Source organism: Arthrobacter sp., from assembly GCF_030540645.1.
Taxonomy (GTDB): Bacteria; Actinomycetota; Actinomycetes; order Actinomycetales; family Micrococcaceae; genus Specibacter.
In genome coordinates, this window is record NZ_JAUNVV010000010.1 from 1 (window position 1) to 57,671 (window position 57,671).

Genomic DNA, 57,671 nt, shown 5'->3' on the forward strand with positions numbered 1-57,671 from the left:
GTGTGACTTTGGCCGTCATTGCCGGGGAAGATCACTTTGTCGCCAGCCATGGCCGACTGGGCCACGGTTTCCACCGTCGTGGTGGAATCGATGGCCAGTGCCGGGCTCGAAATGGCCATCATGCCCAATGCTGCCGTGGCCATGATGGCCGTCGCCTTGAGCCCGCGGGATCTCCCAGAACCCCTAAAGGAATGCGCTGTCATGGATGAAGTCCCTCAAATCTCAGTGCAGCCGCACGGGCCACCCGTTATGTTATCCGTCACAGCATATGACGAGTGCCACACAGGAGCAACCAAAAACTCACTTATTTGAGCATATGACGTCTTTTATCCATGATCGTGTCCATAACTGTCCAAAAGGCTTAGGGTTCGAACTTGTAGCCAAGACCTCGCACGGTGAGGAGGTATTTGGGCGCTGCGGGATCAGGCTCAATCTTGCTGCGCAGCCGCTTCATGTGGACGTCCAGGGTTTTCGTGTCCCCCACATAGTCCGAACCCCAGACCCGGTCAATCAACTGCCCACGGGTCAGTACCTTTCCGGCATTGCGCAGCAGCATTTCCAGCAGTTCAAATTCCTTCAGCGGAAAGCCCACTGCTTCCCCGTGGACACTGACAACATGGCGCTCAACGTCCATGCGCACAGGTCCGGCCTGCACGGTGGAATGCAGCAGTTCCTCCGGCTCCGCCTGGCGCCGCAGCACAGCCCTGATCCGTGCAATCAATTCGCGCGAGGAATAGGGCTTTGTCACATAGTCATCAGCACCGAGTTCCAGCCCCACCACCTTGTCGATTTCAGAATCCTTGGCGGTGAGCATGATGACAGGCACATTGGAGCGTTGGCGCAGGTGCCGGCACACTTCCGTGCCGCTCATGCCCGGCAGCTGCAGGTCAAGGAGCACCAAATCGGCACCGCTGCGCTCAAATTCCAACAGCGCGTCCAGCCCGTTGTCCGCGACACGGACCTCGTACCCTTCCTTGCCCAGCAGGAATGACAACGGGTCACTGATGGACTCTTCATCTTCAACTATCAAAATTCTACTCACGCTCGTTGCGCTCCTTTAGATCAAGCCGGGGTGCCGGTCGGCGCTGTGGTGCGTGCCGCCGTCGGACGTTGGAAGTGAAAGCTGGGGAAGGCGAACCGTGAAGGTCGACCCCATTTTCGGGGCGGACCAAAGGGTCACCTCACCGCCGTGATTGCTCACGATGTGTTTGACGATGCTCAGGCCCAACCCGGTGCCGCCGGTGTGCCGGGAGCGGGCGGCATCCACACGGTAGAAACGTTCGAAGACCCTGTCCTGCTCGGCCGGGGTGAGCCCGTCGCCCTGGTCGGAGATGCTGACGGAGACGACGCCGGCCCCCACCGACAGCCCGATGCCCACCTGCGTGTTCTCGGGGGAATACCGCACGGCGTTGTCGATCAGGTTGCGCAAGGCGGTCACCAGCTGGGCGTGGTCGCCATGGACGGCGGCAGGCTGGGACGGCCCGACGACCAGCGTGATGTTCTTGCCCTGCGCCGGGAGCCGAGTCCTGTCCACCGCCTCGGCAATGACGGAGTTCATGTCCACGGCGGTGCCGACACGGGCCACATCCTTGCCCTGCAGCCGGGACAGTTCAATGATGTCCTGAACCAGCGCCGCCAAGCGTGCCGATTCAGTCATCATGCGCGAGGCAAAGCGGCGGACGGTGGCCTGGTCCTCCGGTGCGGACTCAATAGCTTCGGCCAGTAGTGAAAGGGCACCGACGGGAGTTTTGAGCTCGTGCGACACATTCGCCACAAAGTCGTTGCGCACGGCTTCGGTGCGGGCAATCTCGGTGCGGTCATCGGCCAGCAGAAGAATGTACTCCTCCCCCAATGGCGCCACCCGAACCTGGATCACGAGCGTGCCCTGCCCTGGCGCCCCCTGGGTCCTTGGCAGCTCCACAGCGGTGGGCTCCCCCGAGACCGGGTCCACGGCCGCTGCCGGCAACACCCGCGGCAGGGTCAAATCGCGTTCTTCAATGACCCCGTCACGGCGCACCCGGTGAGCCAGTTCCAGCAGTTCCTGATGGACCACCGTGTGCCCTCGTACCAGACCAAAGGCGTAGGCACCGGCACTGGCGCGCACCACGCCGTCGACCGTATCAATGACAATGTAGGCCTTGCCCACCACGGAGAGGACTTCGGCGGAACCGTCGGGAAGGGCGGGTTCGCCGATGTCCAGCGAAAGCTGGCGGGTGCGCTCGCTGAGACTGAACGCGAACATGCCAAACACGCCCAAGGACAGGCCAATGAGCCCTGCCACCAGTCCAACCACCAAGGGATCCACGGCTCAAGCCTATGCGGTGGCGGCGGCAATTACGCCAAAACCACCTGCCGTCCCCACTCGTTCAGCAAACGTTCACCTTGCCGTGCCGCCACGTTCACGTTCAGCTGGCAGGCTAGGGGCAACGAGGGCCCCACCGCCCTGCCCATGAAAGGACACACGCGTGCGTAAAGTTTTCCAGGCCGAGCTCCACCAAATCGGTGAGGGGCTCATCGAGATCTCCGCACTGGTGTGCGAGGCCATCACGAAGGCAACAACAGCCTTTGCCGCAGCAGACCTGCAAGCCGCCCAGGAAGTCATCGCTGCCGACGCCCGCATCGACTTCCTGCAAAACGACTTGGACGAACGGGCCATCGACGTCTTGGCGTTGCAGGGGCCGGTGGCCAGCGACCTGCGCATGATCGTTGGTTCGCTGCGGATGAGCGCCTCGCTCGAGCGGATGGGCGACCTGGCCCGGCACATCGGCCAACTAACCCGACTGCGTTTCCCCAATATGGTGATCCCGGCGCCACTGACAGCGACGTTTGCCGAGCTGGCCAGCCTGGACATTTTGATCGCGGAGAAAGTCACTGAGCTGCTGGACACCCGCGACCTTGAACTCGTGGCGGACATCGCCGCCGCCAAGGCCCGCATCAGCAGGCTCCACAAGACCGTGTTCTCAACCATCGCGTCCCCTGACTGGCAGGAAACTCCGGCCACCACTGTGGACGTCACGCTGGCCAGCCGCTACTTTGAGCGCTTTGGCGACCATGGCGTGTCAGTGGCACGCAAGGTCTCCTACCTCGTCACGGGAGAGTGGCAGCCCGAGGACTTCCTGGCCGGCTAGCTCCGCCGGGGAACGACGGGCGGCCAACGCGAAAGCGGGACGGAACCTTTACCAGTGAAAGGTTCCGTCCCGCCGTCGTGCTTTAACGTCGTGTTACTTCTTGCCCTGGTTTGCCACAGCGAGGATGGCGGTCTCTGCTGCCTCCGGGTCCAAGTACCGGCCACCGGGGTTGATGGGGGCGAAGTTATCATCCAGTTCGTACAGCAGCGGGATGCCGGTGGGGATATTCAGGGCCGAGATGGCGTCGTCGGAGATGCCGTCCAGGTGCTTGACCATGGCGCGCAGCGAGTTGCCGTGGGCCGTGACAAGAACAGTCTTTCCAGCCTTGAGGTCAACCTTGATTTCCGATTCCCAGTACGGCAGCAGGCGTTCCAGGACGTCCTTGAGGCATTCCGAGCGCGGCATGTCATCGCCAAGGTCCGCGTAGCGGGGGTCGTTGATCTGCGAGAATTCGCTGTCATCCGACAAGGGCGGCGGGGCGGTGTCGTAGCTGCGACGCCACTCCATGAACTGCGCCTCACCGAATTCGGCGAGCGTCTGGACCTTGTCCTTGCCCTGCAGTGCCCCGTAGTGGCGTTCGTTCAGGCGCCAGCTGCGCTTGACGTCGATCCAGCCACGGTCGGCTTTCTCCAGCGTCATGTTGGCCGTGTTGATGGCACGCTTCAGGCGCGAGGTGTGGACTACGTCCGGCAGGAGGTTGTTCTCCACCAGCAGCTCACCGCCGCGGACAGCCTCGGTGCGGCCCTGGTCGTTGAGGTCAACGTCCACCCAGCCAGTGAAAAGGTTCTTGGCATTCCACTCACTGTGGCCATGCCGGAGCAAAATCAGCGTATAAGTCATGAGGCCATCCTACCGGCCGGAACCAGCTGACTGGAATTGCTACGCCCGGCAGAAATCAGCCGTGGATGCGGCACATGTGAGCACGTAGCCGGATGCCGTACCCGCAAAATGTGTCACGTTCCATAGCTGCCCAGCACCAAAAACAGCGGTTTCACCCATGTGCGGCAAATATAGTTTTCAGGTGGTTCAACGCGCACAGAGGGTCAAGGACGCCTCCACCGACCCCTCAAAGCGTGCGGCACGGCGCCGTGGCAAGCCCTTTGGCAACGCCACCCGCGGCACCACGAACCCGAACCGGCTGCGTCGGGTGGACCGCTGGCTGGCCGGCCCGCAGGCATGGCGGCTGCGCGGTGAGGACCATCCGCTGGTCATTGACTTAGGCTACGGCGGCGCACCCACCACGGCCGTCGAACTGTATTCGAGAATCCACGCCGTCTGCCCCAGCGCCCATGTCACGGGCATTGAAATTGAGCCCGAACGTGTACGCATCGCCAAGCCGCTGGAGCACGAAGGGCTCGATTTTTGCGTGGGTGGCTTTGAAATCCCGGTACCCGGCAGGCCCAGCATGGTGCGTGCCTTCAATGTGCTGCGTCAGTACGATGAAGCCGACGTCCAGCTGATCTGGCTCACCGTCTGTTCCCGTCTGGCACCTCATGGCATCTTCGTTGACGGGACTTGTGACGAGATCGGCCGCCGCAGCACGTGGGTGGCGTTGGATGGCACCGGCCCCATGTCACTGACTATTTCGCTCCGCTTTGGCGGTTTCACCCTGCCGTCGGACATTGCCGAGCGGCTGCCCAAGGCGCTCATCCACCACAACATGCCGGGGGAGAAAATCCATGACTTCCTGCAGGCCTTGGACAAGTATTGGCTGGCCGGAGCCCCGTTGGCTCCCTTTGGCAACCGTCAGCGGTGGCTGAGCATGTGTCAAAGGATGTACGACGCCGGTTGGCCGGTGGTGCGTTCACCGTCACGGTGGCGCTTGGGTGAGCTGACCGTAGATTGGGCGGCTGTGGCCCCGGTTCCGGCAACAGCCCTCATGCCCGAGGCTGCACTGGCCGCCAGCTAAGGAAGCTGGGCAGTCATATCTGGCGGCCCTACCAGGCGCGTTCCTACCAGGAGGAGCCGCGGTTTTGCTGGCCGCGGCCGCGGCCACGAACTTCAGCCAGCACGGGCCGGACGTCAGCCAGGTACACACCGGCTGCGGTCACGCCGGCGAGGCAGAAAATCATGCCCATCCCCAGCGGGGGAACCGTAAGAGTAGTCACCGGCACAATGACGTAGAGGAAGCCGAAGAACACTGAACCGGCCAGCACGGCCGTCCAGAACGTTTTGGTCCGTTTGCCGACCCGTTCAAAATCTGCCGCATTAGTGCGTACGCAATCGCTCAAAGCCCAGCCTTGAATGCCCAAGGCCAGCAGGCCCAAGGCCACCAGAATGAGAAATTCCACAAAGTTTACGAATCCAATCACGATTCAAGCTTACAGGCAGCCACAGCGAAAGACAGGTCGGGTTTGCTGGGAAAGTGCAGGGCTGGCTCAACTCGGCGTTCTACCCGCGGTTCCATCCGCGTGCGGCTGCCTGCGCAAAAGCCCGCTCCAGGTCGTTCCAAAGATCCTCGACGTTTTCAATGCCCACGCTCAGGCGCAGCAGATTGGCCGGGACGCTCTCAGGTTCGTTCGCGTGGCGGCGACGACGCTCAATAAGCGATTCCACCCCGCCAAGGGACGTGGCGGGGGTCCACACGCGCAGCGCCTCCACCACCGCATTGGCTGCCTCTTCGCCGCCTGCAACCTCTATACACAGGATGGAACCGAACCCTTTCATCTGCGCCTTGGCCCTGACATGACCGGGATCCGAAGGCAGGCCGGGGAACAAAACCCGTTCCACGCCGTCGTGCAGGTCAAGACGCTGGGCCAACACCGAAGCACTGGCCTGCGAGCGCTCAACCCGCAATGCCAGGGTGCGCAGTCCGCGAAGAGCCAGCCACGCCTCGAACGGTCCGGCGATGGCGCCATGGATGGAGCGGTGGTGCAGCAGGGCTTCGCGCAGTGTGGGATTGGACGTGGCCAGGGCTCCCAGGATGACGTCGGAGTGCCCGGCCAAGTATTTGGTCACGGAGTGCAGCACAATGTCCGCGCCCAGTTCCAGCGGCTTTTGCACCAGTGGCGTGGAGAACGTGTTGTCGGTGACGATGAGGGCGCCCACGGCCTGGGCCGAGCGGCAGAGCGCGTGGATGTCGGCCACCTCAAGCATGGGGTTGGTGGGGCTCTCCAGCCACAACATGTCCGCAGCCTTGCCGCCGGCGCCGGTGAGCGCTGTGATGACCTCGTCGTTGTTGGCAATGTCCACAGTGCGCAGCGTGAACAGCCCCTTGGCAGCTTGTTCCTGCGCCATGACGAGTGCTCCCTGGTAGGAGTGGGTGGGCATGACGAGCACACCGCCGACGGGAATCAGGGACAGCGCGGCGGAGGCGGCAGCCAACCCCGAACTGAAGATGAGGGCTGGCAGCGCGGCGCCTTCAAGCTGGCCCAGGGCGTCTTCCAGCGGATCCCACGTGGGGTTCGAGTAGCGGCCGTAGGCTCTGTCCCCATCCACTACGGTGCCTGTGCCCACATACGTGGAGGAGAGCACAATGGGCGGGTTCACGGGGGAATCGTGGCCGCGCGGCGGCCGCCCTGCTGCCACCACCACGGTGTCGGCGCTGAGTTCTTCCGGGTGGCTGGCAGGCTGATACGTCATACGTCCCACAGTAGACCGCACACCGCGGGCGAGCGCTGCAATATGACTTCTAGCCTCAATATTGTGGATAACCGCGCCGTTGTGGAGAACTTGTCCAAATGGTCAGTTGTCCACAGCGCCAATGCTCCTGCCAGCTTGGGCCGGTAGGCTGGTCGGGTGACTCCTACTTCTGCCCCGTCGCCGGGCTTGTTCATCGCTTTTGAAGGTGGCGACGGTGCGGGAAAATCCACCCAGGCCGCGCTGCTTGCCCGAGCCCTGTCCGACGCCGGACGAACAGTGGTGCGCACCCGTGAACCGGGCGGCACTCCCGTCGGTGAAAAACTGCGTTCCCTGGTCCTTGACCATGGGCAGGGTGAGATTGACGCCAAGACGGAGGCACTGATCTTTGCCGCCGCCCGTGCCGCTCATGCCACCCAAGTGATTGTCCCGGCCATGGCCCGGGGAGAGATTGTGCTCAGCGACCGCTACGCCGATTCCTCCATCGCCTACCAGGGCGCCGGCCGCGGCCTCGGAAATGACGCCATCTTCCAGCTCAACGATTGGGCTACGAACAGCCTATGGCCGGACTTGACTGTTTTGCTTGACGTTTCCCCGGTATCCGGCCGCCAGCGCCGCACGGCAGGCGATAGCGCCGAGGATCGAATGGAATCGGAGCCCGACGCCTTCCACTCCACCATTCGTGCAGCGTTCCTCGAACTGGCCGCAGCCCACCCCGACCGCTACCTGGTGCTTCCGGCTGGCGACTCCGTTGCCGAACTGGCCCTCGTCATCGAACACCATGTCATGGCCCTTGTCGCGGAGCGCGCATGAGCGTCTGGGTTGACCTGCAGGGCCAGGATTCCGTGGTGGCCCAGCTGCGCCGCGCCGCACAGTCCAGCTCGCCCACGCATGCCTGGCTGCTGACAGGACCACCGGGCTCCGGCCGTTCCAACGCAGCGCTGGCTTTCGCCGCGGCCCTGGTGTGTGAGCGCCCGGAACTGGCGGCCCGCGGATGTGGTGTCTGCAAGGCCTGTCACACCACGCTGGCGGGAACCAACGCCGACGTCACGTACATCGCCACGGAAAAAACCACCATCACGATCGATGAATCCCGCGCTCTGGTGCGCAAGGCCCACGACAGCCCGTCGTCGTCCCGTTGGCGGGTCATGATCGTCGGCGACGCGGACCGCATGGCCGAGCGCACCACCAATGTGCTGCTCAAGGCCATTGAAGAGCCGCCGCCGCGCACCATTTGGATCCTGTGCGCGCCCAGCCCGGCGGACGTCCTGGTCACCATCCGTTCACGCTGCCGGACACTGACGCTGCGGCTGCCTCCGGTGGCGGATGTTGCGGCCCTGCTGGTCCGCCGCGACGGCATCGAACCGGAACTGGCGTTGACTGCCGCACGCGCCGCGCAAAGCCACATTGGCATTGCCCGCCGCCTGGCCACCGACCCCGGCGCCCGTGAGCGGCGCGATGCAACCGTGAACCTGCCGCTGAAGCTGCGCGACATCTCCACAGCCGTCCAGTCTGCTGCCTCCCTGCTGGAGTTGGCCCAGGCGGAGGCGTCCTCCTCCAATGAAGAGCGCGACGCCGTCGAAAAGGTGTCGCTGCTGCGTTCCCTCGGTGCACCCGAGACAGGGACGCTCCCGCCGCCCATGCGTGCCCAGGTCCGCGCGCTGGAGGAGGACCAGAAGCGTCGTGCCAAGCGGTCCGTCACGGACCAACTGGACAGGGCCCTGACCGATTTACTTTCCTTCTACCGGGATGTGCTGGTCCTGCAGCTGGACGCCCGGGCAGGAACCAGTGCCGAACATGCCGCGCTGGAGCTTGTCAACGACCCGCTGCGGGCGCAATTACAGGACTTTGCCGCCCGTTCCCGCCCCGAAACCACACTGGTTCGCATGGACGCCATCAACTCCGTGCGCCGCCGCCTCACCACCACCAACGTTGCCCCCCTGCTGGCCCTTGAGGCCATGGCAGTCAGCCTGCTCTAATCACCAAAGGACTTTTATGCCTGCCGGAAAACCACGACGGCGCACCCTCCGCCGCCTGCTCCTCGCCACAACTACGGGCATCGCCGCGCTGGCTTTGGGCTCGTGTTCCGTGCTGGCGCCGGACACGCCGGTCATGACCTCTGCCGAAGCAGACACTATCGGAGACGTGCCCGCGGATTTGATGGACTTTTACACCCAAGCCGTGACGTGGAGTTCGTGTAACGGCGGCTTCCAATGCGCCGAGGTGAACGTGCCGCTGACGTACGAGAAGCCACAACAAGCCACCATCAAGCTCTCTGCCATTCGTCTACCGGCCACCGGCAAGCGCCTGGGTGCCATGCTGGTCAACCCCGGAGGACCCGGCGCTTCCGGCGTGAACATGGTCAAGGACGGGGGGAAGAGCTACTTCTCCAAGAAGCTGCGCGGCGCCTACGACGTGGTGGGTTTCGACCCGCGCGGCGTGCAGCGCTCGGAAGGCGTCCAGTGCCTTGACGCTGCGCAAATGGATGCGGCACGCCAGGTGGACTTTGACATGTCCACCGACGCCGGAATGGCCGCCGCCGAAGCTGAAGCGAAGAGCCAAACAAAACTGTGTGAGAAGAACTCTGGCCCCGTCCTGGGCCACATGGACACCGTCAGCTCTGCCCGCGACATGGATGTTTTGCGTGCCGTACTGGGCGACAAACAGCTCAACTACATGGGTTTCTCCTACGGCACCAAGCTGGGCGCCACCTATGCCGGCCTGTTCCCACAACGGGTGGGCAAGTTCTCCCTTGACGGCGCCCTGGACCCCTCTCTTGATATTGACCAGGTCTCCCTGGGCCAGGCCGTGGGCTTTGAAAACGCACTTCGAGCGTGGGCGAAGAACTGCCTGGGCACCAGCGAGTGCCCTGTTTCTGGAACCGTTGACGATGCTGTGGCGCAGATCCGTGCATTGCAGTCCGTCTATACCCAAACCCCGCAGCAAACCTCGGAAGGCAGGGTGGTGACGGGTACTGAGTTCACCGGAGCCATCGCCTTCGCCATGTACTCCACCGATTTGTGGGCTCCCCTCGCCGGTGCGTTGAAGCAGGCCTTTGCCGGCGATGCCTCCGGGATGTTGACATTGGCTGACTTCTCCGCAGACCGTGACTCCGACGGGAAATACAACACCGACACACCGGCTGCTTTTACTGCCGTCAACTGCCTTGACTACCCCATGAATTCCGATCTCACCCACATGCGCGAAGAAGCAGCCAAGTTGGATCAGGCCTCCCCCACCTTCGGAAAGATACTGGGATACTCCGGCTTGTCCTGCAAGTTTTGGCCATTCCCTGCCACCGGCAAGCCCGCCGCCATCTCCGCTGCCGGCGCCGGACCCATCCTGGTGGTGGGCACCACCGGGGACCCGGCCACGCCTTACGAATGGGCGCAGGCCATGGCCAAGCAGCTTGATTCCGCAGTCCTGGTGACATGGAACGGCGAAGGCCACACTGCGTACGGCCGGGCCAATGAATGCTTGACCCAAACCGTGGACGACTACTTTGTGGACGGATTAGTTCCGGCAGCAGGCACCACCTGCTAGGCATTGCAGATGAGCCTGGCTCATTGGCTTGCTGGGGTGGATTTTGTACATCAGCCCCGCGCATATTAGAGTGGTTTCTTGTGTTCAGCTGCTCACTCCAATCGGAGTCCGGCTAGCGCAGGCCTCCATAGCTCAGTTGGTAGAGCGTCTCACTCGTAATGAGAAGGTCAACAGTTCGATTCTGTTTGGAGGCCCCAACAAAAACCCTTCCATTTTTAGCTAATGGAAGGGTTTTTTGGTGCCCGGCGCCGGATTGTTACAACCGCTTTCAGCCACATCCGACGTAGCATGAAGCATGGTCGACTTAACTGCACTGGTTGCTGCACCGTCCACCGGCTTCCTTGGTGGCATCCAGGATGCTGCCCCTGCCCTGACGCTCTTGATCGCAGCCATCGCGATCATCCCCGCCTGGATCACCATCGTAAAATCGGCGAGGTCCAGCAAGCAGGGCCGCTGGTGGAGCGAAGTCCAGTGGGCACTCGATGCGGTGTTCAGCGAGAACACCGTCAAGCAAAAGGCCGGAATCAGAACGATTCTCATCCTGTCGCGCGAAAAGTGGCTCGGGCAGCACGAGCTGGAAGTCCTGGATGCAGCGTGGGAGCAGTCCCTCGTCCAGTCCGCAACGGGAGGCCTTCGCGGAGAGGCACCCAGCCTCGGCCAGGAACGAGAACCCTTCCCGGAAGGAATTCGAGGCCCCGACGCCGACGCGAACGGTGAGCCCGACGCGCCAGAAGCCGACAGCGCAGCCAGCCGTGAAGCCAAGGGCAAGGTTCAAATCGAGGCCGCGAAGCTCAAAGTTGCCCTCGACGCCCGTCTGGCCCGCGAAACCCCCACGTGGGTTCAGACAAAGTCCAAGGAATAGCCGGGCACGAATGAGAGCGTTCGTCTTGTCAGCAGCAGGTGCCAGCACGGTGGAACCGGCCGAGGTTCCCCTGCCGTTGATCGACACCGATGAACTGCTGGTGCAGGTCAAGGCTGTTGGCGTGGGCATCCACGACTCCTATTTTCTGCCCGGCGACGCCCGCTACCCGTACCCGATCGGCATTGAGGCCGCGGGCATTGTGGCGGAGGTTGGATCCGCCACCTCGGGCTTTGACCCGGGTGAGCGTATTGCGTTCGTCAGCTCGATGCAGCCCAAGGGTGGCACATGGGCCGAATACGCGGCCGTCAAGGCACACTCGCTGATCATCCCCATCCCGGATGACGTCGACTTTGTGCACGCAGCAGCGATCCCGGTCGCCGGCAACACCGTGCTTCGTGCTTTGCACGCCCTCACCGGCATCCAGGCGGGCGGTTCGCTCTTCATCGCCGGCGGGTCGGGCGCCATCGGTACTTTGGGCATCCAGCTCGCCCGCCAGCGCACATGGCGGGTTGGCGCCTCTGCATCAGCTGCGAACCATGGCTACCTGCGCTCGCTCGGGGCGGAATTCGTGGTCGACTACCACTGTCCCGACTGGGTTGAACAGGTACGCCAGTGGATGCCCGACGGCGTGGACGGGGCTCTCGCCGTCCAGCCGGGCACCGCCGCGGAAACGTTGGGTGTGGTAAAAAACGGCGGCCAGCTGGTGCCGATCTCCGGCGATACCCCCGCCCCTGAACGTGGCATCGAGGTGGCGGGGATTCCCTACACAGTGGATGTGCGGGGCGAAGTACTGCAACTTATGAACGATGTTGCGGCAGCCAGGATCCACGTCGAGCTCGAACACATCCACCCCTTCGAAGACGCCCTGGCTGCCCTGGCAAAAGTGCAAACGAGGCGCGCCCGCGGAAAGACCATCCTGCAACTTCCGTGACGCCCAGTCCCCACCCACCCGTTGTGGGCCTTGGGGGCATACGATGGGCGCATGCAAAAAGCAGCCCAGCACCGCACCCCCGCCCGTGAACCGGGCAGGGTGCATTGGATGGAGCTTTTCTTCGATCTGGTGTTTGTGGCCTTCATCGGGCAGCTGGCACACGGCATCCACGGCAATCCAGGCTGGCCCGAATTCGGCACCTACATCCTGCTCTTCTTCCCTGCATGGTGGGCGTGGGTCAACATTGTCTCCGTCATCAACCTGCTGCCGGCGCTGACGTCGCGGGTGTTGGGTCTGGCCATGGTCGCAGCCATGGCCGCAGCCGGACTCATGGCAGCAGCCGCCCCTGAGGCCTTTGGCGACCGGGCGTGGGCGTTCTCCCTTGCCAACGCGGCCATGCGCATCCTGCTGCTCGTCCTGTGGCTTCACGAGCACCGCAAATACTCGTCGGAACAGCCGTGGCGCATCTGGATCTACAACGGCGGAACGGCCGCGCTCTGGCTCCTTGCCACGTTCCTGCCACTGTCCCTGTCCGTTATTTTGTGGGCCGTCGCCATTGCCGTGGAAGTGGGCATGATTGCTGCCAGCCGGCTGATCGGTGCGCAGCAAAATCTTGGCGGGATCAATCTGGAGCATGCTGCGGAGCGTCTTGGCCTGTTTGTCATCATCGTGCTGGGCGAATCCATCTTCACGATCGTCTCGGAGCTTGCCCAGGACTGGCACCCCGGCCCCGCTCTGGCTGCCGCATTGGGCTTTGTGATCGTGGCACTGCTTGGCTGGGCGTTCTTTCAATACGGCACCGGCACACTTGCCATGGGCCTTGAGCAGCTGCGCAACCGTGAAGACTTCACCGGTATCCTGCAAACCACGCTGTTCATGCCATTCGCTTTGGTTCTCGGGGTCACCTCGATCGCCGCCGCCATCGCCACGGCCATCCCAGCCCCGTTCGCGCGGCTGCCACTGGGCGCAGCCATTGCACTGGGCGGCGGGCTGGCACTGTTTTACGGTACGAACGCGCTCGTCTCCCTGCGTTTCGGCCTGCCGCCGGGAGCCGTCCTGCCCTGGGGCATCCCCGCCGTGGCGGCCGCGCTGGTACTTGTCCCGTTGGGCGCAAGGCTGCCAGCCGCCGTCGTGCTGGGGATAGCCGTGGCGATGCTCCTGCTGCTGACCTTCCAGGCCGAAGTCAATGCCCGACGGCGGCCGGCCGCGGTTTAGCCCTGCCAGGGGAAAACGACGCCCTCGCCCACCACTTTCAGGAAAAGTTCGGTGCCGGGGCGGGCCAGCATGGCGTTCCAGTGCCGGATGTTGATAACCTCGCCACCGACGGGCTGGTGCGGATCGCGGGGGTGCTCCGCGTCGACGAGGATGGGTTCAAGCTGGATCCGTACGGTGGTTTCAGGGCCGAAGTAGTCGGTGTCCACAACGCGTCCGCGGATGGAGCTGCCGCTGGAGATCCGGATCTGTTCGGGACGCAGCATCAGGTTGACCTTGCCTTGGACCTTGGGCATGCGCACGGGTATGCCACCCAGCGAGCACAATGCCAGTGAGCCTTCCAGCCAGGCCTCGAGGATGACGGCGTCGCCCAGGAATTCGGCGGTGGCCCTGTCCGCGGGGCGCGTGTAGACAACGAAGGGGCTGCCGATCTGGGCCAGTTTTCCGTCTCGCATGACGGCGACCTGGTCGGCGAAGCTCAGCGCCTCCGCCTGGTCGTGGGTGACAAGGATGGTTGTCACCCCGGCTTGTTCAAGGGTCTGCGAGACGGCCCGGCGTGTGGCGACCCGCAGCCCGGCGTCCAGGGCGCTGAACGGCTCATCCAGCAGCATCAGCTCGGGTTGGCGTGCCAGCGCGCGGGCCAGAGCCACCCGCTGCTGCTGCCCACCGGACAGCTGGTGGGGCCGGCGTTTGGCGTAGGAGGCGTTCATGGAGACCATCTCCAACAGCTCACCCACCCGCCGTGCGGCGGCCTTGCCACGCAGCGGCAGCCCAAAGGCAATGTTCGCACCAACGCTCAAGTGCGGGAACAAGGCCCCGTCCTGGGCCACGTAGCCAACGCTTCGCTTGTGCGCGGGAACCCACTTCTCCGGGCCTGCAACCTCGGCACCGCCCAAGGCTATCCGCCCCGCGTCCGGCGCTGAAAAGCCGGCGATGAGGCGCAGCAGTGTGGTTTTTCCTGAGCCCGAGGGGCCCACAATGGCAGTGGTACGTCCCTGCGCAACGCTCAGGTCCACGCCCTTGAGGACTTCCGTGCCGCCATACCGCTTGCGAACGTCTGTGATCTCAAGGTGGTCGGGCGCATCGCTGGAGTCATGTACGAACGTCCTGCTGCTTGGCCCTGCCGGGCGTGGGACTGCGCTGTGGCGGGAACCCTGGCGGATGTCATGGGGTTGGGTAGTCATTGTCCAGCGGCTTTCTTGGATTGCACAAACAGAAGGTAGGTCATGGGCGCTGAGAGCAAAATCATCAACAATGCGTAGGGTGCTGCCCCCATGTAATCAATTTCGCTGCTCAACAGCCAAAATTGGGTGGCCAGCGTGCGTGTGCCGTTGGGGGCGAGCAGCAGCGTCGCCGTCAGCTCATTCACAATACCCAGGAACACCAATGCCGCCCCTCCGGCCGCTGCAGGTGCCGCCAGGCGCAAAGTCACGCGCAGGAACGCCACCAACGGAGGTTTGCCCAGCGCACGGGCGGCCTCGTCCAATTCACGCGGCACTTGGGCAAGGCCCGCCCTCAAGTTCACCAAGGCCCGTGGCATGAACAGCAGGGCATAAGCGGCCACCAGCACCAACGAGCTTTGGTAGATGGCAGGGACGTTGTGGACCGTGATGGTGACAAGCGCCAACGCCACCACGATGCCCGGCATGGAGCTTGAAATGTAGTTGACAGCTTCAAGGAACGTACTGACGGGCCCCGGGTGGCGGATCACCAAGTATGCCAGCGGGAACGCCAGCACAGTTGTCACCGCGGCTCCAATCAGGCCGTAGTCAAGTGTTCGTAGCAAAGAGGTAAGCAGGTCGTTTCGCGTCCAGACTTCTGCGCCACCGGCAATGAGCCAGCGCCCCACGTGCCACAGCGGCACACCCAGTGCCAGCACCGCCACTGCGATCAAGGCCAGCTGTCCGGGCGCTTGGTAAGCCCCCAGCTTCAAGCGGGTGGGGCCCGACTGTACCCCGGCACCCACGCGGGCATAACGGGCACTACCGCGCGTCCTGGACTCGGCCAGCAGCAGCAGCAAGCAAAACAACACCAGGACGCTGGCGAGCATATTCGCTGCGGCGCCGTTGAAGGTGGAACGGAATTGGTCGTAGATGGCCGTGGTGAACGTGTCGAACGCGATCATGGCAAAGGCGCCGTATTCCGCCAGCAGGTGAAGCGACACAAGCAGCGCGCCGCCGGCTGTCGCCAACCGCAATTGTGGCAGCACCACCCTGAAGAACACCCTCCAAGGGCCCAGGCCGAGAGCTGCCGCCGACTGTTCAAGCGCCGGATCCAGCCTGCTCAGCACGGCCGCCACCGGGATGTACACGAGCGGGAAGTAGGAAAGCACCGAGATCAGCACACCGCCAAAGATCCCACCAAGGGAGGGGATGGCACTGACCCAGGCGTAGCTGTTCACGAAGGCAGGGATGGCCAGCGGGGCCGCCAGCAGCACCGCCCACGCCTTGTTCCCGGCCAGGGAAGTCCGTTCCACCAGCCAGGCCCCGCCAACCCCAATGAGCACGCACAGCGGCACCGTGATCAGCACCAGTGAAAGTGTGTTAAAGAGCAATTCGCCAACGCGCGGGCGGAACACCAAAGTAGCAATGGTGTCCCATCCGGCGTTGGCGGTGGCGACCACCACAAACCCGAGCGGCAGCAGGGAGAATGCGGCGATCAAAAGACAAAGTACAACGACGGGCCAAGGGCCGAAGCGTGAGCCCCGGCCCCCAGCAGCGTTACGTAAGTTCTTGGCACCCGACTTGCGGGCCGCCGTCGTACTTTGTTGTGAAGTCATTAAAACTACAGTAGTCCAGCCTGGGTCATGAGATCGATGACCTTGGCGGAGTTCAGCTTCGCCGGGTCAATTTTGGGGGCTTGCAGGTCAGCGAGCGGGACCAGCTTGTCATTGGCCGCAACTCCCGAGGCGACCGGGTACTCGAAGCTGGTGCCTGTCTGCAGGATGGTCTGGCCAGCCTTGCCGGTGACGAATTCGAGGAACTTCTGGGCGTTTTCCTGGTGCTTGCTGGAGGCCAGAACACCACCACCGGAGATGGACACAAACGCGCCCGGATCTTCGTTCTTGAAGTAGTGCAGGGATACGTTGTTGGAGTTTTCGCCCGTCTTGGCCTGATCTCCGAACCAGTAGTAATGGTAGATGATGGCGCCTTCAACTTCGCCGGCGTTGACGGCCTTCATGGCGGTGCTGTTGCCCTTGTAGGCCTTGGAGTTTTCCTTCATGGCCGTGAGCCACTTCGACGTGGCATCTTCACCTTCGAGCTCCAGCATGGCCGAAACAATCGCCTGGAAGTCCGCGCCGGACGGTGAAGCGGCCCAGCGGCCCTTCCATGCGGGATCGGCCAGGTCCATGATGGACTTCGGCAGCTGGTCCGCGTTTAGTTTGGTCTTGTCATAGGCGAAGACGGTGCTGCGGGCGGCAATACCTGTCCACTTGTTCGTGGAGGGGCGGTACTGGGCCGGGACCTGCTCCTGGATCTTGGCGCTCGTGTCAGCGAAGAGACCGGCGTTCTCAACCTGTGTCATGCCTGGGGAGTTCTCCGTCAGGAACACATCGGCGGGGGACTTGGCGCCTTCGGCGATGAGCTGGTTGCTCAGTTCCAGGTCGCTTCCCGGACGAATCGTGACCTTGATGCCGGTTTCCTTGGTGAATTCATCCACCCAGGCCTGCGTGAGGGAGTCGTGCTGGGCGTTGTAGACGGTGATGGCGTCTTCGGCACCGCCAGCAGCCCCGCTGCTTTGCGCCGGGGAGGTGGAGCCGCCACAAGCGGCAAGGGCCAAAACGGAGGCACCGGCCAAGGCAGCCAAGGCGGTCTTGTTGAACTGCTTCCTGGTCAAGGAGGTCATCGAGGTCATCTGGGAGCCTTTCGGCAATAGGAATAATTAGCGAACGTAAATCGATCGTAATGCATGAAAGGACAGCCTACCCTCACAAACTGTGCAATGTGACGCAGTTCTCTCAGGGTTTTATTCCGTGGGTGGGATTATTCGTTGTCTGACGACGTTTTATGCAACAATTCGCCGGCCCGATTCACGTGCTGGACCACAATGGTGGCCTTGCGTTCGACGCCGATGCCCTCCCCCACGCCGAGCCTCACCAGCGCGATGGCTTCCGCTGTTGCTGCCAGGGCGTTGCCTGCTCGCGAGAGTTCTCGGTGCACGTCATTGAGGTACCCCCCTGTGCCCGTTGGGATTTCCATGCCTTCGCTGGGGCCTGCAGCATGGCCCGCTGTGGCGATGTCGCGGACCACGGGCAGCAGGTCTGCAAGATTGTTCGCCACGACCACCATCTCCTGGTACGTTTCGGCCGCCTGTGCCTCGGATTGGTGGGGTGTTGGCCCGGCAGCTTCCAAACCTTCAAGCATCTGGTGGAAGCGGTCAAGGCCACGCCGGAACCTGTCGTGGTCGCGGCGCCACACACCCTTGCCCAGTTCGGCGTCGTCGAGTTTGGCCTGGCGCGAGGCACCAAATAGTCCCTTGAGCATGCGCGTCAGAGGTACTGGCCGGGGCCGCCGGAATCCGGACCACCCAGTGTTGGGCTGCCGGGGGCGTGGCCGTGGCCTGCCGGTGCGCGCTGCGGCTCACCGTTTTCGCCCACAATCACTCCGGGGGCGATCATGGTGCCGGGAGGAAGCTGGCGTAAGGCCAGGCGTGCGGCAGTTTGCTGGCTGGCCATGGCCTGGGCGGCCAATGCGGTTTGAATTCCGTGGAACAATCCCTCCAACCACCCGACCAGCTGTGCCTGGGCAATGCGCAATTCAGCGTCGGACGGCGAGCTGTTGTCCGCGAAGGGCAGGCTCAAGCGGTGCAGTTCGTCAACCAACTCGGGGGCCAGGCCCGCTTCGAGCTCCGTGATGGAGGCTTGGTGGATCTCAGCCAGCCGGGTCCGGGCGGCGTCATCCAAGGGAGCACTCTTGACCTCGTCGAGCAGTTGCTTGACCATGGTGCCAATCCGCATCACTTTCGCCGGCTGGTCCACCATGTCAGAGAGACTCTGCGGCTGTTTTACGGCGTCCGCTTTCGGCTCATCTTCGGCCGCCGCAGCTTCCTGGCCGTCGCTGGCTGAGCTGTCCACCACTTCGCCCACGGCTGCTGCTTCCAGATCCGAATTCTGCGCGTTTTCACTCATACTGCCAGTCTCTCACAGGGCTCTGGGATGGGCTCCAACGACTCCGGGGGCTGTTGTGGTGATCGGAGGCCGCTATAGCAGCGTCCGATCACCACAACAGCCCCCGGAGTGTTCGGTTCGGTGTGGAGGGGTGCCTAGCAGCAGCGCCCTTCAGGATTTTTGTCCTGCCGGTCGGTTTTGTCGCGCCAGAACTCCTTCATCGTCATGGGTGCCGCTGCGCAGCCGGTGCCCTCGTGGTGTTGTAGATACTTCTCGTAGCTGTCTTCACCCAGAACACCCTTGAGGTACCTATTGACGGATCTCAGGGTGCGTCCGGCGCTGCGCAACACATTCATCCCTAGTGGCCGGAGCTTGCTGCTTGCTTGCCGGAGTCGGCCCATTCCTTCAACAACTGCTTTTCAGTCGCGCTGGGAAGAGGGCCTGCGGGGGCAAAGATCCGCGACGCCACGGCCGGGTCCTCCATGCTGGGTCCTCCGCCTGCACGGATGGAACGGATCGAGACAAGCACGGCCGTGGCAATGACGACGATCGAAAGGATCACGAAGATGATGGACAGCGTGCCCTGAACGGTGGTGTTGCGCACCACCGCTTCCATGGCTTCGACGGTCTTGGCCGTGCCGAAGCTTGTCTTGCCGTCAGCCAACGCCTGCTTGAACGCGTTGTGCTGCGCCCAGTAGCCGACGGCGGGCACGGTGGAGAAGATCTTCTGGAATGAGGCCACCACGGTGACGATGGTGACGAACACCAGCGGCAGGGCGACGATCCACAGGTATTTAATGTGCGTGTTTTTGGAGACGATGGTCAGGCAGACCGCGAGCGCAATGGCCGCCAGCAGCTGATTGGCAATGCCGAACAGCGGGAACAGCGTGTTGATGCCGCCCAACGGGTCGGTGACGCCCATGATCAAGATGGCGCCCCAGCCAGCCACCATGATGGCCGTGGTGACCCAGGAGCCCAGGCGCCAGGACGTGTCCTTGAACTTCGGCACGAAGTTGCCAATCGAATCCTGCAACATGAAGCGGGCCACGCGGGTGCCGGCGTCGACGGCGGTGAGGATGAACAGCGCCTCGAACATGATGGCGAAGTGGTACCAGAAGCTCATCATGGCTTGCCCGCCGGCAACCTGTTGCATGATGTGGGCCAGGCCCACGGCAAGGGTAGGCGCACCACCGGTGCGGGAGACAATGGACTGCTCGCCGACGTCGGCCGCGGTTTGTGCCAGCGTTGCCGGGTCAACGTGGACTCCGGTCAGCCCCAGCGAGTTCACGAATGCGGCAGCGCCCTCGATGGTGCCGCCGGTGGCCGCCCCCGAGGAGTTCATGGCGAAGTAGATCCCGCGGTCGATGGACAGCGCCGCGACGAGCGCCATGATCGCCACGAACGACTCCATGAGCATGCCGCCGTACCCGATGTACCGGGCCTGGCGTTCCTTTTCGATCAGCTTGGGCGTGGTGCCGGAAGCGATCAGGGCGTGGAAGCCGGAGAGAGCACCACAGGCGATGGTGACGAACAGGAACGGGAACAGCGAACCGGAGAACACCGGACCGTCGGAGCGGGAGGCGAATTCACTGAACGCCGGAACGTTGATGGTGGGCCGGACCAGCACAATGGAGCCGGCCAGCATCACAATGGTGCCGATCTTCATGAACGTGGAGAGGTAGTCGCGCGGGGCCAGCAGCAGCCACACCGGCAGGATGGCGGCGATGAAACCGTACACAATGATGGCCCAGGCCAGCGTGGTGCGGTCCAGATGGAAGAATGCCGCGCCCCATTCGGTGTGGGCCACCACGCCGCCGCCGATGATGGCCGCCAGGAGCAGCACGACGCCGATCAAGGACACTTCCATGACCTTGCCCGGGCGCAGGTAGCGCAGGTAGACGCCCATGAACAAGGCAATCGGGATGGTCATGGATACGGAGAACACGCCCCACGGGGATTCACCCAGGGCGTTGACCACCACGAGCGCCAGGATGGCGACAATGATGATCATGATCAACAAGGTGGCGATCAGTGCGGCGGTGCCGCCAATGACGCCAAGTTCTTCACGGGCCATCTGGCCCAGGGAACGTCCGCCGCGGCGCATGGAGAAGAACAGGACAAGGTAGTCCTGCACGGCACCGGCAAGAACGACGCCGACAATGATCCAGATGGTGCCCGGAAGGTAACCCATCTGGGCGGCCAGGATGGGGCCCACCAAAGGACCTGCCCCGGCGATGGCGGCAAAGTGGTGGCCAAACAGGACGTTGCGGTCCGTGGGGACGAAGTCCTTGCCGTCGGCCTTGTATTCGGCCGGAGTGGCGCGCTTGTCATTGGGCTTGAGTAGAAACTTCTCAATGACCTTGGAATAGAAGCGATAGCCGATCAGGTAGGTGCACACGGCGGCGAACACAAACCAGATCGCATTCACGCTCTCGCCGCGCACCACGGCCAGCATCACCCAGGCGACTCCACCCAGCAATGCAATGGCCGCCCAAATGGCGATCCTCAGCGGCGTCCACCTATGCGTTTCCGCTTCTGCTTCAAGATCGAGCGCCACGGGAGGCAGCTCCGGATCTTGAACGAGGACGTCGCCGGGTGCGGCAGTCCTATTTGACGGCATTGTCATATTTATCCCTACGTTGAACCACAGTTATGGCCAGATGACAATACCAGCAGGAGAAAGGTCAGCATTCTCGACGTAATCCCGGTCACGTCATAAAACTGCTCAACGGTGTGTTCTGCGCGCCGAAACGAGGGCCAAACGGGTCCGGGGGCTGTTGTGGTGATCGGAGGACGCTATAGCAGCGTCCGATCACCACAACAGCCCCCGGAGTGTTCGGTTCGACTCAAAGTGGTCGCATCCAGAAGGGTCAGAGCGTCAGCAGCACCTTGCCCACGTGCTGTCCGGACTCAAGGTACTCGTGTGCCGCCACTACCTGGGCCAGCGGGAAAGTTTTGTCGACCATTGGCTTGACGGCGCCGCTGGCCACCAGCGGCCAAACGTGATCGCGCACGCCGTCCATGATGACCGTCTTTTCCTCCACCGAACGCGCCCGCAGCGTGGTTCCGATGATGGCCGCACGCTTGGTGAGCAGGTTGCCCAAGTTGAGTTCCGCCGTCGCACCTCCCTGCAGGCCGATAACCATCAGACGCCCATAGTCGGCCAGTGATTCAACGTTGCGCGCCAGGTATTTGGCGCCGACGACGTCGAGAATCACGTTGGCGCCGAGGCCATCAGTGAAATCCTTGACGGCGGCAACGAAGTCGTGTGTGCGGTAGTTGACGGCCAGGTCCGCGCCGAGGTAGCTGGTCAGCATGGCCACTTTCTCGTCGCTGCCGGCGGTGGTGATGACGCGCGCACCGGCAGCCTTGGCAAGCTGGATGGCCATGGCGCCGATCCCGCCAGCCCCGCCATGGACGAGCACTGTTTCCCCAGCCTGCAGCTGGGCCGTCATGAACAAATTGGAGTACACAGTGGCGGCAACCTCCGGCAGGCCTGCGGCCGAAATCACGTCAATGCCTGCCGGAAGCGCCAGCACTTGGCCGGCGGGAACCGCCACTTGGGCCGCATATCCGCCACCTGTGAGCAACGCCACAACCTTCTCGCCCAGACTGAACGGACGGGTCACATTGGGGCCAAACGCCGCAATCCGACCGGACACCTCCAACCCCAAAAGCTCTGATGTGCCCGGCGGCGGCGGGTAGAAGCCACGGCGCTGTTGCACGTCTGCGCGGTTGATTCCCGCGGCAACCACATCAATGAGCACCTCACCTGGACCTGCCACTGGAGCCTGCGTCTCACCCAGCGCCAACACCTCAGGCCCGCCTGCGCCCGTTGTAATAATTGCCTTCATAACCTTCTCCATAGCCTGCAAGTACCCGTGAATCGTAGCTGCGTGTGCACTCATTTTGGTAGCACCGCCCTGCTTATGAAACACTACTAGGGTCAGGAAGGTTGTCCGAGCGGCCGATGGAGCTGGTCTTGAAAACCAGTGTGCGGTAACCCCGTACCAAGAGTTCGAATCTCTTACCTTCCGCACGTAGAAAGTGAAGCGACCCCGTTACCGGGGTCGCTTCACTTTTTTTAGTTCCGGACGCTGCGCGTGAGCGGCCAACTCCGGCCGACTATTTGGAAATCTTGCCCATGGTGCCTGCGATGGGCCGCAGGAAGATGGGCCGGGCTAGGAGGCATGCCCCGACCATGACCACCAGCGAGGCGGCGAAGATGCCAAAGCCGAGCCACCCGGCGTCCTGGCGCGCTGCGAACATGTGGTTCAAGTTCGCCAGTGCACCCGTGCACAGCACCAGCGCCACGTGCATGATGACGAAGCCACTGAAGAACACCATCACGGGGAAATGGATCCTGCGGGCCGCTTCAATGGGGAGGGCCTTCGAGAGTGCCGCCTTGTCCTTGGGCCAGGCCGGGCTCATGCGCAGGCCTGTGATGGCGGCCAAGGGCGCGGCGATGAACACCACGGCGAAGTAGGCCAGCACCTGCAGGGCGTTGTAATAAACCCAGCCGTTTTCCACCGGCCAGCTCAGCGACGCATATTGCAGACCGGCGCTCAGCGCGTTGGGGAAGATGTCCCAGCTGGTGGGCACAATGCGCATCCAGGCACCGGTGGCAAACATCAGCACCACGAACACGGCGCCGTTGACCAGCCACAGCACGTCCATGCTCAGGTGGAACCACAGCTCCAGACTGATCTTCGCCGGCTTGGCCTTCGTCTTCAACAGCCCCGTATTCTTCCGTGTCCAGTACGCCTTCGGCCGGGTGGTGGTGCGCACCTGCCAGCCCGAACGGATGATGAGCACCAGGAAGAAGGCGTTGAGGAAATGCTGCCAGCCGAGCCACGCGGGAATCCCCACGGGTGCGTTCGCGGGCAGTTCGCTGTGGCCCGGGTACTGGAGCAGGAAGTCCTGAATGGGCTCCAGTTCACGGGACCAGCGAGCCAGGAGCACGACGGCGGCGAGCGCCACCACTGCGGCGGCGGCCCACATGGCCGGTCCAACCCAGCGCTTGTGCCCGCGCTGGGATTGTGGTTTGGGCTTGGTCAGCAGTGACACCAGCCAACCTCCCTAGACGCCTGCGGGAACGCCGCTGCGTGCTGCAATGGCCTCCCGCAGCTGGGGCAGGACCGTGAACAGGTCCCCGACGATGCCAAAGTCGGCGACGTCGAAGATGGGGGCGTCGGCGTCTTCGTTGATGGCCACGATCCGCTTGGCCGTCTGCATGCCAGCCCGGTGCTGGATGGCGCCGGAGATCCCCACGGCAAGGTACAGCTCGGGCGAAACACTCACACCGGTCTGGCCAACCTGGCAGCTTTGCGGAACGTACCCGGCGTCGACCGCTGCACGGGATGCCCCCAAACCGGCCCCCAGCATGTCAGCCAGTTCCTCAACCAGTCCAAAGTTTTCCTTCGAGCCCAGGCCGCGGCCGCCCGAAACAACGATGCGTGCCGACCGGAGCTCGGGGCGGCCCGAACCTCCCGACGCCACCCGCGCACCCGTGATGGCTGCGCAGCTCGGTTGTATGGAAACATCCAGCTGGCGCACCTCCACCACGGGTGAGGCAACTGCCGTGGCAGGCTCAGAACCGCTAGAGGAGACGGTAACCAGCGCGATGCCTGCGCCAACACCGGATTCCGTCGTGTAGCTACCGCCGAAGATCGAATGGCTTGCCACGACCCGGCCACCGTCCATGGTGACGTCAACGGCGTCGACCATCACAGCGTTTCCGGTGCGGGCTGCGAGGCGGCCAATGACTTCGCGCGCCGTCGGGCTCGTGGAGGCCAGCACGGCAGCCGGTGCGTGGCTGGCGATGGCGTCGGCTAGTGCGGCCACCGATGCGGCTGCGACGAGGTTTGACGACGCCGGGCACTCACCGACCACGACCACCGCGGCCCCAAGCCCGGCCAGTTCGGCGACGAGTTCGGCGGAGACGCCCGGGGGCGCGGCCAGGACGGCGACGGGCTCGCCCAGGCGTGCTGCCAGGGCGAGCAGGTGGGCTGTGGTGGAGCGCAGCGATCCGTCCGCTGAAAGTTCGATGTTGACAAGAATGTTGCTCATGATGGGCAGCCCTTTCAGATCAGGTTTTCGGCGCTGAGGAAGTCAGCGAGTTGAGTGGCGGCGGTACCATCGTCCACGACCTTCATGCCAGCTGTTCGGGCAGGGCGCAGGCTTGCGGACAGCACCACGTTGCCATCTGCCTGGCTGGAGGGTGAATGCCCCACCTGCGCAGCGCTGAAAACGGCCACAGGCTTTCGCTTGGCGGTCATGATGCCCTTGAACTTGGGGAACCGTGCCTCGGCGGAACTCTCGGTGATGGAAATGACAGCCGGGAGGTGCCCGGCCAGCATCTGGATACTTTCGGCGTCCCGGCGTTGCCCGGATACGCCTCCCTGGTCGATGACAACGGTATCCAGCGAGCCCAGGTACGGGTGCGCCAACAGTTCGGCAACCATGGCTGGCACAACGCCGCCGCGGCCGTCGGTGGACTCGTTGCCAGCAACGATGAGGTCGAAGTCGCCTCCCCGTACCGCACCGGCCAGCGCCTTGGCGGTGGTGAGGGCATCGGAGCCTGCCAAGGCGTCGTCAACCACGTGGATGGCCGAGTCCGCCCCCATGGAGAGTGCCTTGCGCAGCGCTTCCGTGGCCGTTCCGGGGCCCATCGTGACCGCTACAATCTCCACCGACTTATCGACATCCTTTTCGCGCAGCGCAATTTCCAGTGCACGCTCGGTGATTTCGTCGGCAACACGGTCGCTAGCGGCGCGGTCGACAGCGCCGGAGGCGGTGAGTAACCTGTCCTCGCCGGTGTCTGGGACCTGCTTGATCAGTACTGCAATCTTCATGGCTTTTCTTCCCATCCAGACGGCCCTAGGCCGTGGCTGCTTCCAGTTCTTCGGTGGTGCCGCCAATTTCGGCGGTGCGGTGCGTGTAGGTACCCCGGTCCAGGACAACGGTGTCCGCAACCCGGACCTGGAACACTGCACCGGTTTCGGTCTTCCAGATGCTGATACTCAGCTCGTCGCCGGGCACCACGGGTGAGGCGAAGCGGACACTTAGCGAGCCGAATACCTCCGGCTCCGATGCACAGACTTGCTCCAGGAGCACCCGGCCGGCAAAGCCCATGGTGCACAGGCCGTGGAGGATCGGCTTGTCGAAGCCGACCATTCTGGCCAGCTGGGGGTCTGAGTGGAGCGGGTTCGTGTCTCCGTTGAGCCGGTAGAGAAGGGCTTGGTCAAGGGTGGTTTTTTCCACGACGCTCACATCGGCCGGACGGTCCGGAACCTCCCAGCCTTCGGACGGACCCTTTGGCCCGCCGAAGCCACCTTCGCCGCGAATGATCATGGTGGTCACACTCGTGGCCACGAGTTCGCGGGTCTTGACGTCCAGCAGTTCCGTGCTCAGCTCTATGACAGCGTTCCTTCCCTTGTCATACACGGCGCTCATGCCACTGACGGGGACCACGGTTCCACTGGCGGCCAAAGCCCGGTGCAGTGTGATCTGCTGGCCGCCATGCAGGATCTGCGAGAGCTTGAAGTCGCCCAGCTCATCCATGGGGCCAGCCGATGAACCCAGCACCACCGCGAACGTTGGCAGGACCTTTTGCTCGACGCCGCGCGAATTTTCGGTGGTGAAGGCCAGGTTTTTCAGCTGGTCACCGGCGCCGGCGCCCACGCTCAGCGCATATAGGAGTGCATCTTTTGACGTCCAGGAGAAGGGCTCCCCCTCATTTCTTTTCCCAATGTTGTGCATGTGGATCGCCACTGCCCTGCTCCTTTCACGGGGGTGTCCCCCAACGATTCAGCCGGCCACCAGGAGGTGGCGTGGATCACTCTGTACCAAATACTATAACGAGATTCTAGTTCTTGTCTATGGCCTGAGTGCCCATGTTTTGACATCCCCTGTATGTGGCCAAACCCGCCGGGCCGGCACGAGGCGCCCTGCAGGCCCCCGTTCAGGAAGTGCCGGCAGGGCGCCTCGTGGTCCGCTGCGCCCCGTGCAGCACAGGCGGCGGCGGTTCAGTTCGCAGCGGTTCAGTCAGCGGCCATGACGGGCACTTTGAGCGGTGTTCCACGCCGAATGGCACGTTCCTGTGTTGTTTCCGGGACCCATTGCACGGGATGGCGCTTCAGGAGCAGGGCAACGGCGACGGCCAACACCGCGAACACGAGCACAAAGACAAAGCTTGCGCTGATGCCGCCCTGGGCCACAACGGTGGTCTCCGGGTCCTGAAAGCTGGCCAGGATGATGGCTCCGATGGCCGTGGCAGCGGACTGGCCGATGTTGCGGACCATGGTGTTGGTGCCAGCTGTTTCCGAGGTGTGGGTTTCCGGGATGGCCTCAATGAGCACATTGGGCAGAGCGCCGAAGGTCAGCGATATACCAATGCCGTTCAGGGCCATGGCCAGGCAGAATGCCACCACGTTGCCGTAGGTGAGAAGGATGATGGGTATCACGACAGCCATCAGGGTGAGCCCGCCGACGAAGACCGAACGCGCCCCGAAGCGGAACGCCAGCTTGCCTCCCAGCGGTGAGAAAAGGTAGCCGACAACGGCCGTCAGCGCGCTGAAAATGCCTGCTGCCGCCGGTGTGAATCCCAGGCCAAAGCCCATCACCGTAGGGTATTGCAGAACCATTTGGGTCGGGACGGACATGCCTCCGATGGGACCGAGGGCAGCGAGCATGGTGGCCGTCATGACAAGGGCGATCTGGCGGTTCTTGAACATCCTCAGGTTCACAATGGGAGACTCGATGCGCAGTTCCCACCAACCCCACACTGCCGCAACGACGATGCCCACGGCCATCAGGCCAAGGAACTCGACCGAGCCAAAGCCGGTCTTCGAAACTTTGGAGAGTGCCAGCAGGATGGCGCTGACGGCGATGGGCAGCAGGACGGCGCCGAGGTAGTCGGGTTTGTCCTTGCTGGGGATCAGTGTGTCGCGGGGAATCACGGCCATGATGGCCACTGCCGAAATCACGGCAAGCACTGCGGAGAAGATGAAGATCAGGTGCCAGGAGAAGAGCTGGATCATGATGCCGGCAATGAGCGCGCCTCCTGCGCCTGCAATCAGGGCTGAGGCTCCGATCATGGAGACGCCCACGGGGATGCGTTCCTTGGCCAGGTGTTCCCGTGCCAGCCCGAAGGCCAGCCCCATCAAGGCGCCGGCCGTCCCTTGGATCGCACGGCCCAGAATGATCATGCCCAGGCTGCCGCCGATCAGGGAGATCAGCGAGCCGGCGCAGGCGATCATCAAGACGATGACCATAACCTTCCGCCGACCGTACATGTCGCCGAAGCGCCCGCCCATGACACCGGCGGAAGCGGAAACCAGAAGGTATGCCGTGACGACCCAGGCGACCGTGCTGGCATCCACGTGGAATTCCTTGATCAGCGTGGGAAGCGTTACGTACATCATGGACAGTTCAAAGGCCGAGACAACCTCGGCCAGGATGAGAACTGTCACCACGGCGGCGAAGCCGGGCCGTTTGAGGTTTTGCAGGAGTCCGGATTTCCGGAGGTTAGCTGGGGACATCTTCGTCCAGCCTTTCTTGGGTGTGCTGAAAAGAAAGTGGTTGTGCCCTTAAGGATTTGAAGGGCAATGTAGCGAACATTCCTTGCATAGACGGCCGAACATGAAGGTGCTGAGCCGGGCGCCTAGCTGGTGCCGTAGGCGACGGACTTGGTCCAGAAGAACTCTTCAAGTCCTTCCAAGCCGCCTTCGTTGCCGTTGCCGGAGTGGCCTATACCGCCGAAGGGGCGCTCAGCCACTGCGTTAGGTGCGCCGTTGACCACCACTTCACCGGTTTCCAGCGCTTCGACAACCCTCATGGCGCACTTGGCGTCAGCAGTCCACACGTAGCCGGAAAGCCCGTAGTCGGTGCTGTTGGCCAGGGCCACGGCGTCGGCTTCGTCGCTAAAGCGCAGGACGGCCAAAACGGGACCGAAGACTTCCTGTCGAGCCAGTTCGCTCTGTCGATCCACGTCCGTCACAACCGTCGGCGGGTAGTAGTAGCCGTCGCCCAGCTCCCCGCCCAGGCGGGTTCCGCCCGTCAGGACGCGGACGCCGTCGTTCCTGGCCTGTGCCACCATGGTCTCGATGCGGTCGATGGCGCCCTGGTTGATGACTGGTCCACAGACGGTGTCCAGCTCCAGCGGGCTCCCCACCTTGAAGGAGTTCGCAATCTCCGCCACTCTGGCAGCGAACTGTTCGTAAACGGAATCCTGCACCAGCAGGCGGGTGGGCAGTGCGCAGCCTTGGCCGGTCATCATCCCAAACGCCATGAACGCGGCATGCAGGGCGGCGGCCTCCAAGTCGGCGTCGGCAAACACTAGATTTGCTGATTTTCCGCCAAGCTCCAGCAGGACGGGCTTGAACGTGCGTGCGCACTCGGCCGTGATCTTCCGTGCTGTGTCGGGGCCTCCTGTGAACGAAACCTTCTTCACGAGCTGGTGGGCCACCAGGGCGGAGCCAGCTTCGACGCCGCCGGTGACAACGTTGAACACGCCGTCGGGAATGCCGGCCTTGCGGATGAGGTCAGCGAAGAGCATGGCGCTGAACGGGGTTAGTTCGCTCGGCTTCACCACCACGGTGTTGCCGGCCGCCAACGCGGCCGGCACCTTCATGGCCAGTGACATAAGCGGCGCATTCCACGTGATGATAATGCCGATGACACCGTAGGGCTGGCGCAGCGTGTGCCCAAAGGAACCTCCGGCACCGGCCACCGACGTGACACGGCCCAGCGGCAGCTTGTCGGCCCAACCGGCGTAGTAGCGGATCCATTCGACCGCGGCGCCCACCATGAGCTGCGCGGTCCCCGCCGGGGTGCCGTTATCTGCGGTGGCCAGGGCGGCGAACTCTACCGTGTGATCCTCCACGAGGTCTGCCAGCTTCAACAGGGCGCGCCCCCTTTGTGCAGCGGGAGTTGCCTTCCACGCCGAGAACGCTTCATGCGAGTTCCGGACTGCGTCATCGACATCGGCAGCGCTGGCCAGCGGCACCACCGCGTCGGGGACTCCCGTGGCCGGGTTGATGTGGTGGTGGGTTCCGCAGCCCGTGGCACGTGAGGTGGAGCCAATGCGCAGGGTCACTTCCGGCAGTACGAATCCGGGTGCCATCTCTTCGGTCGCAATGCTCATCTCAGGCCTCCGCTTCGTAGCGGAGCATGGTGACGCCCGCTTCGGGATAGTCGCAGAAAACTGGCTTGACGCGCATGCCGATCTTCACGTCCTCGAAGGGAACGTTGACGAGTTCCGTGGAGAACTTGGGGCCCTCGTCCCACTGCACCACGGCCAGGACCATGGGGCCCGCCGCGGCAAAGTGCGGCGACACGGGCCGTGTGGTGATGGTGTACGTGTATAGCGTTCCGGCCCCGGAGATCTCCCGCCATTCCAAGTCGTCGGCCAGGGTGCGCGGCGCAAGCGGCCGGGGGTAGAAGATGTACTCGCCCAACGACGGGGAGTACTGAATGCGGACCTTGTGCTCGGCCAACGCATCCCAGAAGGGCTGTGTCAGCGGGGTTGGGACTGGAAGCGGTTGCGTGAAGGCCGGCTGTGTGTAGGTGGTGCTCATGGTGTGTTCCTATTCCCCTTCGAAAATCAGTGCTGTTTGCTCGCTCATGATGCCGCCGTTGCCGGTGACAAAGGCACGGTTGCAGTCCGCGACCTGCGCCTCGCCGGCACGCCCCATGATCTGGCGGGCGCCGTCAATCACGTGGTGCATGCCGCCGGCAATGCCCGCCTGGCCGAACGACAACTGGCCACCGGCCGTGTTCACCGGGAAGTCGCCCCGGAATGTGAGGTCGTGCTCGTTCACGAACTGCATGCCCTTGCCCTTTTCGGCAAAGCCGGCATCCTCCAGGCTCATGAGCACGGTGATGGAGTAGCAGTCGTAAATGGAGACCATGTCCACATCGTCACGGCCAATCCCGGCCATCGTGAACGCCTGGTCCGCAGCGTGGACCATGGGCGAGTACATGAGGTCCCGCGCATAGGTGGGTGTCTTGTAGGGCACCCGCTCGCCGAACCCCTTGATCCAGACGGGGCGGTTCTTGGACTTGGCGGCCATGTTCTTGTTGCCAATCACGACGGCGGCGCCGCCCTGGCAGGGCATCACAATTTCGAGCATGTGCAGCGGGTCTGCGACCATGGGCGAGTCGAGAACGTCCTGGGCCGTGATGGGCTTGCCGTGGAAGACGGCGCCTGGCGTGGCGCAGGCGTTGGTGCGCTGGTCCACGGCGATCTTCGCCATGGCCAGCTCGTCGTAGCCGAATTCGTGGCCGTAGCGCTTGGCGATCTGGGCGTAGGGGCCGTTCTGGCCAAGGTTGGCGTACGGGATCTCAAATTCGGCCTGCGGGGAGCCATACTTGTTGGAGGAGGCGCCAAAGTACATGGAATCCTCCATGACGAACGGGTGCCGCTCGTGGGTGGGCACCTCGTGCGTCCCGGGGAAGGTGACCAGGACGGCGTCGCACAGGCCAAGTTCGACGGCGGCCGCAGCCCGCCAGACGGCAGCGGCAGAGCCTGCCCCGCCCAGGTCGACGATCTCGGCAAAGTTCGCATCGATGCCCAGGTATTCGGTGATGGTGGACGGCACAAACATGCTCGCTTCACCGATCAGGGGCGTGACGATCCCGTTCACATCCGTCGCATCCAGCCCGGCATCGTCGAGAGCGGCCTTGGAAAGCCTGGCCCACTGTTCCAGGTTGAAGGTTTTTTCGCGGGCAAGTTTGCGCTCCGGCGGCAATTCGTAAAAGCCAAGGATTGCGGCTTCTCCTCGAAGTCCCATGATGATCTCCTCAAATATTCGTTGGTTTTCATCCGCTGCACCTGTTTTTGGGTGCACGGGATGGTGATCTGTTGGTTGTTGCGTGGACGTGCTGCGGCTGCTGTTACGGGCTGGCGCCGGCCGGGGTGTGCTGCAGGATTGAGATTCTCAAGCCGATCTCGGGATGGGCAACTCCCGCAGCCAGCAGGGCGGGCAGTCGTTCCGGGAAGTCCTGGGGCGACCAAACCACATCTGCTGGACCGGTCAGGATCCCTTGAATTCCACCGTTTCCGGACGCACCGTCCACCTCTGAAAGCAGTAAATCGGCACCCTCATCCCAGTGGAAGCCCGCAGTTGTGGCGCCCATGGCGGTGGAGTACTCCCGGGCGCCAAGCACTTCGCGCAAGACAGCCCCGGCCTGGGCCAAATCTGCGACGTTTCCATAAATGAGCGAAATTCGTAGCGGCGCAGTGTCGTTCTGTTCCCACGGGCAGGCGAGGCCCCCGCCGTCGTCCGTGCCGGTGATCTCTTCCACGCTCTGCGGCGCCTGCACTATCTGCGCAAGGAAGCCCAGGCCAGTGTCCCGGGGATGCAGGAACGCCTCCTGCCATTGGGAGTACTTCAAGTTAACCAGGATGGGCTCGATCCCGGCCCGCTGCGCTCCGGCAATGGCAGCCCTGATGTCATGGACCTTGAACGTGATGTGATGGGGGGCCGACTGGCCGTCATGGTCGGAGAGGAAACGCTGAATGAATGAATGTTCCCCGCTCCCGGGTTCCAGCAACTCCAGGCGCATGTCATCGGCCACGGCCAGCTGGCAGGGGTTGAAAGCTTCCATGTGGAAGCCGCTGGCCCACCGGGCCCCCAGCTCGCGGTTCAGGACGGCTCCGGCCGGCGCCCACGAAGGGACCGCGATGGCCAGGTGGTCAAGCTCGTGGGCACTCATGCCGCCACCTCCCCGCACGGGACGAACGGCGCCGCGGCTAGGCGGTTTCGGTCTCGAACTGTGCCAGCCGCAAGCCGACCATCTGCACAAACCTGTCCGAGATTCGCAGCGCCTCGTCCATGGTCTTGTCCCCTGACAGCAGCCTCGCGACCAGGTCCATCAAGACGCACCAGACCATGGCCGTGATGTCCGAGGCCTCGTCGTGCGACAGCATGGACAGGTCCGAGAGAATGGGCTCCTCGAGCACCGTGCCCAGCTGCTGCATGAGCGCCGCGACGTCCGGATCGTTCGTGGAGCGCAGCATCAGAATGGCCTTGTAGAAATTCGGCTGCCGTTCGAACGCAGCCAGCGCCATGCGCAGCCGCCGGGAGATGCATTCGATCGTATTGAGGTTTTCGGCCTGTGCTGGCTCCGCCGCGTTGAACGGCAGGCTCCAGTCGTACACGACATTCGCATACAGGTGTTCCTTCGAGGAGAAGTACCTGTACAGCGTTCCCAGCGCGACGTTCGATTCCGCTGCGACGTCGCGAATCTGGATTGATTCGTACTCGTGACTGCGCAGCAGCGATTTCGCGGCATCCAGGATACGCTGACGTCGCAGCTTTTGATACGCGGGAAGCTCGGTCCTTTCCCCAGAGAGCAGTCCGGTCATGCTTCGCCTCCTGCTTGGACTTCCGATGGGTTACCAACGCTACCACCCGGCCTTAGTGCACTTGGGTTCAACGTTTCGCATTACTGCTGCTTCCAGCGGATCAGGGCGTCGAGCGCCTCAATCTCGTCGCCAGCAACACGCAGCGGGTTGATTTCCAGCTCTTCGAGCTCGTCGCCGAGGCCCACTGCCACCTGGGAAATCCGGAAGATGATCTCGGTCAGCTTGTTCAGGTCCGTCGCGGCATTTCCGCGGAAACCTGTCAGCAGGTCAATGCCCTTGAGGGATTCGAGCATGCGGCGGATCTCGGCCGGCCCCACGGGCAGCAGGCGCAGCGCGGAGTCGTTGAGGATCTCCACCATAACGCCGCCAAATCCGACGGCGAGCACCAGTCCCCATTGCGGGTCCCGGACAATTCCCACCAGCAGTTCGTTACCGGCGGGCCGCATGGGCGAGACGGCCACACCTTGGATGTGCGCTTCCGGGGCGAGATCTGCAACGGAGGTCATGATGAAGTTGTACGCCTCGGTGACGGCGTCGGCGTCGCGCAGCATGAGCCGGACTCCGCCCACCTCGGTCTTGTGCGCAATGTCTTCGGAGGCGATCTTGAGAACCACGGGGTAGCCCATGTCCCCGGCCGCGGCAACGGCGTCGGAGGCGGACGTGGCGATGGCTGCGGGAACGTAAGGCACGCCGTGCCCGCGCAGGAACGCACCGGCCTCAACTTCGCTCCAGCTCTCGGCGCCGGCGGGCTTGTCAATCACCGCTGCCGATGGCACTGCGGGGTCGGTGGCGAGTTCATCCGCCCGATTGCTCCACCAGGCGCTGCGGGCCACGGCTGGGATGCCGCGGTCAAAGGAGTCCGAAGCATGCGGCAGGCCGTGTTCGCTGGCGAAAGTGCGCCCAAAGTCGGTGACTTCGGTGGGCAGGAAGCTCATGCCGATGACGGGCTTCGGCGATGAGGTGAGCTGGCGGTGCAGTTCATCCTGGTTGAGCCGGCCCATGTCCGCCATCAGCTGGTTCTTCGGCCAGGCGCTGTTGACCACGATGAAGTCAAAGTTGTCGTCGTCAATGAAGCACTGGTTGGCTTTAGTGATGATGGTCGGGTCCACCGAGATGTATCCGGTGGTGTCCATCGGGTTGTTCACGGTGGAGAAGGTGGGCAGGCCGGCGTCATGCAGGGCCTGCACCGTTTTCTCGGCGGGGGCGGGCATTTCCAGTCCAGCTTCCTCGGCCTTCTCGGCGATCAGTGCGCACATGGCCCCGGAACCTGTCACCACGCCCATGCGGCTGCCGGAAATCCGGCCGTGGGATTCCATGATGCCGGCCGTCGCCACGAGGTCCTCAATGTTGTCCACGCGGACGACACCGAACTGCCTGCACGCGGCGTCGATGATCTTGTCATTCCCCACCAACGAACCGGTATGGGCGGCTGCCACCCGGGCGGAGGCCTCCCCGCGCCCGGCCTTGAACACCACGATGGGCTTGCCGGCGTGGCGGGCACGTTCCGCCACGGACAGGAAGTGCCCCGGGTTGGTGATTTGCTCCAGGTAGGCGGCAATGACGCGGGTATCCGGGTCGTCAACGAGCATGTCCATGACGTCGATGGCTGAGATCATGGCCTCATTGCCCACCGTGACGGCCGTGGAACAGCCCACCCCGCGGGAGGCCATGTGCGGCAGCAGGTAGATGGCCAAAGCTCCGGACTGACTGGCCACGCCGACACCGCCCGCGATCATGGGCATCTGCGTCATGTGACTGAACGCGGCCACCTTCGCGTGGGAGTTCACGAATCCCAGGTTGTTCGGGCCGAGAATGAGCTGGCCGGCCTCGCGGGCCAGCTCCACGAGCCGCGCCTGCAGCGCCTGGCCCTCCGCTCCGGCCTCGCCGAGGCCGGAGGCAAGCATGACCAGGTTGCGGATGCCCTTGACCCTGGCCTCTTCAAGGATGGTCTCCAGCGAGTTGACGCCGGTGAGCACAATGGCCAGGTCCGGCACGGTGGGGAGTTCGGCGATCGAGGTGAACGACGGCTGCCCGTGACATTCCTCACCGCGCCGGTTGACCATGTACAGCTCCCCCTCAAAGCCGCCTGCCAGGAGGTTTGAATGGGTGAAGTGGGACCAGCTGGACTTCGTGTTGGCGCCGATGATCACAATGCTTCGGGGCTCAACAAGCTCCCTCAGCCGTGCCGTGTCAAGATTCTTCAATGTGGCGGCCTCGCCTGTCATCGTTGTCATGCGAAAAGTGTTCCTTTCGGTGAAACTTAGATTACTGAAGGATTGTGCTTCGCCGCAGGTTTCCTGCGGCCGGTGCGGTGCCTAGCCCCGGGGCAGGCCAAGGATGCGCTCGGCGATGACATTGAGCTGGATTTCAACCGTGCCGCCGCCAATGAGGACCTGCGGCACCCCCAGCAGCCCTGTCACCGCGTCCCCCGGCGCCTGCGCAAACAGGGCTGCCGGGCCGGCCAGTTGCAGAACCCGGGTGGCGGCTTCGCGGGAGAGCCGGGCGTGGGCAACCTTGGCGAGGGAGGAGCCTGCGCCGGGCTGGAGTCCGTTGACCTGGCGCAGGGTTTCACGCAGGTTCAGCGCGCCAATGGCGGAGCTGACCGCCAAAATGCGGCCCAGTGCCGCATAGGCCTCGTCGGCGGCGCCCGCATAACCGCCGTCGTGGATGAGCTGGCGCAGTGACTCTTCGGTTCCGGCAGAAACGCCGGAGGAGATCTGGGTGCGCTCATTCTGCAGCGTGGTGGCCGTAATGCGCCAGCCCTGGCCCGGTTCGCCCAGCAGCAAGGCGTCCGGGACGAACACGGAGTCCAGGAACACCTCGTTGAATTCGGCGTCGCCCGTGGACTGCTTCAGCGGCCGGATGTCCACGCCCTTGGCGCGCATGTCAACGAGGAAGTAGCTCAGGCCCTTGTGCTTGGGCACGTCGGCGTCGGTGCGTGCCAGGCAGATGCCCCAGTCCGCCTCGTGGGCCCCGGAGGTCCAGACCTTTTGCCCCTTCAGTTCCCAGCCGCCGTCGACCTTCACGGCGCGGGTGGACAGGCCGGCGAGGTCGGAGCCGGCGCCGGGCTCGGAGAACAGCTGGCACCAGATGAGCTCACCGCGCAGGGTAGGGAGGGCGAACTGTTCCTTCACCTTCTCGCTGCCGTAGGCGAGGATGGTGGGCATGGCCCATTCGCCGATGACCGACGAGGGCTGGACCAGGTTCCGCCGGGCATATTCCTGCGCGATGACCACCTGCTCCGCGGGGCTTGCACCGAGGCCGTACGGGGCCGGCCAGTGCGGGGCTGCAAGGCCGTTTTCGGCCAGGAAGGTGCGTTGCGAGCCGCGGGAATTCCAGCGCCCGCCGTCATGCTCGTTGGTCAGGGTGCAGGCTTCGTCAAGGAGCGCGCCGATGCGCCGGCGGAAGGCGGGATCTTCATCCGGGAGTTCAATGTCGATGCGGCGGTCCAAGTCCAGTGCAACGCGGCCCAGGGCTGCCGCGCGGGTGCTGCCAGCATCCACCTGCGCGGCCAGCGTGATGGCGCGGCGCAGGTACAGGTGGGCTTCGTGCTCCCAGGTGTAGCCAATGCCGCCAAAGATGGTGACGGCCTCCGTCAGCGCGTCCACCGCAGGGACAATGCCCGCTTCAATGGCGGAGCCGGCGGCGAGCGCCTGCTGGTCGGCGTCCTGGTCCATGGCCACCAGCGCCGACCAGGCGGCAGCAGTGGCCAGTTCGGAGGTGATCAGCAGGTTGGCGCACTTGTGCTTGACGGCCTGGAAGGAGCCCACCGGCTTGCCAAACTGTTCACGGATCTTGACGTACTCCGTGGTGGCTTCCACTGCCCAGCGCATGATACCCGCGGCCTCTGCAGCGAGCAGGCCGGCCTGCAGGGTTTGAACCAGCTGCTCGTCGAGGCCCGTCAGGACGTCATTGGCTTCGATGGCCAGGCCTTCCAGGATGAGGGTGCCGGCATCGCGGGTCAGGTCCGTGCAGTTGCCGGCAGTTTTGGACAGGCCCGCACTCCCTGCGTCAACGAGTGCAAAGCGGGTTGCCGTCCCGTCGTTGAATCCGACAACGAGCCATTCGGCCGAAAGCAGCGACGCCACTTCCGTGCGTCCGTTCAGAGTCCAGCCTTCGTCGTGGGCGGTGGCGGTGATGGCAGAGGAGGGCATGACCAGGGCCCCGGTGGCGCCCTCGGCGAAGATGTCCATGCCGTGCGTGGAGGCCTTGCATTCGTCGGCTCCCGCCACTGCCGCACTGGCCAGGACGGTGGATACATAGGGCCCGGGCACCAGACGGCGCCCAAACTCTTCCACCACGATCGCAGTGTCGGCAACACTGCCGCCCTGCCCACCGCGTTCCTCGCTGATGTGTAGGGAGTGGAGCCCGTTATCCACCAGCTCGGCCCAGTGTGCGGGGCGGCCTCCTGCGCCGTAAGTGTCAAATAGTTCGCGCGTTTGCAGGATGTCGGCGAACCGATCTGCAAATTCGGCAACAGCGGCAGCCAGATCGGCGTGCTCTTCGGTGAGGGACAACGGCATCTAATCACTCCAAAATCACGGACGAACCCTCACGGAAGGGAGGTGTACGGTCCAACAGGATGTTTATTAACTGAAACTAGACTCTAGTTTAAGTTTGTGACTTGGGCAACAGTTTTTTGAAATTAGGTTCTAAAATATTTTTTGCACCCCGGGGCCGTCGTTACGGGAAGGCTTGCAGGAGCCCTAGTTGCTCTCCATCCCATGCCACAGCAAAAGCACTTGTTCGAACATTCCTCCATGATGCAGAACAGAAAAGCCACTCTTTGTCACTTGTTCACTCGATTACACACGAAACCTTCATGTTTGCTTGACCGCAAGCGTCTGTTCATGAATGATTCACAACTATGTGTTTGGCTCAAACACGTACCTTGCAGGGTTGGTCGGGGACCACACTTTTGCTGCTTCTTGAGAGCTCCTCCAGCTGATAACTGCGGTTCATCATCACTCACGGCACAACGACGTGCCACACTTTCGAGAGTTGGAGACATGACGAGCAATAACTTCATCAAGGCAGGACTGGGGGCGGTCCTGGCCTTTGGTTTGGCAGTGGCCCCTCTGGCGATGGCCCCGGCCCTGGCCACAGACGACCCGGCGGCACCGGCGGCCGCAGCCGCACCGGCGGCACCACATGTGGTCATCAACGAGGCTTATCTCAACGGCGGCAGCGCGAACGCGGCGTACCAAAACAAGTTCGTTGAACTGTACAACCCCACCGATGCGGACATCAGCCTCTCCGGTTGGTCATTGCAGTACCGGCCCAGCGGCGGGGAGGGCAAACCCGGCAATGTAGCCGTCTTGGAAGGCACGATCAAGGCCGGTGGCTATTTTCTGATCAACGGCGGCTCCAACGCCGCGAACGGTCGGGAGCTGCCACCAACGGACTACACCGGGACCACCATCAACCCCGCCGGTGCCGGAGGGACCATCATCCTGTCCGACCAGGCCGCGGCACTGTTTCCCTTGGCCACGGGCTCATTGGTCGGAACCGCAAACATTGTTGATCTTCTGGGCTATGGCTCGTCCAATACGTTTGAAACTGCGGCCTCCACGGCAGCCAGCGTCACCACGTCGCTGAACCGCACGGAGTTCGACGACACCGACAACAACGCGGTGGACTTCGTCAAGGAAGCCCCGAGCCCCACAGGCACAAAGGGAGGGGATGCGCCCCTCCCGGAACCGGGTGATTCCGGCAACAAGACCATCGCTGAGATCCAGGGCGAAGGTGCAGCCAGCCCGCTGGTCGGCACCACTGTCACCACCAAAGGCCTTGTCACCGCTGCCTATCCCACAGGCGGTTTCAACGGTTATTTCATCCAGACACCAGGCACCGGCGGAGACCTTGATCTCGCAACCCACAAAGCCTCCAACGGCGTGTTCGTATACTCCCCGGCTACCGTGGCGTCCGTCAAGGTCGGCGACTACGTCCAAGTGAGTGGTCTCATCAAGGAATTTGGCAATCCCGGCGACACCAATCCGACCACGGAGATCGACGTACCTGCCGGTGGCATGACACCCCTGACCGATGTGGTTGAGGCCGTCAAGGCCGCCGTCATCGCCGTTCCGGCCACCGACGCTGGACGCGAAACTCTAGAAGGCATGCTGGTGGCCCCACAGGGTGAGTTCACCATCACCGACAATTACTCGCTGAACAACTATGGCGAAGTGGGCCTCGCCACGGGAACCACTCCCCTGGTCCAGCCCACGGCCGTGGCGCCCTTCGGTTCGGCCGAGTACACGGCCGTGGTTGCCGACAACGCTGCCCGCGCCATCAAGCTCGACGACGGCGCCAGCACCAACTTCCTCAGCCCGGCAGGTTCTTTGAATCACCTGCCATGGCTGAGCCAGGGTACACCGATGCGGGTGGGTTCGAGCTCGGAATTTATCGCCCCGGTCATTTTTGACAACCGGAACAACGCCTACAAGTTCCAGCCCCTGGAAGCCCTCACCCCAGAAAATGCCGGGGTAGTGCAGCCGATCACGTTCGGCAACACCCGTCCGGCGGCACCGAATACCGTTGGCGGGAACTTGAAGGTTGCCTCGTTCAATGTGGAGAACTACTTCCCCACCACGGGCGATCAAAACCCGAACTGCCAGTTCTACACCGACTTCGACGGCAACAAGATCACTGTCAAGGGCGGCTGCCTTCAGCGCGGGGCCGCCGATGCACAGAACCTCAAGCGCCAGCAGGACAAGATCGTGGCCGGCATCAACGCTTCCGGTGCGGATGTGCTTTCGCTGGAGGAAATTGAAAACTCCGCCAAATTCGGCGAGGACCGCGACAATGCCCTGTCCGTCCTGGTGTCAGCCCTCAACGATCAGGCACCGGGCACCTGGGACTACGCCCGCTCGCCGGCAGCTCGTCCGGCCCTGGCAGATGAGGACGTCATCCGCACGGCCTACATCTACAAGAAGAGCACGGCCGAGCCTGTTGGCGACTCCGTCATTTTGGACGATGCGGCCTTCACCGGCATTGCCCGGCAGCCGCTGGCACAGGCGTTCAAGCCTGTTGGCACCCCGGACTCCGCCAAGGTCCTGCTCATTGTGAACCACTTTAAATCCAAGGGTTCGGCACTGCCCGGAGATACCGACCAGGGCCAGGGGAACTCCAACTTGGCCCGCACCGCCCAGGCCGAAGCCTTGGTGAAGTTCTCCACTGAACTGCAGCAGTCCCAGTCCACCGACAAGGTGCTGCTCATGGGCGACTTCAACGCCTATGGTTTTGAAGATCCCATCAAGGTCATGACCGACGCCGGTTACGTGGACCAGGATCCCAAGACCGGAAAGCACTCGTACAGCTACGGCGGCATGGTCGGTTCCCTGGACCACATACTTGCCTCCCCCGCTGCGGAAGCAGCTGTCACGGGCGCGGATATTTGGAACATCAACTCGCCCGAGTCCGTGGCCATGAACTACAGCCGGTACAACTACAACGCCACCAACTTCTATGAACCAAATCAGTTCGCCGCTTCCGACCACGACCCCGTCATTGTCGGGTTGAACCTGGTAGCAACCTCGGACACCAAGGAAATCAACCTCCTGAACATCAATGACTTCCACGGACGCATCGACAACAACACGGTGAAGTTTGCCGGTACGGTGGAGCAGCTGCGCGCAGCCGCAGGCTCTTCCAACACGGCATTCCTGTCCGCCGGCGACAACATCGGTGCCAGCGTGTTTGCCTCGGCTTCACAGCAGGATACGCCCACCATCGATGTGCTGAACGCGCTGGGACTTGAGGCGTCCGCCGTCGGAAATCATGAGTTCGACAAGGGCTTCGCGGACCTGGACGGGCGCATCCGGACTGCTGCCAACTGGGATTATCTCGGTGCCAACGTGTACGCCAAGGGCACCACCACCCCGGTGCTCGACGAGTACAAGATCCTCACGGTGAACGGCGTGAAGGTCGCCGTCATCGGCGTTCTCACGGAAGAGACGCCCACCTTGGTGACTCCATCCGGGATTTCCATGCTGGAGTTCGGAAACCCCGTTGAGGCAGTGAACCGCGTGGCCAAGAAGATCACCGACGGCCAGCTCGCCGATGTCATTGTGGCCGAATTCCATGAAGGTGCCGGTGAGGGGACACCCAACGGCGCAACCTTCGAACAGGAACTCGCTGGCGGTGGCGCGTTTGCCGACATCGTTGAGAACACCAGCGCTTCGGTCAACGTGATCTTCACGGGCCACACGCACAAGCAGTATGCGTGGGACGCACCCATCCCCGGCGTTCCCGCGAACGCAGCCTTGAAAACCCGCCCCATCCTGCAGACCGGCAGCTACGGCGAATTCATCGGCCAAGTCAAGCTCACAGTGGATGCCACAACCAACGCTGTCCTCTCCTACACGCAGGGCAATGTGCCGCGCACCACGGACGACGACGCCGCGCTGGCGGCCGAGTTCCCGCGCGTGGCCGAGGTTCAGACCATCGTTGAGAAGGCACTGGCCGACGCAAAGGTGGCGGGAAGCGTCCCGGTAGGCGAGATCACCGCCGACATCACCACAGCGCAGACGTTCGATCCGGTCACAGGCAAGTACTCCCGTGACGACCGCGCCAACGAATCTGCACTGGGCAACCTGGTGGGCGATGCCCTCCTGGACGCGCTCAAGGCGGAGCAGACTGGCGGAGCCGAGATCGGCGTCGTCAATCCCGGCGGGCTGCGCGCGGACCTTTTGTACAAGAACGAAGGCTTCCCGGACGGCATGGTCACCTACGCCCAAGCCAATGCGGTGCTTCCGTTCGTGAACAACCTGTGGACCACCTCCCTCACGGGAGCCCAGGTGAAGACCATGCTCGAGCAGCAGTGGCAAACCAATGCGGACGGCACCATCCCCAGCCGTCCGTTCCTGAATCTGGGGCTGTCCTCCAACGTGGACTACACCTACGATTCCACCCGCGAGCTCGGCGACCACATCACCTCCGTGGTCATCAACGGTGCGCCACTGGATCTTCAGCGCTCCTACCGTGTGGGAACGTTCAGCTTCCTGGCAACGGGCGGCGACAACTTCCGCATCTTCACCCAAGGTGCCAACACGAAGGATTCCGGTCTCATTGACCGCGACGCCTGGATTGCCTACCTCAGCGAGAAGTCGGTCATCGCACCCATTGCACCGGACTTCTCCCGTCGCGGTGTGGACGTCATCGAGGCTCCGGCCACGGTCACCGAAGGCCAGAACGTTACGGTGGGGCTGGCGAAGCTCGACCTGACGTCGCTCGGGGCACCGGACTCAACGGAAGTCACGCTCCGGTATGAACCGTCCGGAAGCGGCGGCGGGACTGGTTTTGCCGTGTTGGCTGCAGCCGTCCTGCCATCCGAACTTGGCACGTTCCCGGTCACCGACGGTTCGGCCACGCTGACCTTCATGGTCCCCGAGGAGCTCAACGCCGGACGCTTCACCATCACTACCGACGGCGGCACCTACGCCCGACTGCCGATCACCATCCCGGTGACGGCCGACGCCGGAACACCCACGCCGACGGCGACCGCAACCGGCACACCTACGGCGACCGGGACGGGCACGGCGACGCCGACCGGAAGTACGACGTCGCCACCCACCACCCCGGCTACTCAGTCCCCTGCAGCGACCTCAACCACGGGCGGTACTGGCAACGGGGCTGGTAACGGCAATGTTGCAGGCAACGGGGCGGGTGGCGGCTCGGACAACCTGGCCTCCACCGGTGCCACCTCGCTTCCGCTGGGGATAGGCGCCCTGGTGCTGTTGGGTGCTGGCGCTGCAGTTGCCATGGCATCCCGCCGCAGAGCAGCAGCACGCCACTAGAGTTGGCAGTTCCCTGGGCATATTGACCCAGTGCAGCAATAAAATGGCCATCCGTCGCGAAACCCGCAGCGGATGGCCATTTTGTGTCAGCCGTATTGCAGGAGCGTCCTGGAAATGGACGCTAAAGCTGCAGGAGGGTCGTGGGAAAGAACCCCAAAGCTGCAGGAGCGTCGGTGGGCGGGTGGGGGGCGGCGCTCAGCCTAAGATCGCTGCTGCAATCGCGTCGGCGTCACACACCGTGCGGTAGCCACTGCGGTACTTCGCCGCAGCTTCCGCCGCGATGGCCGTTCCCCACTGCACTGAGGACAGCTGGAGGCCCAGAACGTACAGTCCGGCCACCGGCACGCCGGCACCATCCAAGGTCCGGTACGGAGGCGCAGAAACGTCCAGGCCGCTTGTCACCACGGTCTGGCCGTCGGATGCGAGCATGACGGAGGGGCGGGCCAGACCGTCGGCAAACAAGTTCTGCAGCAACAGCGATTCGCTCCGCTGCACGTCATTGGCCGGGGCCAGCGCCTCCACCAGGTAGCGGGCAACCCAAGGCTCGTCCGCCACCCAAGGCGAGCTGACCGTGAAGACGCCCTGCTCAATTCGGAAACGCGGATCAGGTCCGGCAAAGTGCACCACCCCTGCCCTCACCATGGCAGCCAATTGCTCCACCCTGAGTGCCGGTGGCCCGCTGGCCAGCCCTTCCACGAAGCCTTCAAACCAGCCGCGCAGCTCCCCCATCCACGAATCCGGCGTGATGCCCTTGTCGGCAACGAGCGACTTGATGATGGCCCTTCCCGCGTTGAGCGCACCAATGGCCATCTTTGTGGGGTCGTCCTCGCCACGGGCAGATCCGGCCGCGTCTTGGGTCAAGTACGCCAATACCGCCGAGTCCAGTTCCTCACGCGTCGCAAAGCGGTGCGTTTCCCCCGGCCGTGGAACGTGCTTGGACAAGGGCCGGGCCAGCCCCTGCAGTTCCAGCAGATGCGCTGGCGGCACGTGCGCCGCCAGCAGCTCCTTCAGCCGTTGTTCCCAGAGCGCCCCGTCACCATTGAACCCGGAATGCAGCACCGCATCCAGCTCCGGCAGGAACTGCTCCGACACCACCTCAGGTCGGGTGCGGGCCAGCGTTGTGTAGTACGCCCACAACGTATCGCGGTGCAGCAGCGGCCAGATGTCGTGCCGAAATCCGGCAGTGGCGCCCATGGCACGGATCGCAGCAACTGCATCCTCACCAAGAAAACGCAGCACCACACTTTCCGGGTAGTAGCGCTCCACTTCCGCTTTGGCCCGGTACGGGGTGCCGCGGCGTGAAGCCCCCACAATGACCGGCTCCCGGCCCGAGGGAACATAGCGCAAGGCCTCGCCTGCCTCGTTGCCTGTCCGCTCAAAGGCTCCGCCACGCCCCTCGGTGAGCTGCCCCAGGACATCAAAAAAGTTCAGTCCCATGCCGCGCACCAGAACTGGTTCACCGGCGGGGATCTGCTCCCAATCCACGTCGTTGGGCACAGCCGGCGGCAGGTACGTGAGCCCGGCGGCGCGCGCTTGCACCCGCAGCTCGCGCTGCACCGGGCTCAGTTTGGACTCCACATGCCCCAGCGCCAGCACCACCTGGTCCGCATGCAACTTCGGCCCGTCCAAAAGTTCGACGACGAAGCCACCTTTTTCGTGCTCCCTCGCCACCCGCTTGGCCTCGGTGGCATGGATGGTGAGGCTCACGCCGTCGGGCATGACGTGTTGAAACTGTTCAAAGCACCAGCTCAGATACCTTCCGTAGAGGGGTCGGCTGGGGAAGTTGGTGCTCTGCAGAGTGGCCAGTTCGCTGCGGTCGTCGTCGCTGAGCTGCTCCCAAGGATCGGTTTGCTGGGCCATACGCCATTCGTTGAAGCTGCAGCCTGCCAGTGGAGGCACTGCCACACCTTGGTCCGGGACAAGCGTGGGGAAAAAGCTCTGCGTGTTCATCAAGTACAACCGCGACTGCTCGGTGCGCCATACGTGGCCTGCGCCCGGCGGAAAAGGGTCGATCAAGTGGATGTGCAATGGCTGTGCTGCCGAATCCTGTGCGTGCTGCGCCAGCAGTCGTTCCATGACGGATGTCCCTCGGGGACCCGCTCCCACAATGACCACTGTCTGCATGCCCTTGACTTCCACCCCTTGAGCTTAACTGATGGCACCCCCATACAGTGCTGTACAGTATGGGCGCTGCTGGCGGTTGAGGTGGCGGCCGAGGCGGCACACAAGCCTAGGATGGTGCCATGACTGATGCTGCACTGCCCACATTCCCCTTCGTGTCCGGTGAAACCGCCGGAGCTGTCGTTGCTGGAGAAGCAACAACCGGCGAAGCAAAAGCTGACGAACGCGCCGATGAGTTCCACTGGCTGGAAGACATCCACGGCGAGGCACCCATGGCTTGGGTCCGCGAGCACAATGAACGCACCGATGCGGCTTTGCTCAATCCCGCATACAAGGCCCTTGAAGCCTCGGTGTTGGAGGTGTTGGATTCCAAGGACCGCATCCCCATGGTGTCCAAACGCGGGCGCTGGTATTACAACTTTTGGCGCGACGAGGCCAACCCGCGCGGGCTGTGGCGGCGCACTACATGGGAAAGCTACCTTGGCGACGCCACCGACTGGCAGATTCTGCTGGATGTTGACGCGCTTTGTACTGCGGAGGACACCCAATGGTTCTGGGCTGGGGCATCTCTACTGCGCCCGGCCCCCGGCCAGGAATACCGCCACGCCATGGTGGCGCTCTCCCCCGATGGCGGCGACGCCGTGGCCTACCGCGAATTTGACCTTGACACACTTGCCTTTGTTCCCGACGGCTTTGAGCTGCCAGCGGCAAAGACACAACTGAGCTGGTTCGATGCCGACACACTCTGTGTGGGGACCGACACGGGAGACGGCTCCATGACGGCATCGTCCTACTCCGCCGCAGCCAGGGTGCTGCGCCGCGGGGAATCACTGGCACAGATGGCTGCGAAGGAGCCACTGTTTTCCGTTCCGCAAAACCACCTGAGCTGCGGAGTTTCGCACAGCACCACACCCGGCTTTGAACGGGATGTGGCCTACGACGTGCTGGATTTCTACAACAGCCGCAGCTACTTGCGCGTGGACGGGAGCTGGGTTCACATCCAGGTACCGGATGACATGAGCGTCTCCCTCCACCGGCAATGGCTCCTCTTGCGTCCGCGCACGCCGTGGCACGTCGATGGCACCGAATACGCCTCCGGGACTCTGTTGGTGATTGAACTTGAGGCGTTCCTGGCCGGCAGCCGGGATCTGCGCACCATCTTTGCACCCACGCCCGCGCAGTCGCTGCAGTCCTGGAGTTGGACGCGTGACTTCCTGCTGCTGAACCTGCTCTCCGACGTTTCGGCAAAAATCCTGGTCCTCGACCCGGCAGCTGACTGGACTGCCGTGGAACTTGACGCCTGCCCGCCGCTGCATTCGGTGGACGCCTACGCCGTGGACGAGGACGACCCCGACGCCGGCAACGACTACTGGCTCATCGCTTCCGGCTACCTCACCCCGTCCACCGTGTACCGGGGCACGCTGGCTGCCGAGCCTGCCGCCGAACACGCCGCCCCCTCAACAGACTCCCGCGGCACCCCGGGTGCAGCGGCAACGCTGGTGCGGAAGGCGCCGTCGTTCTTCAACGCGGAGAGCTACAGCGTGGAGCAGCACTTTGCCACCTCCGCCGACGGCACCCGCATCCCGTACTTCCAGGTGGGCCCCAAGGACCTCAAGCTCGACGGCGGCAACCCCACCTTGCTCAGCGGCTACGGCGGCTTCGAAGTTTCACGCACACCGTCGTACAGCGGGGCGGTGGGGCGCAGTTGGCTGGAGCGGGGCGGCGTATACGTGGTGGCGAACATCCGCGGCGGCGGCGAGTACGGCCCAAGCTGGCACACCGCGGCATTGCGGGAAAATCGGCACCGTGCGTACGAGGACTTCGCCGCCGTGGCGCGAGATCTTTCCGCCCGCGGTGTCGCCAAAGCTGCGCGTCTGGGCTGCGCCGGCGGAAGCAATGGCGGGCTGCTGGTGGGCAACATGCTCACCACGTACCCGGAATTGTTCGGTGCCATTTCCTGTGGCGTGCCGCTGTTGGACATGCGCCGGTACACGAAACTCTCAGCCGGGGCGTCGTGGATGGCAGAATACGGCGACCCCGATGTGCCGGAGCAGTGGGAGTACATCAAGACGTTCTCCCCGTACCACCTGCTGCGCAGCGGGCGCACGTATCCGGCAACGTTCATCTGGACGGCGACCTCCGACGACAGGGTGGGGCCGGTGCAGGCCCGGAAGATGGCTGCACGCATGGAGTCGATGGGGATTCCCGTGTGGTTCCATGAGGCTCTGGAAGGCGGGCACGCGGGGGCTGGGAACAATGAACAAGCCGCACGGCTGCACACGGCGTCGCATGAGTTCCTGTGGCGGGCGCTCAACGGAGAGCTGTAATTTTGGCGCACCGGGCCCTCGTTTTGCTTTGAGGGGCTTCTACTGGGTAAAGTTTGGGATGCTGGTTAGGGGCTTCTACCCTTTCCAGTGCTGGAGACGTGCCAGAGCGGCCGAATGGGCTTCACTGCTAATGAAGTGTGGGGCACAACTCCACCGGGGGTTCAAATCCCCCCGTCTCCGCCAAGGAAAATGCGTCCTCAACCACGGTTGGGGGCGCATTTTTTGTTGCCCGGGTTGGTCGGCAAGGGGTGCAACCGAAATTTCAGCCACGGGATTTCAGTCGTAGGACATCAGCCCAGCTCAGCGCGGACCGCCTCTGGAGTGCTCGCGTTGAAATGCGGTGCTGACAAGAACGCCCCGGATACACCAGCGGAGTCGTCACTTGCCAGCCACACGGCTGCGGGCACCACCACTTCCGGCTCGGCGACCGGCAGGCGCGCCTTCATCGCGGCAGGCAGCCCGTTTGGGCCAAACAAGTGTGTGTCCACCATCCCTCCCGGGGAGAGCATGTTCACGCGGATGCCGTTCTCGGCCTGTTCCGCCGAGGCGATCCCGACCAGCGCATTCACGCCGGCTTTGCTGACGGCAAGAATCCCGCCACCGGCCCGTGGCCGCGAACCAATCTCGGAGCTGATGGCAATGAAACTGCCGCCGCGATGCATCCGGGGAAACGCGGCTTTCATCGTCAACCACACCCCGAGGGTGTTCACCTCCAGAATTCGCATCGCCACGTCGGCGCTGTACAACTCGAGTCGCGTCATCCGGCCCGAGCCACCGAGACTGGACGCGGCAACGCCGGCATTGGCAAACACCACGTCGAGCCCGCCCAGCTCGTCAACCACGCGTTCGAACGCCGCCTGCACTTCCTCTTCGACCGTCACATCCGTCACCACGGCGAGGACGTTGCCGGCCCCTGCCTCCCGGCAGCGTGCGGCGACCCGCTCAAGGTCCACCCCGGTTCGGGCCAATAGCGCCACACTCGCTCCGGCCCCGGACAGGCCCACCGCCATCGCCTCGCCGATTCCCCGGCTGGCCCCCGTGACGGCTACCACTTTCCCACTCAGATCCTGCATCATTTCAGAGACCTCGATTCTGCCGCGCATCGCGACACTTCGATTCTCCACCTTGGCCGGATCACCAGCAACGGGCCCTTGTCCCCCGCTAAAAGCATCGGCCCTCATGCGCACCTCATGGCCGCTTAGGCCTAACTGATATTCGGTCCTTAGCCGGAAGCCGTTCTGTTACGTCCTTGGAATACTGCCGGATTTTTCGGTTGAGAAGAGACATGGAATCATTACAGAGTTGAATCAAACTAAACACCCTGTAGTTTTACTGGTGTGTATGGAAGGTCAAGCTGAGACTGCCGCAAGGTGTGGGTAAAGACGCCCAAAGCTCAGCTGACAAGGCCCCGCGAGGGTTGCCAACAACGAGGACCGTGCTGTTTACGGTTGAAAAGGACTATAAATCAATGAAGATTGCACGCCTTGGTGAGCTTGGCCGGGAAATTCCCGTGGTCATTGCCGCCGACTCATCCGGAACCGAGCAAAGCTACGACGCACGTCCGCTCACTGACACCATCGACGGCGCGTTCCTGGCCAACGGAGGCGTGGCCGCCCTGCGCACAGCACTGGAAAACGGCACCCTGCCGATCCTTGAAAACGCCGCTGAACTGCGCATCGGCACCCCGCTGGCCCGCCCCAACAGCGTGGTCTGCATCGGCATGAACTACGCCGCCCACGCAGCAGAATCAGGGGCACAGCCCCCCGCAATCCCCGTCGTGTTCCTGAAGCCGAACAACACCGTTGCCGGCCCCTTTGACGACTCCCCCATCCCCCCGGCAGCAGCCAAGTACGACTGGGAAGTGGAACTGGGCATCGTGATCGGCCAAGAAGTCAGCTACCTCTCCAGCACCGAGGAAGCAGCCAGCGCCGTGGCCGGCTACGTCGTGGCGAACGATCTTTCCGAACGCGAATACCAGCTCCCCGGCGAAGCAGGCCAGTGGACCAAGGGCAAGTCACTGCCCAAGTCCACACCCCTGGGCCCGTGGTTTGTGCCAGCCGATGAGGTCGACCCCAAGAACATGTCGTTGAAGAGCTGGGTCAACGGCGAACTCCGTCAGGATTCAAACACCTCGGACCTGATTTTTGACGTCCCCACGATCATCCACCACCTGAGCCAGTACATGGTGCTGGAACCGGGCGACGTGGTGTTGACAGGCACGCCCGCAGGCGTGGCCCTCTCGGGTCGTTTCCCGTTCATTCAGGACGGCGACGTCGTCGAAGCTGAAATCGAAGGTTTGGGCCGCCAACGCCAAACATTCTTCCGCGCAGACACTGGCGCAAAGTAGCTGTGAACGGGCCGGGGATTTTTCCACCCCGGCCCGCAGGTCAGTTGTAGAGGCGCCCGTCGAGCACCGAGCGGGGCTGTTGCTCCGGGCTGGGGTGGGCGATGACCACGCGGATGCCGTCCGGGTCCCGGCCTTCAACGAACACCACCTCGCCGTCCGTATGCGTGTATGTGTAACCGCCAAGGTCCTTGAGGACTCGCTCGAAGTGGGCCAGAGCCGCTGGACTGTCCGTGGACCACATGAGGTGGTGTTCACCAATACCGCCTGTGGGGTGCTCCTGGTGGCTGCCTTTCGCCACCAGGTAAAGTTGGAACCCGTCCGGCGTCAGAAGCAACGCACCGTTGCCTTGGCGAACGGGCACGGTGCAATTGAAAAGTCTTTGGTAGAAGCTCACCGATCTCTCCAGCTCGGCGACGAAGATGACTGAGGATGCAGCCTTGGCCCGGGGTGTATCCGCGCTGGCTACTAAGTCGGCCAAGTCGGAAAACACGGCATCGGCACCGTGTTTGCGCAGCTGATCTGCGTAGTCATGACCGCCGGCGTCGTCGTCGTGGTGGTTCACGCCAACCACAAGTCCAAAATTTCCGGCCCTGCCGGCTTCCACCCCTGCCAAGGCATCTTCGACAACAACGGTCCGGGCAGGGTCCACGCCCAGCAGCCGGGCCCCTTCGAGGTAGCTGTCCGGTGCGGGTTTGCCGGCCAGATCGCGTTCTTTGACCACATGCCCGTCAACACGGGCGTCGAAGAGGTCCGCTATCCCGGCAGCCTTAAGCGCTTCGGCCGTGTTCTCACTGGCGGAGACGACGGCGGTGGGGGTGCCCTGCGAGCGCAGCGCCTTGACGAGCGCCACGGCACCGCTGTAACTATCCACTCCACTGGTTTTGAGTTCTTGCAGCAGCAGCTCATTCTTGCGGTTGCCCAGCCCTGTGACCGTGCGTGCGTCTGCAGCATCACCGTCGCTCCCTTCAGGCAGCGTGATGTCCCGGGACGCCAAGAAGTTCCGCACCCCGTCCGCGCGTGGCTCCCCGTCGACGTAGCGTTGGTAGTCCTCACCCGGATCGAATGGGGCGAACTCCTTTCCGCATCGGGTGCCCTCCTCCTGGAGGAACCCGTCAAAGGCCTTCTTCCATGCTGCGGCATGGACAGTGGCGGTCTTCGTTAGCACCCCATCAAGGTCAAAGAGCCAGGCGTCATAGGCACCAATGTCCACAGCCGGTTGTTCGCGGCTGGGGAGGCACTCGTTACTCATGGTGTTTCCTTTCGTGGGTGGGTCCTGTGGCGCCCACTTCGCAGGAGTGGTTCCCGGCCCGCTGGCTGGGTGGGGCGTTTGGCGTTTTCGGGCAACAGCCGAAGCGGTGGTGTTGGGCACGACGTCGGCTCTTTTGTCACGATGACAGGGTCCCCGAAGTGGGATATCTGCAATGTGTCGCCGGACAACAGGTGGTAGCTGGCGGCATCTTGGGTGGTCTCGACCTGCAGGCAGCGTCCCTGAAAGAGGAGGCGGAAGCAGACTCGGGTGAGGCCCGCGGGCAGGCGTGGGGCGAAGCATAGCGAGCCGTCGCGGTCGCGCATTCCCCCCAGACCTGCCACAAGCGCGATCCAGGTGCCAGCCAGTGACGCGATGTGCACGCCGTCGCGCGTGTTGTGTTCAAGATTTTCCAGATCCATCAATGCTGCCTCGGCAAGGTAGTCGTAGGCCAGCTCCAGATGGCCTACTTCTGCTGCCATGACGGACTGGGTGCACGCGGACAGCGAAGAGTCGCGGACGGTGAGACGTTCGTAGTAGCGGAAGTTCGCAGCCTTTTGTTCTGCAGTGAAGGAGTCCCCACGCAGGTGCATGGCAAGGACCAGGTCTGCCTGCTTCACCACCTGCTTGCGGTACAGGTCGAAATACGGGTAGTGCAGTAACAACGGGTAGTGTTCCGGGTCAGTGGCGGCGAAATCCCACTCCTGATGCGAGGTGAAGTCCTGGGCTTGTGAATGCACGCCAAGGTCCCCGTCGTAGGGGATCATCATGTCCCGCGCGGCATCGCCCCAGGCTGCCATTTCCTCTTCGTCAATGCCCAGTTCGCGCGCACGATCCGGGTTTCGCTTTGCCACGGCCACTGCAGAGACCAGATTGTGTTGGGCCATGAGGTTCGTATAGATGTTGTTGTCTGCGACGGCGCTGTACTCATCCGGGCCGGTGACCCCATCGATGCAGAACCTGCCCTGGGCATCGTGATGGCCCAAAGCCCGCCAGAACCGCGCCGTCTCCACCAGCAACTCCAGACCGATCTTCCGCTCGAAGTCCGTGTCGCCTGTGGCATTTAGGTAACGGACGACAGCGTCGGCAATGTCAGCCCCCACGTGGAAGGCAGCCGTTCCTGCCGGCCAGTATCCGGAGCATTCCGCTCCGGTGATGGTGCGCCAGGGAAAGGCTGCCCCCTGCAAGCCCAGCTGTTTCGCTCTGTCCAACGCCAGCTGCAGGGTTGAATGCCGCCAGGACAGGGCATAGGCGGCCGCAGTAGGGACAGTGTAGGTCAGAACAGGAAGCACAAAGGTCTCCGTGTCCCAAAAGGCGTGGCCGCCATACCCTGTGCCGGTCAGGCCCTTGGCCGGGATGGCCCGGCGTTCGGCTCGGGCCCCGGCCTGCAGGACGTGAAACAGGGCGAATCTCACAGCCTGTTGGATCTCCGCGTCGCCGTCAACTTCGACGTCGGCCCGGGCCCAGAAGTCGTCCAGATAGTGCCGTTGTTCGGCCAGCAACCCTTCCCAACCGCTATGGCGGGCCCCAGTCAGTGCGGCGTCGACCTGGTCGCCCAATTCTTGGCGGGTTCGTTCCGCAGACCAGCCGTATGTGACAAATTTTACGAAGCGCAACCGCTCCCCCGGCTCCAAGATGGCTGTCATGCTGACCCGGCCCAGGTCGTTGAAACTCTCAGCAAACACCTGCATGGACTCCGGGCCTTCCGCCACATGGTCCATAGCCGCAGCTACCAGCAGTCCGCTCTGCTCGATCCTGTGCACCAACTCGACCCGCAATCCGTCGCTGGCGTGCATCTCGGACCGCAGCGGAGACTCCAAAACCGCCGCCGCCCGGGGGTCGTCACTGCCGGGGGGCAGCGGCTCGTTGACGACCAGCTCCGACTGGATCACTAGGCGCACGGGGCCATTGACCGCCTCAACCTGGTACTCGATCGCAGCGACGGAGCGTTGTGACAGCGACACCAGACGGGTGGATGTCACACGGACGGTGCGTCCTGCAGGGGACGACCACAGTGCACTGCGGCGCAGCACGCCGGCAGCGAAGTCAAGAACCCTCTCGTGGCTGTGCAGCTCGCCGTAGCGGATGTCGAAGGGTTCATCGTCTACCAGTAATCGGATCAGCTTGCCGTTGGCCACGTTGATCATCGTCTGGCCAGCTTCGGGGTAGCCGTACCCAGCCTCCGCATACGGCAGCGGGCGTAGTTCGTGGACTCCGTTGAGGTAGGAACCTGGCAGGACCGAGGGTGCACCCTCATCCAAGTTGCCCCTCCAACCGATGTGGCCGTTTGAGAGCGCAAACAAGGATTCGCTCTGGGCCAACACGTCAAGGTCCAAATCGGTCTCGCGCAGGCACCACGCCTCACAGCTAAAGTCGTCGTGGGAAATCACAAGAACGCCTCCTTGTTCCGGAACATATCAACCATCACCCGGCACCCCTCCCACCGGCCCATTCTCGCAGTTCCAATCAAGGCTGGCTAGGGCAAGCCTGTTTGCAGCCCGAGAAGATGCGGGGCATATCCTGGAAGGAGAATGAGGAGGAAGCCATGCCCACTTTCGGCCCCCTGTCACACGTTGACCTGTCCGTTTCCGATGTCGAGGCCAGCGCACGCTGGTATTGCGAGGTGCTGGGCCTCAAACAGCTGCACCGCGTCGGCCTCGAGAACCGCATCATGATCGTGCTGGTCCATCAGGACACCGGGTTGATCATCGGGCTCAACCAACATTCTGTAGTTCCTGTGGACACGTTTGACGACCGCAACGTCGGCCTGGACCACATCGGCTTCAGCGTCTCCGAACGCAGCGACTTGGATGAATGGGGAAAGCACCTGACAACCCTGAATGTGGTGCACTCACCCGCAGAAGACACCGCCAACGGCACAGCCTTGGTCTTCCGCGACCCTGACAACATCCAACTGGAATTCTGGTGGACACACAGATCCTGAGAGTCACCTGCCTGCCGGGACCCTGGGACACGCATTCAGGGTTCATTTATAAAATACGCATGAGTAATGCAACTTTAAGGTTTTAGAGCCTTCCCCTTGCCCAGAGGCAGGCGTAGTGTGTCGAGGACTCGTACCAAACAACTAAAAAGCCAACATCCCCGATTCTTGTGCCGATGGGATTTTCGGCATTTAATTGGTGAGCCACCAAGTCGGTATTTAAGTTTCATTCGTGCACCTGCCGTAAGTGTCTTTCCTAAACGGGGAACCGTAGGGGGGCATGACTGTGGTTGAACTTGCGCGCAAAAATGGGCGCCAACGATCCGAATTGATTGTTTCAAGGGTTTGGATCCAGGCTGTTGCAATGGTGATGATCTTCGGATTTCTCGTGATGGGATTTCTGGCGGTTCGCACGTACACGGACTCGATGCCAATGCCAAAGCAGGTCGTTGATTCGCAGGGAACGGTTGTTTTCACGGGGGCTGACATTACCTCCGGGCAACAGATCTTCCTCCGGCGGGGTCTGCAGGAATATGGCTCCATCGTCGGCCACGGCGGTTACCTCGGCCCCGACTACACGGCCGACTACCTGCGCCGGTCAGCCACCATGGTTCTGGCAGACCTCACCGCCACGGGCATTCAGGACCCGCACGGGGCGCTCGTCACCATGATGCGCACCAACCGCTATGACGCGGACACCGGCAACTTGGTGTTTACGAATGAGCAGATCAAGGCATTCAAAGCCATCCAGGGTCACTACGCAGATTACTTTGGTTCGCCAACCACCCAGTATGGGCTGATCCCCAATGCCATCACCGGCCAGCAGGACATCCGTCAGCTCACGTCCTTCTTTGCCTGGACATCGTGGGCTGCGGCAGCGGAACGGCCGGGGCACAACTATTCCTACACCAACAATTGGCCGGGTGAGCCGTTGGTGAACAACGGCCCGACTGCAGACATCATCGTCTGGAGCGGTTTGTCGCTGATAGCCCTCCTTGTTGGAACCGGCCTGCTGTTTGCGATGTATGGGCGGTGGAGCCGAAATGTCGGCTGGGACAGTGGAGAAACACCGGCGTTGTCGTTCCGACAGCCGGGCAAGGTCGCCATTACCCCCGGCCAGCGTGCCACCGCTTGGTACTTTTTCATCGTGGCCATCCTCTTTCTTGGTCAGACGCTGCTCGGCGGCGCCATAGAACACTACCGCGCTGACCTATCAAGTTTCTTCGGCTTCGACTTGGCCAAAATGCTGCCGTTCAACCTGGCCAGGACCTGGCATGTCCAGCTGTCCATCTTGTGGACGGCCGCGTCATTCCTGGCTGCGGGGATTTTCTTGGCCCCCTATATTTCCGGACGCGAACCGAAACGCCAAACATGGCTGATCTACGGCTTGTTGGGCGCCTTGGCGCTTGTCATCGCAGGCTCTTTCGTCGGCGAGGCAATGAGTATTTTTGGCGTTGAGGCCGTGGCCGGAAATCCTTTGTGGGACATGCAATGGGAGTATTTGGACTTGCCGCGGATCTGGCAGGGCGTCCTCGTCGTCGGGCTGTTCCTGTGGATCATCATCATCTACCGCGGCATCCGCGCCCGGCTGCAAAAAGAGCACCGGTTCAACCTCCCGTGGCTTTTCTTCTACTCCGGACTGGCCATCCCCGGCTTTTACGCCGTGGGCCTGCTGGCCAGCACCGAGACGGCACTGCCCGTGGCCGACTACTGGCGCTTCTGGGTTGTTCACCTGTGGGTTGAGGACTTCCTGGAATTGTTCACGACGGTGATGGTGGCGTACATCTTCGTCATGCTCGGGGTGATCCGCCGCAAGATCGCCATGCAACTGATCCTGCTCGACGTCATTCTGTACTCCGTGGGCGGTGTGATCGGCACCATGCACCACCTATACTTCTCCGGTACCCCGGTGGAGAACATGGCGTTGGGTGCGTTCTTCTCGGCTTTGGAGGTCATCCCACTGACGTTCCTTACGATCGAGGCGTGGAGCTTCCTGCAGCTTGGTTCGCGCCAGGAATCTCGAAGTTCGGCCCCGTTCCCGCACCGTTGGGCTGTCATGTTCCTGGTGGCGGTGGGTTTCTGGAATTTCCTCGGGGCCGGTGTTTTCGGCTTCCTGGTCAATCTGCCCATCGTCTCCTATTACGAGATAGGCACCGCGCTGACAGCCAACCACGCCCATGCCTCCATGATGGGCGTCTACGGGATGCTCGGCGTCGGACTGGCCCTGTTCGCGTTGCGCTACATCATCCCGGCGGAGCGTTGGTCGGACAAAGCGGCCCGGCTCTCCTTCTGGGGCCTGAACCTAGGGCTGGCCTGGATGTCTTTTGCAACGTTGATCCCCTTGGGCGTCATCCAGCTTTGGCACTCCATCAATGACAGCTACTACGAGGCGCGGACGCTGAATTTCATTACGCAACCGGGGAACGCCGTCCTTGAATGGCTGCGCCTGCCAGGGGATTTGATGCTCATCATCGTCGGAGTGCTGCCGTTCCTGTGGATCACCTGGCTCGGAGTCCGCCACGGGATCAAGGCGACCACCTACGACGTCCCGGAAGAAGCGCTCTTCGTGTTGGAGCAGCCGGCAACAGTTGCGGCTGGAACCGGGACGGGAACAGACGACGACGTCGAACCTCGCCAACGCTATGGTTCCGACAACCACGGAGATCGAAACGATCAAGGTTGGTCAGGCGACCGTTCCGATAATGGAGGTCGGGAGCCATGATGAATACCATCGACCCGCTCGTATGGTTTGCCACCGGCTACGGGCTCCTGCTGTTGGCAGTGGCACACATTCTGGATGCGCTTGCCCGGCGAACAGCACAGCGCACAGTGGAGTGGCGCTCAGGCGGTTTCCACTACCATTCCGACCATGACGCGTGGCTGTGCCCGCAGGATCAATGGCTGTGGCCCGATTCCTTTGACCCGGATAACCACGTCATGCGCTATCGGGCCAATCCGGCAGTTTGCAATGCCTGCCCGGTCAAAGATTCCTGCACCAGCTCAAACAGCGGCCGCGCAATGAGCCGCAACGTCGATCCGTGGCCCAGTTCCGAAGCGGAGCGTTTTCACCGCGGCATAGCCTGTGCCGTCGTCATCTTGGCCTTGGCCTGGCCGTTGGCCACCATGCTCGGTGGCAGAAACGGTGCCGAGCTGCTCGTGTTGGGTGCAACGGTTCTGGTCATCGCGGCGGCAAGCTGGCCGTTGTGGTCCCACCTCCACCGGTCACCGGCCCGCTTCCCTGACCATGTCAAGGTGGAGACGCTCGATGACACGGTGGCTCGCCGAGCGGTCGGGTCCGCGCGTGAAGCCCGCCGGCACACGAACTATGGAAGTGACCGCCGTCCCGGCCCCGTTCCGGTTCAGCTGCGACCGCCGCAAGGCCGCTCCAGCGAGGCCGCAGAAACTGGCACAGCAGCTGCTGAACATGACAAGTTTGCGACCCGCTGGGGGTCGTTCGAGAAGCCCGATGGCGAGGCGGCCGCCGAGGGTTGGATCAGGAGGAAGCACACATGACGTGGATCCAGATTGTGATAGTTGCTGTTGTGGTGATCGTTTTGCTGTTCCTGCTCGGCTCGGTGAAGATCATCAGGGAATACGAACGTGGCGTTGCCTTCCGCCTCGGGCGGCTCCGCCCCGTACTCGATCCTGGCGTGCGGCTGATTTTTCCGGGGTTGGAGAAACTGGTGCGCGTTGACCTGCGCATCGTCACACTGACCATCCCGCCTCAAGAAGTCATCACCAAGGACAACGTGCCCGCGCGCGTCAACGCCGTCGTACTCTTCAAAGTCGTCGACCCCACTCGCTCGGTCATGGCGGTGGAGAACCACGCGGTGGCCACGTCGCAGATGGCCCAAACGACGCTGCGATCAGTGGTGGGCCGCGCGGACCTCGACACCCTGTTGGCGCACCGGGCCGACCTCAACGAGGACTTGGCCCGCACCATCGATGCACAGACCGAACCGTGGGGCGTGCACGTGAAGGTGGTTGAGATCAAGGATGTAGAGATCCCTGAAGCAATGCAACGCGCCATGGCCAGGGAAGCCGAAGCTGAGAGGGAACGGCGCGCCAAAATCATCAACGCCCGGGGCGAGCTTCAAGCTTCCAAGGAGTTGCGCCAAGCTGCGGACGTGCTCAGCGGCAACCCCGCGTCCCTCCAGCT

The 57,671-nt window shown here is 63.0% G+C and carries 45 protein-coding genes and 3 tRNA genes (1 of these 48 running past the window's edge); 18 read left to right on the forward strand and 30 right to left on the reverse strand.

Annotated features, from left to right (window positions below; translation table 11 throughout):
• The 3 genes from Q4P21_RS03330 to Q4P21_RS03340 all read right to left on the reverse strand — a co-directional run.
• A partial coding sequence (locus Q4P21_RS03330) for a hypothetical protein (protein ID WP_303387439.1) occupies positions 1-203 on the reverse strand: 203 nt, incomplete at its 3' end.
• 158 nt (positions 204-361) lie between these two features.
• Positions 362-1,042, reverse strand: coding sequence for a response regulator transcription factor (locus tag Q4P21_RS03335; protein ID WP_207345281.1), 681 nt, complete (start codon positions 1,040-1,042; stop codon positions 362-364).
• 15 nt (positions 1,043-1,057) lie between these two features.
• A complete protein-coding gene (locus Q4P21_RS03340; RefSeq protein ID WP_303387483.1) occupies positions 1,058-2,296 on the reverse strand; it encodes a cell wall metabolism sensor histidine kinase WalK in 1,239 nt (412 codons plus the stop codon).
• Positions 2,297-2,465: 169 nt separating this feature from the next.
• On the opposite strand from Q4P21_RS03340, the gene phoU reads away from it, so the two are divergent.
• Complete coding sequence (gene phoU, locus Q4P21_RS03345) at positions 2,466-3,128, forward strand: phosphate signaling complex protein PhoU (RefSeq protein ID WP_303387440.1); 663 nt, start codon at positions 2,466-2,468, stop codon at positions 3,126-3,128.
• A gap of 93 nt (positions 3,129-3,221) precedes the next feature.
• Here the strand turns inward: phoU and Q4P21_RS03350 are convergent, their stop codons facing one another.
• Positions 3,222-3,968 (reverse strand): phosphoglyceromutase, encoded by a 747-nt coding sequence (locus tag Q4P21_RS03350; protein ID WP_303387441.1) that lies wholly within the window; start codon positions 3,966-3,968, stop codon positions 3,222-3,224.
• 181 nt (positions 3,969-4,149) lie between these two features.
• On the opposite strand from Q4P21_RS03350, the gene Q4P21_RS03355 reads away from it, so the two are divergent.
• A complete protein-coding gene (locus tag Q4P21_RS03355) occupies positions 4,150-5,037 on the forward strand; it encodes a class I SAM-dependent methyltransferase (protein WP_303387442.1) in 888 nt (295 codons plus the stop codon).
• 43 nt (positions 5,038-5,080) lie between these two features.
• On the opposite strand, the gene Q4P21_RS03360 is transcribed toward Q4P21_RS03355, so the two are convergent.
• Both Q4P21_RS03360 and Q4P21_RS03365 read right to left on the reverse strand, forming a co-directional pair.
• Complete coding sequence (locus Q4P21_RS03360) at positions 5,081-5,440, reverse strand: DUF2516 family protein (RefSeq protein WP_303387443.1); 360 nt, start codon at positions 5,438-5,440, stop codon at positions 5,081-5,083.
• Between the two features lie 79 nt (positions 5,441-5,519).
• A complete protein-coding gene (locus tag Q4P21_RS03365; protein WP_303387444.1) occupies positions 5,520-6,710 on the reverse strand; it encodes a PLP-dependent aspartate aminotransferase family protein in 1,191 nt (396 codons plus the stop codon).
• Between the two features lie 156 nt (positions 6,711-6,866).
• On the opposite strand from Q4P21_RS03365, the gene tmk reads away from it, so the two are divergent.
• The 7 genes from tmk (at position 6,867) to Q4P21_RS03400 (ending at position 13,258) form a co-directional block, all read left to right on the forward strand.
• The gene (gene tmk / locus Q4P21_RS03370; protein ID WP_303387445.1) at positions 6,867-7,520 is read left to right on the forward strand and encodes a dTMP kinase; all 654 of its coding nucleotides are present in this window, start codon (positions 6,867-6,869) and stop codon (positions 7,518-7,520) included.
• On the forward strand, positions 7,517-8,686 hold the full coding sequence (locus tag Q4P21_RS03375) for a DNA polymerase III subunit delta' (RefSeq protein ID WP_303387446.1): 1,170 nt from the start codon (positions 7,517-7,519) through the stop codon (positions 8,684-8,686). Before tmk ends, Q4P21_RS03375 begins: the two co-directional genes overlap by 4 nt.
• Before the next feature lie 16 nt (positions 8,687-8,702).
• Entirely contained in the window at positions 8,703-10,250 is a 1,548-nt protein-coding gene (locus Q4P21_RS03380; protein ID WP_303387447.1) for an alpha/beta hydrolase, read from the forward strand.
• A gap of 121 nt (positions 10,251-10,371) precedes the next feature.
• Positions 10,372-10,447 (forward strand) — tRNA-Thr (locus Q4P21_RS03385).
• 98 nt (positions 10,448-10,545) lie between these two features.
• Complete coding sequence (locus tag Q4P21_RS03390; RefSeq protein ID WP_303387448.1) at positions 10,546-11,112, forward strand: hypothetical protein; 567 nt, start codon at positions 10,546-10,548, stop codon at positions 11,110-11,112.
• 10 nt (positions 11,113-11,122) lie between these two features.
• Positions 11,123-12,043, forward strand: coding sequence for an NADP-dependent oxidoreductase (locus tag Q4P21_RS03395; protein ID WP_303387449.1), 921 nt, complete (start codon positions 11,123-11,125; stop codon positions 12,041-12,043).
• A gap of 51 nt (positions 12,044-12,094) precedes the next feature.
• Positions 12,095-13,258, forward strand: coding sequence for a low temperature requirement protein A (locus Q4P21_RS03400; protein ID WP_303387450.1), 1,164 nt, complete (start codon positions 12,095-12,097; stop codon positions 13,256-13,258).
• Here the strand turns inward: Q4P21_RS03400 and Q4P21_RS03405 are convergent.
• The 8 genes from Q4P21_RS03405 to Q4P21_RS03440 all read right to left on the reverse strand — a co-directional run bounded on the left by Q4P21_RS03405 (position 13,255) and on the right by Q4P21_RS03440 (position 22,216).
• On the reverse strand, positions 13,255-14,439 hold the full coding sequence (locus tag Q4P21_RS03405) for an ABC transporter ATP-binding protein (protein WP_303387451.1): 1,185 nt from the start codon (positions 14,437-14,439) through the stop codon (positions 13,255-13,257). The two genes, Q4P21_RS03400 and Q4P21_RS03405, sit on opposite strands and share 4 nt — an antisense overlap.
• Positions 14,436-16,034, reverse strand: coding sequence for an iron ABC transporter permease (locus tag Q4P21_RS03410; protein ID WP_303387452.1), 1,599 nt, complete (start codon positions 16,032-16,034; stop codon positions 14,436-14,438). The genes Q4P21_RS03405 and Q4P21_RS03410 overlap by 4 nt, the downstream gene beginning before the upstream one ends.
• A 5-nt stretch (positions 16,035-16,039) precedes the next feature.
• Positions 16,040-17,110 carry an iron ABC transporter substrate-binding protein gene (locus tag Q4P21_RS03415; RefSeq protein WP_303387453.1) on the reverse strand — a complete coding sequence of 357 codons (1,071 nt, stop codon included), beginning with the start codon at positions 17,108-17,110 and terminating at the stop codon, positions 16,040-16,042.
• A gap of 128 nt (positions 17,111-17,238) precedes the next feature.
• Positions 17,239-17,739, reverse strand: coding sequence for a hypothetical protein (locus Q4P21_RS03420; protein ID WP_303387454.1), 501 nt, complete (start codon positions 17,737-17,739; stop codon positions 17,239-17,241).
• 5 nt (positions 17,740-17,744) lie between these two features.
• Positions 17,745-18,383 carry a bacterial proteasome activator family protein gene (locus tag Q4P21_RS03425; RefSeq protein WP_303387455.1) on the reverse strand — a complete coding sequence of 213 codons (639 nt, stop codon included), beginning with the start codon at positions 18,381-18,383 and terminating at the stop codon, positions 17,745-17,747.
• A 134-nt stretch (positions 18,384-18,517) separates the two neighbouring features.
• On the reverse strand, positions 18,518-18,718 hold the full coding sequence (locus tag Q4P21_RS03430; RefSeq protein WP_303387456.1) for a YbdD/YjiX family protein: 201 nt from the start codon (positions 18,716-18,718) through the stop codon (positions 18,518-18,520).
• Between the two features lie 2 nt (positions 18,719-18,720).
• Positions 18,721-20,988 (reverse strand): carbon starvation CstA family protein, encoded by a 2,268-nt coding sequence (locus Q4P21_RS03435; protein WP_303387457.1) that lies wholly within the window; start codon positions 20,986-20,988, stop codon positions 18,721-18,723.
• Between the two features lie 244 nt (positions 20,989-21,232).
• Complete coding sequence (locus Q4P21_RS03440; protein WP_303387458.1) at positions 21,233-22,216, reverse strand: NAD(P)H-quinone oxidoreductase; 984 nt, start codon at positions 22,214-22,216, stop codon at positions 21,233-21,235.
• 95 nt (positions 22,217-22,311) lie between these two features.
• Between Q4P21_RS03440 and Q4P21_RS03445 the strand changes: the two genes are divergently transcribed.
• Positions 22,312-22,399, forward strand: a tRNA-Ser gene (locus Q4P21_RS03445).
• An 88-nt stretch (positions 22,400-22,487) separates the two neighbouring features.
• Here the strand turns inward: Q4P21_RS03445 and Q4P21_RS03450 are convergent.
• The 12 genes from Q4P21_RS03450 to Q4P21_RS03505 all read right to left on the reverse strand — a co-directional run bounded on the left by Q4P21_RS03450 (position 22,488) and on the right by Q4P21_RS03505 (position 37,256).
• On the reverse strand, positions 22,488-23,363 hold the full coding sequence (locus Q4P21_RS03450) for a cytochrome b/b6 domain-containing protein (RefSeq protein ID WP_303387484.1): 876 nt from the start codon (positions 23,361-23,363) through the stop codon (positions 22,488-22,490).
• Between the two features lie 78 nt (positions 23,364-23,441).
• Complete coding sequence (locus tag Q4P21_RS03455; protein ID WP_303387459.1) at positions 23,442-24,431, reverse strand: electron transfer flavoprotein subunit alpha/FixB family protein; 990 nt, start codon at positions 24,429-24,431, stop codon at positions 23,442-23,444.
• Positions 24,432-24,445: 14 nt separating this feature from the next.
• The gene (locus Q4P21_RS03460) at positions 24,446-25,216 is read right to left on the reverse strand and encodes an electron transfer flavoprotein subunit beta/FixA family protein (protein ID WP_303387460.1); all 771 of its coding nucleotides are present in this window, start codon (positions 25,214-25,216) and stop codon (positions 24,446-24,448) included.
• 25 nt (positions 25,217-25,241) lie between these two features.
• Entirely contained in the window at positions 25,242-26,135 is an 894-nt protein-coding gene (locus tag Q4P21_RS03465) for a MaoC family dehydratase (RefSeq protein ID WP_303387461.1), read from the reverse strand.
• A 269-nt stretch (positions 26,136-26,404) separates the two neighbouring features.
• Positions 26,405-27,904: an MFS transporter gene (locus Q4P21_RS03470; protein WP_303387462.1), complete on the reverse strand. Its 1,500-nt coding sequence runs from the start codon at positions 27,902-27,904 to the stop codon at positions 26,405-26,407.
• Positions 27,905-28,026: 122 nt separating this feature from the next.
• A complete protein-coding gene (locus Q4P21_RS03475; RefSeq protein WP_303387463.1) occupies positions 28,027-29,508 on the reverse strand; it encodes an aldehyde dehydrogenase in 1,482 nt (493 codons plus the stop codon).
• A 1-nt stretch (position 29,509) separates the two neighbouring features.
• Entirely contained in the window at positions 29,510-29,941 is a 432-nt protein-coding gene (locus Q4P21_RS03480; RefSeq protein ID WP_303387464.1) for a Zn-ribbon domain-containing OB-fold protein, read from the reverse strand.
• Between the two features lie 9 nt (positions 29,942-29,950).
• Positions 29,951-31,156: a thiolase family protein gene (locus Q4P21_RS03485; protein ID WP_303387465.1), complete on the reverse strand. Its 1,206-nt coding sequence runs from the start codon at positions 31,154-31,156 to the stop codon at positions 29,951-29,953.
• Positions 31,157-31,259: 103 nt separating this feature from the next.
• Complete coding sequence (locus Q4P21_RS03490; protein ID WP_303387466.1) at positions 31,260-32,081, reverse strand: VOC family protein; 822 nt, start codon at positions 32,079-32,081, stop codon at positions 31,260-31,262.
• Positions 32,082-32,118: 37 nt separating this feature from the next.
• Positions 32,119-32,733 (reverse strand): TetR/AcrR family transcriptional regulator, encoded by a 615-nt coding sequence (locus Q4P21_RS03495; RefSeq protein ID WP_303387467.1) that lies wholly within the window; start codon positions 32,731-32,733, stop codon positions 32,119-32,121.
• A gap of 80 nt (positions 32,734-32,813) precedes the next feature.
• Positions 32,814-34,967 carry an acetate--CoA ligase family protein gene (locus tag Q4P21_RS03500; protein ID WP_303387468.1) on the reverse strand — a complete coding sequence of 718 codons (2,154 nt, stop codon included), beginning with the start codon at positions 34,965-34,967 and terminating at the stop codon, positions 32,814-32,816.
• A gap of 81 nt (positions 34,968-35,048) precedes the next feature.
• Positions 35,049-37,256, reverse strand: coding sequence for an acyl-CoA dehydrogenase (locus tag Q4P21_RS03505; RefSeq protein ID WP_303387469.1), 2,208 nt, complete (start codon positions 37,254-37,256; stop codon positions 35,049-35,051).
• 486 nt (positions 37,257-37,742) lie between these two features.
• On the opposite strand from Q4P21_RS03505, the gene Q4P21_RS03510 reads away from it, so the two are divergent.
• Positions 37,743-42,530, forward strand: a complete 4,788-nt coding sequence (locus Q4P21_RS03510) for an ExeM/NucH family extracellular endonuclease (protein ID WP_303387470.1) — start codon at positions 37,743-37,745, stop codon at positions 42,528-42,530.
• A gap of 195 nt (positions 42,531-42,725) precedes the next feature.
• On the opposite strand, the gene Q4P21_RS03515 is transcribed toward Q4P21_RS03510, so the two are convergent.
• Positions 42,726-44,669, reverse strand: a complete 1,944-nt coding sequence (locus tag Q4P21_RS03515) for an FAD/NAD(P)-binding protein (RefSeq protein WP_369598856.1) — start codon at positions 44,667-44,669, stop codon at positions 42,726-42,728.
• 104 nt (positions 44,670-44,773) lie between these two features.
• Here Q4P21_RS03515 and Q4P21_RS03520 point away from each other — a divergent pair, with 104 nt between their 5' ends.
• Both Q4P21_RS03520 and Q4P21_RS03525 read left to right on the forward strand, forming a co-directional pair.
• Positions 44,774-46,978, forward strand: coding sequence for a prolyl oligopeptidase family protein (locus Q4P21_RS03520; RefSeq protein WP_303387471.1), 2,205 nt, complete (start codon positions 44,774-44,776; stop codon positions 46,976-46,978).
• 92 nt (positions 46,979-47,070) lie between these two features.
• A tRNA-Ser gene (locus Q4P21_RS03525) sits at positions 47,071-47,161 on the forward strand.
• A 107-nt stretch (positions 47,162-47,268) separates the two neighbouring features.
• Here Q4P21_RS03525 and Q4P21_RS03530 read toward each other — a convergent pair.
• Positions 47,269-48,159: an SDR family NAD(P)-dependent oxidoreductase gene (locus Q4P21_RS03530; RefSeq protein WP_303387472.1), complete on the reverse strand. Its 891-nt coding sequence runs from the start codon at positions 48,157-48,159 to the stop codon at positions 47,269-47,271.
• Between the two features lie 287 nt (positions 48,160-48,446).
• On the opposite strand from Q4P21_RS03530, the gene Q4P21_RS03535 reads away from it, so the two are divergent.
• Positions 48,447-49,325, forward strand: a complete 879-nt coding sequence (locus Q4P21_RS03535) for a fumarylacetoacetate hydrolase family protein (RefSeq protein ID WP_303387473.1) — start codon at positions 48,447-48,449, stop codon at positions 49,323-49,325.
• A 40-nt stretch (positions 49,326-49,365) separates the two neighbouring features.
• Here the strand turns inward: Q4P21_RS03535 and Q4P21_RS03540 are convergent, their stop codons facing one another.
• Both Q4P21_RS03540 and Q4P21_RS03545 read right to left on the reverse strand, forming a co-directional pair.
• Positions 49,366-50,574 carry a beta-phosphoglucomutase family hydrolase gene (locus tag Q4P21_RS03540; protein ID WP_303387474.1) on the reverse strand — a complete coding sequence of 403 codons (1,209 nt, stop codon included), beginning with the start codon at positions 50,572-50,574 and terminating at the stop codon, positions 49,366-49,368.
• On the reverse strand, positions 50,571-52,961 hold the full coding sequence (locus Q4P21_RS03545; RefSeq protein WP_303387475.1) for a glycoside hydrolase family 65 protein: 2,391 nt from the start codon (positions 52,959-52,961) through the stop codon (positions 50,571-50,573). Before Q4P21_RS03545 ends, Q4P21_RS03540 begins: the two co-directional genes overlap by 4 nt.
• 155 nt (positions 52,962-53,116) lie before the next feature.
• On the opposite strand from Q4P21_RS03545, the gene Q4P21_RS03550 reads away from it, so the two are divergent.
• From Q4P21_RS03550 to Q4P21_RS03565, 4 genes are all read left to right on the forward strand, one after another.
• Entirely contained in the window at positions 53,117-53,515 is a 399-nt protein-coding gene (locus Q4P21_RS03550; protein ID WP_303387476.1) for a VOC family protein, read from the forward strand.
• A 361-nt stretch (positions 53,516-53,876) separates the two neighbouring features.
• A complete protein-coding gene (locus Q4P21_RS03555) occupies positions 53,877-56,234 on the forward strand; it encodes a nitric-oxide reductase large subunit (protein ID WP_303387477.1) in 2,358 nt (785 codons plus the stop codon).
• Positions 56,231-57,025 (forward strand): hypothetical protein, encoded by a 795-nt coding sequence (locus tag Q4P21_RS03560; RefSeq protein WP_303387478.1) that lies wholly within the window; start codon positions 56,231-56,233, stop codon positions 57,023-57,025. The genes Q4P21_RS03555 and Q4P21_RS03560 overlap by 4 nt, the downstream gene beginning before the upstream one ends.
• A protein-coding gene (locus tag Q4P21_RS03565; RefSeq protein ID WP_369598857.1) for a slipin family protein crosses the window boundary here: on the forward strand, positions 57,022-57,671 show its 5' portion. It continues 271 nt past the right edge of the window; 650 of the gene's 921 nt are visible here — the first part of the coding sequence; it begins with the start codon at positions 57,022-57,024; its stop codon lies off the right edge, out of view. Before Q4P21_RS03560 ends, Q4P21_RS03565 begins: the two co-directional genes overlap by 4 nt.

Bases quoted from the DNA above. Each gene is read 5' to 3' on its own strand.
- Q4P21_RS03550 (WP_303387476.1), top strand. From the start codon at position 53,117: ATGCCCACTTTCGGCCCCCTGTCACACGTTGACCTGTCCGTTTCCGAT.
- Q4P21_RS03555 (WP_303387477.1), top strand. From the start codon at position 53,877: ATGGTGATGATCTTCGGATTTCTCGTGATGGGATTTCTGGCGGTTCGC.
- Q4P21_RS03490 (WP_303387466.1), bottom strand. From the start codon at position 32,081: ATGAGTGCCCACGAGCTTGACCACCTGGCCATCGCGGTCCCTTCGTGG.
- Q4P21_RS03395 (WP_303387449.1), top strand. From the start codon at position 11,123: ATGAGAGCGTTCGTCTTGTCAGCAGCAGGTGCCAGCACGGTGGAACCG.
- Q4P21_RS03485 (WP_303387465.1), bottom strand. From the start codon at position 31,156: ATGGGACTTCGAGGAGAAGCCGCAATCCTTGGCTTTTACGAATTGCCG.
- Q4P21_RS03430 (WP_303387456.1), bottom strand. From the start codon at position 18,718: ATGAATGTGTTGCGCAGCGCCGGACGCACCCTGAGATCCGTCAATAGG.
- Q4P21_RS03460 (WP_303387460.1), bottom strand. From the start codon at position 25,216: ATGAAGATTGCAGTACTGATCAAGCAGGTCCCAGACACCGGCGAGGAC.
- Q4P21_RS03510 (WP_303387470.1), top strand. From the start codon at position 37,743: ATGACGAGCAATAACTTCATCAAGGCAGGACTGGGGGCGGTCCTGGCC.
- Q4P21_RS03505 (WP_303387469.1), bottom strand. From the start codon at position 37,256: ATGCCGTTGTCCCTCACCGAAGAGCACGCCGATCTGGCTGCCGCTGTT.
- Q4P21_RS03455 (WP_303387459.1), bottom strand. From the start codon at position 24,431: ATGAGCAACATTCTTGTCAACATCGAACTTTCAGCGGACGGATCGCTG.
- Q4P21_RS03470 (WP_303387462.1), bottom strand. From the start codon at position 27,904: ATGTCCCCAGCTAACCTCCGGAAATCCGGACTCCTGCAAAACCTCAAA.
- Q4P21_RS03390 (WP_303387448.1), top strand. From the start codon at position 10,546: ATGGTCGACTTAACTGCACTGGTTGCTGCACCGTCCACCGGCTTCCTT.
- Q4P21_RS03480 (WP_303387464.1), bottom strand. From the start codon at position 29,941: ATGAGCACCACCTACACACAGCCGGCCTTCACGCAACCGCTTCCAGTC.
- Q4P21_RS03405 (WP_303387451.1), bottom strand. From the start codon at position 14,439: ATGACTACCCAACCCCATGACATCCGCCAGGGTTCCCGCCACAGCGCA.
- Q4P21_RS03380 (WP_303387447.1), top strand. From the start codon at position 8,703: ATGCCTGCCGGAAAACCACGACGGCGCACCCTCCGCCGCCTGCTCCTC.
- Q4P21_RS03475 (WP_303387463.1), bottom strand. From the start codon at position 29,508: ATGAGCATTGCGACCGAAGAGATGGCACCCGGATTCGTACTGCCGGAA.
- Q4P21_RS03425 (WP_303387455.1), bottom strand. From the start codon at position 18,383: ATGAGTGAAAACGCGCAGAATTCGGATCTGGAAGCAGCAGCCGTGGGC.
- Q4P21_RS03500 (WP_303387468.1), bottom strand. From the start codon at position 34,967: ATGACAACGATGACAGGCGAGGCCGCCACATTGAAGAATCTTGACACG.
- Q4P21_RS03440 (WP_303387458.1), bottom strand. From the start codon at position 22,216: ATGAAGGCAATTATTACAACGGGCGCAGGCGGGCCTGAGGTGTTGGCG.
- Q4P21_RS03530 (WP_303387472.1), bottom strand. From the start codon at position 48,159: ATGAGGGCCGATGCTTTTAGCGGGGGACAAGGGCCCGTTGCTGGTGAT.
- Q4P21_RS03410 (WP_303387452.1), bottom strand. From the start codon at position 16,034: ATGACTTCACAACAAAGTACGACGGCGGCCCGCAAGTCGGGTGCCAAG.
- Q4P21_RS03450 (WP_303387484.1), bottom strand. From the start codon at position 23,363: ATGTGGGCCGCCGCCGCAGTGGTGGCGCTCGCCGCCGTCGTGCTCCTG.
- Q4P21_RS03520 (WP_303387471.1), top strand. From the start codon at position 44,774: ATGACTGATGCTGCACTGCCCACATTCCCCTTCGTGTCCGGTGAAACC.
- Q4P21_RS03435 (WP_303387457.1), bottom strand. From the start codon at position 20,988: ATGACAATGCCGTCAAATAGGACTGCCGCACCCGGCGACGTCCTCGTT.
- Q4P21_RS03415 (WP_303387453.1), bottom strand. From the start codon at position 17,110: ATGACCTCGATGACCTCCTTGACCAGGAAGCAGTTCAACAAGACCGCC.
- Q4P21_RS03375 (WP_303387446.1), top strand. From the start codon at position 7,517: ATGAGCGTCTGGGTTGACCTGCAGGGCCAGGATTCCGTGGTGGCCCAG.
- Q4P21_RS03365 (WP_303387444.1), bottom strand. From the start codon at position 6,710: ATGACGTATCAGCCTGCCAGCCACCCGGAAGAACTCAGCGCCGACACC.
- Q4P21_RS03495 (WP_303387467.1), bottom strand. From the start codon at position 32,733: ATGACCGGACTGCTCTCTGGGGAAAGGACCGAGCTTCCCGCGTATCAA.
- Q4P21_RS03540 (WP_303387474.1), bottom strand. From the start codon at position 50,574: ATGAGTAACGAGTGCCTCCCCAGCCGCGAACAACCGGCTGTGGACATT.
- Q4P21_RS03350 (WP_303387441.1), bottom strand. From the start codon at position 3,968: ATGACTTATACGCTGATTTTGCTCCGGCATGGCCACAGTGAGTGGAAT.
- Q4P21_RS03560 (WP_303387478.1), top strand. From the start codon at position 56,231: ATGATGAATACCATCGACCCGCTCGTATGGTTTGCCACCGGCTACGGG.
- Q4P21_RS03535 (WP_303387473.1), top strand. From the start codon at position 48,447: ATGAAGATTGCACGCCTTGGTGAGCTTGGCCGGGAAATTCCCGTGGTC.
- Q4P21_RS03400 (WP_303387450.1), top strand. From the start codon at position 12,095: ATGCAAAAAGCAGCCCAGCACCGCACCCCCGCCCGTGAACCGGGCAGG.
- Q4P21_RS03420 (WP_303387454.1), bottom strand. From the start codon at position 17,739: ATGCTCAAGGGACTATTTGGTGCCTCGCGCCAGGCCAAACTCGACGAC.